The 55987-nt window shown below is 63.4% G+C and carries 53 protein-coding genes and 1 other RNA gene (2 of these 54 only partly in view); 29 read left to right on the forward strand and 25 right to left on the reverse strand.

All coding sequences use genetic code 11. The annotated features are described in order from the left end of the window. Positions 1-510: the 5' portion of a GNAT family N-acetyltransferase gene (locus F3H95_RS12890; RefSeq protein WP_149746299.1), read on the reverse strand. It extends 24 nt beyond the left edge of the window; the window shows 510 of its 534 coding nt (coding positions 1-510); its start codon is at positions 508-510; its stop codon lies beyond the left edge, outside the window. A 271-nt stretch (positions 511-781) separates the two neighbouring features. Between F3H95_RS12890 and F3H95_RS12895 the strand changes: the two genes are divergently transcribed. Continuing rightward, positions 782-1285, forward strand: coding sequence for a CreA family protein (locus F3H95_RS12895; protein ID WP_149746300.1), 504 nt, complete (start codon positions 782-784; stop codon positions 1283-1285). A gap of 119 nt (positions 1286-1404) precedes the next feature. Here F3H95_RS12895 and F3H95_RS12900 read toward each other — a convergent pair whose 3' ends face one another. Together F3H95_RS12900 and F3H95_RS12905 are read right to left on the reverse strand one after the other, a co-directional pair. Next, positions 1405-1869 carry a chemotaxis protein CheW gene (locus F3H95_RS12900; protein WP_062554154.1) on the reverse strand — a complete coding sequence of 155 codons (465 nt, stop codon included), beginning with the start codon at positions 1867-1869 and terminating at the stop codon, positions 1405-1407. A 2-nt stretch (positions 1870-1871) separates the two neighbouring features. Beyond that, complete coding sequence (locus tag F3H95_RS12905) at positions 1872-3836, reverse strand: methyl-accepting chemotaxis protein (RefSeq protein ID WP_149746301.1); 1965 nt, start codon at positions 3834-3836, stop codon at positions 1872-1874. 258 nt (positions 3837-4094) lie between these two features. Between F3H95_RS12905 and F3H95_RS27640 the strand changes: the two genes are divergently transcribed. The 4 genes from F3H95_RS27640 to F3H95_RS12920 all read left to right on the forward strand — a co-directional run bounded on the left by F3H95_RS27640 (position 4095) and on the right by F3H95_RS12920 (position 7856). Next, positions 4095-4217 carry a hypothetical protein gene (locus F3H95_RS27640; protein WP_280177840.1) on the forward strand — a complete coding sequence of 41 codons (123 nt, stop codon included), beginning with the start codon at positions 4095-4097 and terminating at the stop codon, positions 4215-4217. Between the two features lie 139 nt (positions 4218-4356). Further along, positions 4357-4956 carry an SCO family protein gene (locus F3H95_RS12910; protein WP_149746302.1) on the forward strand — a complete coding sequence of 200 codons (600 nt, stop codon included), beginning with the start codon at positions 4357-4359 and terminating at the stop codon, positions 4954-4956. A 111-nt stretch (positions 4957-5067) separates the two neighbouring features. Continuing rightward, positions 5068-5949 carry a 50S ribosomal protein L11 methyltransferase gene (locus tag F3H95_RS12915; RefSeq protein WP_149746303.1) on the forward strand — a complete coding sequence of 294 codons (882 nt, stop codon included), beginning with the start codon at positions 5068-5070 and terminating at the stop codon, positions 5947-5949. 77 nt (positions 5950-6026) lie between these two features. Continuing rightward, complete coding sequence (locus F3H95_RS12920) at positions 6027-7856, forward strand: aminopeptidase P family protein (RefSeq protein ID WP_149746304.1); 1830 nt, start codon at positions 6027-6029, stop codon at positions 7854-7856. A gap of 46 nt (positions 7857-7902) precedes the next feature. Here F3H95_RS12920 and F3H95_RS12925 read toward each other — a convergent pair whose 3' ends face one another. From F3H95_RS12925 to pncA, 3 genes are all read right to left on the reverse strand, one after another. Beyond that, positions 7903-8217, reverse strand: coding sequence for an AzlD family protein (locus F3H95_RS12925; RefSeq protein WP_149746305.1), 315 nt, complete (start codon positions 8215-8217; stop codon positions 7903-7905). Then, a complete protein-coding gene (locus F3H95_RS12930; protein WP_149746306.1) occupies positions 8217-8924 on the reverse strand; it encodes an AzlC family ABC transporter permease in 708 nt (235 codons plus the stop codon). The genes F3H95_RS12925 and F3H95_RS12930 overlap by 1 nt, the downstream gene beginning before the upstream one ends. Positions 8925-9119: 195 nt before the next feature. Further along, a complete protein-coding gene (gene pncA / locus F3H95_RS12935; protein ID WP_143126077.1) occupies positions 9120-9746 on the reverse strand; it encodes a bifunctional nicotinamidase/pyrazinamidase in 627 nt (208 codons plus the stop codon). A gap of 538 nt (positions 9747-10284) precedes the next feature. Here pncA and F3H95_RS12940 point away from each other — a divergent pair. Next, complete coding sequence (locus tag F3H95_RS12940; RefSeq protein WP_149746307.1) at positions 10285-11673, forward strand: DUF2778 domain-containing protein; 1389 nt, start codon at positions 10285-10287, stop codon at positions 11671-11673. Between the two features lie 9 nt (positions 11674-11682). Here F3H95_RS12940 and F3H95_RS12945 read toward each other — a convergent pair whose 3' ends face one another. Continuing rightward, a complete protein-coding gene (locus tag F3H95_RS12945; protein ID WP_149746308.1) occupies positions 11683-12828 on the reverse strand; it encodes an amidohydrolase in 1146 nt (381 codons plus the stop codon). 70 nt (positions 12829-12898) lie between these two features. Beyond that, the gene (locus F3H95_RS12950; RefSeq protein ID WP_149746309.1) at positions 12899-15412 is read right to left on the reverse strand and encodes a UvrD-helicase domain-containing protein; all 2514 of its coding nucleotides are present in this window, start codon (positions 15410-15412) and stop codon (positions 12899-12901) included. Positions 15413-15664: 252 nt separating this feature from the next. Here F3H95_RS12950 and F3H95_RS12955 point away from each other — a divergent pair, with 252 nt between their 5' ends. From F3H95_RS12955 to F3H95_RS12970, 4 genes are all read left to right on the forward strand, one after another. Then, positions 15665-16876 (forward strand): efflux RND transporter periplasmic adaptor subunit, encoded by a 1212-nt coding sequence (locus tag F3H95_RS12955; RefSeq protein ID WP_149746310.1) that lies wholly within the window; start codon positions 15665-15667, stop codon positions 16874-16876. Further along, a complete protein-coding gene (locus F3H95_RS12960; protein WP_149746311.1) occupies positions 16873-20040 on the forward strand; it encodes an efflux RND transporter permease subunit in 3168 nt (1055 codons plus the stop codon). The genes F3H95_RS12955 and F3H95_RS12960 overlap by 4 nt, the downstream gene beginning before the upstream one ends. Positions 20041-20173: 133 nt before the next feature. After that, positions 20174-21589 (forward strand): FAD-linked oxidase C-terminal domain-containing protein, encoded by a 1416-nt coding sequence (locus F3H95_RS12965; protein ID WP_149746312.1) that lies wholly within the window; start codon positions 20174-20176, stop codon positions 21587-21589. Positions 21590-21665: 76 nt separating this feature from the next. After that, complete coding sequence (locus F3H95_RS12970; RefSeq protein WP_149746313.1) at positions 21666-25328, forward strand: AsmA family protein; 3663 nt, start codon at positions 21666-21668, stop codon at positions 25326-25328. Between the two features lie 80 nt (positions 25329-25408). On the opposite strand, the gene F3H95_RS12975 is transcribed toward F3H95_RS12970, so the two are convergent. The 5 genes from F3H95_RS12975 to F3H95_RS12995 form a co-directional block, all read right to left on the reverse strand. Next, a complete protein-coding gene (locus tag F3H95_RS12975; RefSeq protein ID WP_143126069.1) occupies positions 25409-25651 on the reverse strand; it encodes a ribbon-helix-helix domain-containing protein in 243 nt (80 codons plus the stop codon). 96 nt (positions 25652-25747) lie between these two features. Then, positions 25748-25951: a DUF4169 family protein gene (locus F3H95_RS12980; protein WP_143126068.1), complete on the reverse strand. Its 204-nt coding sequence runs from the start codon at positions 25949-25951 to the stop codon at positions 25748-25750. 18 nt (positions 25952-25969) lie between these two features. After that, positions 25970-26476, reverse strand: coding sequence for an SspB family protein (locus F3H95_RS12985; RefSeq protein WP_143126067.1), 507 nt, complete (start codon positions 26474-26476; stop codon positions 25970-25972). A 132-nt stretch (positions 26477-26608) separates the two neighbouring features. Further along, positions 26609-26985, reverse strand: a transfer-messenger RNA (tmRNA) gene (gene ssrA / locus F3H95_RS12990). A 50-nt stretch (positions 26986-27035) separates the two neighbouring features. Further along, on the reverse strand, positions 27036-27872 hold the full coding sequence (locus F3H95_RS12995) for a PhzF family phenazine biosynthesis protein (protein WP_149746314.1): 837 nt from the start codon (positions 27870-27872) through the stop codon (positions 27036-27038). A 172-nt stretch (positions 27873-28044) separates the two neighbouring features. Here F3H95_RS12995 and F3H95_RS13000 point away from each other — a divergent pair, with 172 nt between their 5' ends. The 5 genes from F3H95_RS13000 (at position 28045) to F3H95_RS13020 (ending at position 33297) form a co-directional block, all read left to right on the forward strand. Then, positions 28045-28839: a thymidylate synthase gene (locus F3H95_RS13000; RefSeq protein ID WP_149746315.1), complete on the forward strand. Its 795-nt coding sequence runs from the start codon at positions 28045-28047 to the stop codon at positions 28837-28839. Beyond that, a complete protein-coding gene (locus F3H95_RS13005) occupies positions 28836-29372 on the forward strand; it encodes a dihydrofolate reductase (RefSeq protein WP_149746316.1) in 537 nt (178 codons plus the stop codon). Before F3H95_RS13000 ends, F3H95_RS13005 begins: the two co-directional genes overlap by 4 nt. Positions 29373-29517: 145 nt before the next feature. After that, the gene (hflK, locus tag F3H95_RS13010) at positions 29518-30636 is read left to right on the forward strand and encodes an FtsH protease activity modulator HflK (RefSeq protein ID WP_143126063.1); all 1119 of its coding nucleotides are present in this window, start codon (positions 29518-29520) and stop codon (positions 30634-30636) included. Then, entirely contained in the window at positions 30633-31559 is a 927-nt protein-coding gene (locus F3H95_RS13015) for a protease modulator HflC (RefSeq protein ID WP_149746317.1), read from the forward strand. The genes hflK and F3H95_RS13015 overlap by 4 nt, the downstream gene beginning before the upstream one ends. A 145-nt stretch (positions 31560-31704) precedes the next feature. Continuing rightward, positions 31705-33297: a Do family serine endopeptidase gene (locus F3H95_RS13020; RefSeq protein ID WP_149746318.1), complete on the forward strand. Its 1593-nt coding sequence runs from the start codon at positions 31705-31707 to the stop codon at positions 33295-33297. A 59-nt stretch (positions 33298-33356) separates the two neighbouring features. Here the strand turns inward: F3H95_RS13020 and F3H95_RS13025 are convergent, their stop codons facing one another. Further along, positions 33357-33941: a GNAT family N-acetyltransferase gene (locus F3H95_RS13025; RefSeq protein ID WP_149746319.1), complete on the reverse strand. Its 585-nt coding sequence runs from the start codon at positions 33939-33941 to the stop codon at positions 33357-33359. Further along, positions 33938-34828, reverse strand: coding sequence for a phosphoserine phosphatase SerB (serB, locus tag F3H95_RS13030; RefSeq protein WP_149746320.1), 891 nt, complete (start codon positions 34826-34828; stop codon positions 33938-33940). Before serB ends, F3H95_RS13025 begins: the two co-directional genes overlap by 4 nt. Between serB and miaA the strand changes: the two genes are divergently transcribed. Then, entirely contained in the window at positions 34827-35729 is a 903-nt protein-coding gene (gene miaA, locus F3H95_RS13035; protein ID WP_149746321.1) for a tRNA (adenosine(37)-N6)-dimethylallyltransferase MiaA, read from the forward strand. The two genes, serB and miaA, sit on opposite strands and share 2 nt — an antisense overlap. Positions 35730-35784: 55 nt before the next feature. Here the strand turns inward: miaA and F3H95_RS13040 are convergent, their stop codons facing one another. After that, positions 35785-37722, reverse strand: coding sequence for an ATP-binding protein (locus F3H95_RS13040; protein WP_149746322.1), 1938 nt, complete (start codon positions 37720-37722; stop codon positions 35785-35787). 373 nt (positions 37723-38095) lie between these two features. Between F3H95_RS13040 and F3H95_RS13045 the strand changes: the two genes are divergently transcribed. Together F3H95_RS13045 and ilvN are read left to right on the forward strand one after the other, a co-directional pair. Continuing rightward, the gene (locus tag F3H95_RS13045) at positions 38096-39874 is read left to right on the forward strand and encodes an acetolactate synthase 3 large subunit (protein ID WP_143126056.1); all 1779 of its coding nucleotides are present in this window, start codon (positions 38096-38098) and stop codon (positions 39872-39874) included. Between the two features lie 32 nt (positions 39875-39906). Then, positions 39907-40479, forward strand: coding sequence for an acetolactate synthase small subunit (gene ilvN, locus F3H95_RS13050; RefSeq protein ID WP_143126055.1), 573 nt, complete (start codon positions 39907-39909; stop codon positions 40477-40479). A 59-nt stretch (positions 40480-40538) separates the two neighbouring features. Here the strand turns inward: ilvN and F3H95_RS27370 are convergent, their stop codons facing one another. From F3H95_RS27370 to F3H95_RS13070, 4 genes are all read right to left on the reverse strand, one after another. Next, positions 40539-41096 (reverse strand): hypothetical protein, encoded by a 558-nt coding sequence (locus F3H95_RS27370; RefSeq protein ID WP_210248562.1) that lies wholly within the window; start codon positions 41094-41096, stop codon positions 40539-40541. A gap of 124 nt (positions 41097-41220) precedes the next feature. Beyond that, positions 41221-41838, reverse strand: a complete 618-nt coding sequence (locus F3H95_RS13060; RefSeq protein WP_149746323.1) for a hypothetical protein — start codon at positions 41836-41838, stop codon at positions 41221-41223. Positions 41839-41902: 64 nt separating this feature from the next. After that, a complete protein-coding gene (locus F3H95_RS13065; RefSeq protein WP_143126051.1) occupies positions 41903-42511 on the reverse strand; it encodes a hypothetical protein in 609 nt (202 codons plus the stop codon). 385 nt (positions 42512-42896) lie between these two features. Continuing rightward, entirely contained in the window at positions 42897-43949 is a 1053-nt protein-coding gene (locus F3H95_RS13070; RefSeq protein WP_188134381.1) for a helix-turn-helix domain-containing protein, read from the reverse strand. Between the two features lie 291 nt (positions 43950-44240). Between F3H95_RS13070 and nthA the strand changes: the two genes are divergently transcribed. Genes nthA through F3H95_RS13090 form a run of 4 tightly spaced genes read left to right on the forward strand, consistent with a single transcriptional unit; the run spans position 44241 to position 47090 of the window. Continuing rightward, positions 44241-44882, forward strand: a complete 642-nt coding sequence (gene nthA, locus F3H95_RS13075) for a nitrile hydratase subunit alpha (protein WP_149746325.1) — start codon at positions 44241-44243, stop codon at positions 44880-44882. Next, entirely contained in the window at positions 44879-45538 is a 660-nt protein-coding gene (gene nthB / locus F3H95_RS13080; protein WP_149746326.1) for a nitrile hydratase subunit beta, read from the forward strand. Before nthA ends, nthB begins: the two co-directional genes overlap by 4 nt. Next, entirely contained in the window at positions 45525-45917 is a 393-nt protein-coding gene (locus tag F3H95_RS13085; RefSeq protein WP_149746327.1) for a nitrile hydratase accessory protein, read from the forward strand. The genes nthB and F3H95_RS13085 overlap by 14 nt, the downstream gene beginning before the upstream one ends. Before the next feature lie 48 nt (positions 45918-45965). After that, positions 45966-47090, forward strand: a complete 1125-nt coding sequence (locus tag F3H95_RS13090; RefSeq protein ID WP_143126047.1) for an ATP-dependent RecD-like DNA helicase — start codon at positions 45966-45968, stop codon at positions 47088-47090. A gap of 18 nt (positions 47091-47108) precedes the next feature. On the opposite strand, the gene F3H95_RS13095 is transcribed toward F3H95_RS13090, so the two are convergent. Then, positions 47109-47639: a DUF4405 domain-containing protein gene (locus tag F3H95_RS13095; protein ID WP_244618004.1), complete on the reverse strand. Its 531-nt coding sequence runs from the start codon at positions 47637-47639 to the stop codon at positions 47109-47111. 226 nt (positions 47640-47865) lie between these two features. On the opposite strand from F3H95_RS13095, the gene F3H95_RS13100 reads away from it, so the two are divergent. After that, positions 47866-48618, forward strand: coding sequence for a pyridoxine 5'-phosphate synthase (locus F3H95_RS13100; protein WP_149746328.1), 753 nt, complete (start codon positions 47866-47868; stop codon positions 48616-48618). A gap of 25 nt (positions 48619-48643) precedes the next feature. On the opposite strand, the gene F3H95_RS13105 is transcribed toward F3H95_RS13100, so the two are convergent. Then, entirely contained in the window at positions 48644-49567 is a 924-nt protein-coding gene (locus F3H95_RS13105) for a helix-turn-helix domain-containing GNAT family N-acetyltransferase (RefSeq protein ID WP_149746329.1), read from the reverse strand. Positions 49568-49662: 95 nt separating this feature from the next. Next, positions 49663-50544, reverse strand: coding sequence for an SDR family oxidoreductase (locus F3H95_RS13110; RefSeq protein ID WP_149746330.1), 882 nt, complete (start codon positions 50542-50544; stop codon positions 49663-49665). A 183-nt stretch (positions 50545-50727) separates the two neighbouring features. Between F3H95_RS13110 and F3H95_RS13115 the strand changes: the two genes are divergently transcribed. Further along, positions 50728-51090, forward strand: coding sequence for a helix-turn-helix domain-containing protein (locus F3H95_RS13115; protein ID WP_244618015.1), 363 nt, complete (start codon positions 50728-50730; stop codon positions 51088-51090). 77 nt (positions 51091-51167) lie between these two features. Here F3H95_RS13115 and F3H95_RS13120 read toward each other — a convergent pair whose 3' ends face one another. Together F3H95_RS13120 and F3H95_RS13125 are read right to left on the reverse strand one after the other, a co-directional pair. Further along, the gene (locus F3H95_RS13120; protein WP_143126042.1) at positions 51168-51362 is read right to left on the reverse strand and encodes a hypothetical protein; all 195 of its coding nucleotides are present in this window, start codon (positions 51360-51362) and stop codon (positions 51168-51170) included. 265 nt (positions 51363-51627) lie between these two features. After that, positions 51628-52110: a DUF4087 domain-containing protein gene (locus tag F3H95_RS13125; RefSeq protein WP_348530057.1), complete on the reverse strand. Its 483-nt coding sequence runs from the start codon at positions 52108-52110 to the stop codon at positions 51628-51630. A 198-nt stretch (positions 52111-52308) separates the two neighbouring features. Here F3H95_RS13125 and F3H95_RS13130 point away from each other — a divergent pair, with 198 nt between their 5' ends. The 5 genes from F3H95_RS13130 to F3H95_RS13150 all read left to right on the forward strand — a co-directional run. Further along, positions 52309-52947 (forward strand): TetR/AcrR family transcriptional regulator C-terminal domain-containing protein, encoded by a 639-nt coding sequence (locus tag F3H95_RS13130; RefSeq protein ID WP_188134385.1) that lies wholly within the window; start codon positions 52309-52311, stop codon positions 52945-52947. A 40-nt stretch (positions 52948-52987) separates the two neighbouring features. Then, positions 52988-54007, forward strand: a complete 1020-nt coding sequence (gene ilvC / locus F3H95_RS13135; RefSeq protein WP_143126039.1) for a ketol-acid reductoisomerase — start codon at positions 52988-52990, stop codon at positions 54005-54007. Positions 54008-54530: 523 nt separating this feature from the next. Further along, a complete protein-coding gene (locus F3H95_RS13140) occupies positions 54531-55313 on the forward strand; it encodes a hypothetical protein (protein WP_149746332.1) in 783 nt (260 codons plus the stop codon). Then, positions 55216-55524 (forward strand): autotransporter domain-containing protein, encoded by a 309-nt coding sequence (locus F3H95_RS13145; RefSeq protein WP_149746333.1) that lies wholly within the window; start codon positions 55216-55218, stop codon positions 55522-55524. The genes F3H95_RS13140 and F3H95_RS13145 overlap by 98 nt, the downstream gene beginning before the upstream one ends. Before the next feature lie 453 nt (positions 55525-55977). Next, positions 55978-55987, forward strand: partial view of a GntR family transcriptional regulator gene (locus tag F3H95_RS13150; protein WP_149746334.1) — the 5' end (the start) only. 722 nt of this gene lie beyond the right edge of the window; only the first 10 of its 732 coding nucleotides appear in the window; the start codon lies at positions 55978-55980; the stop codon falls past the right edge of the window.

A 55987-nucleotide genomic window follows, 5' to 3' on the forward strand; every position in this document is an offset into this window, starting at 1 on the left:
GTGGGCATCGACGAAGGCGCCGTCGCGAAAGGCAAAATCCTGAAGCGTGCCTTCCACCGCAAATCCGAAGCGTCCGTAGAGCGCGACAGCCGGCGCGTTGTCGGTGTAGACGGTGAGTTCCAGCCGCCGGAGATTCAGCCAGTTGTCGGCGATGGAAACGATTTCGCCGAGCAGCGCGCGGCCGATGCCGCGCCCCGTAAAGCGATCATGCACCCCCATGCCAATGCTGCCGGCATGCGCGCGCCGGCTGGCAAAACGCGTCAGGCCGATATCGCCGACAATCTGCTCGCCAAGAACGGCCACCAGCGCCGTGACGGCGGCGTGCTGCCCTTCGATGCCTTTGCGGATGTCGTCGGCGCTGTGATAGGGCGTGCGCAGCGTACCGAAGCGGTATCCGGGAAGGTTGTGCAGCGCGGCAATGCCCTCCGCATCGACGGGCGTGCGGGCGCGGATGATCAGGCCCTCAGGCCATCGCGCATCGGAAGCGATCGGAAAACGGTCTTGCGTCATGTCATCTGTCCTTCGGAGAAGCCGAGGCAGAGAAGACTGTCGCCAACCCTGCCGTCCTGGCAGGGTTGCGGGGGAATGATCAGGCCATATGCCGACGGTCCACGCACCCTGCCGGGCGAAGGGTGTGGGTCATCACAAGCTGGGTGGCGCGATTGATCATGGAGGGGACACTGTCTTTTCTTTTGCAGCAGGTCAAGGTCTGCCCCGTGCAGCTTGCAATCATGCGGGGCGTGCCTATCTGCTGATCACGATTGCCCGACTGGAGCCCGCCATGCACCCGATTGCCCGCCTTGCAGCCATCCTTGCCGCATTTATTGCTTTATCTGGGTCTGGTCTCGTTTCTGCCCGCGCCGAAGTGGTCGGCAAGGTCGGCGTGGACTGGATGGGCAATGACATCATCATCGACGCACTGACCGATCCCAAGGTCAGCGGGGTGACCTGCCACGTGACCTATTTCGATCGCGGCATGCTGGACCGGTTGAAGAACGGCAACTGGTTCGAGGATCCCTCCAACAATTCCATCGCCTGCCGCCAGACGGGGCCGATCGAGATTGGCAATATCGATCTGTCGAAAGATGGCGAGGAAGTGTTCAAGCAGGGCATGTCGCTGATCTGGAAGAAGCTCGTGGTCAACCGGATCTATGACAAGGCCAACAACACCCTGATCTATCTCGTGCATTCGCGCCAGCTGACCGATGGTTCTGCCAAGATGGCGATCTCCACCGTGCCGCTGTTCAACCAGCCCGTGGTGTGGAAGGGCGGAGCGCCGAAGTAATCGCCACGGGGAGGTCTGGGAGGGCTTGGCGCCTGCAACGGCGAAAGCCCCGGCGGGAAACCGGGGCAGCGCCATCCAGCAATCAGCGCAATCACGTCGTCTCTGTCGGGTTACCCGGTTCAGGCAGCCTGTGCGAGTTCGTCCGCGATGACGGTATCGAGGTTCAGGAAGCAGACCATGGTCTTTTCGAGCGCCACGATGCCGCGGCAGAAGGCGCGCTGGGCTTCCGGAATGATTTCCGGTGCCGGCTGCAGGTCTTCCGACTTGATGGTCATCATGTCCGACACCTGTTCCACCAGGAGGCCGACCAGCTTGCCGGCGATGTCGGTGACGATAATGGCGGCACGTTCCGACGGCTCGGTCATCTTCATGCCGAGACGGCAGGCCATATCGATAACCGGGATCACCGCGCCGCGCAGGTTGATGAGGCCGAGCACGTAAGGCGGCGTATGCGGCATCGGCGTCACCGGAGCCCAGCCGCGGATTTCGCGAATGGCCATGATGTCGATGCAGAATTCCTGATCGCCGAGGTGGAAGGATACGATTTCGAGATAGGCGCCGGACTGTTTGATGGCATTGCTCATGGTCAAAACTCTTCCCATTTTTCTTTGGTGGCCGTCGCAAGCGACCTTGCGGCGGGGCTGCTGCTGGAGATGGCGCTCGCAACCTTGTTCATCAGGCTGCGGGCGGGAGAGGGGCGGGCCTGGGCCGGCGTGCTGGAGGCATCCACGGCGCGGGGCCGGGCGCTGGTATCCATGCTGAACTGGGCCATCAGGCGGGTCAGGGTATCGGCGTCGCTGGCAAGCGTATGGCTGGAGGCGTTGGTTTCCTCCACCATCGCCGCGTTCTGCTGCGTCGTCTGGTCCATCTGGCCGATGGCGGAATTGATTTCCGACAGGCCAATGAACTGTTCGCGCGCGGAGGTGACGATGGCGCCGACGTCATCATTGATCTTGAGCACGTCGTCGCCGATGCGGTGCAATGCATCACCGGTGGCCTTCACCAGTTCGACACCGGTCTGAACCTCGGCGCTGGAGCGGGTCACGAGCGACTTGATGTCCTTGGCAGCGCCGGCGGCGCGTCCTGCAAGTTCACGCACTTCCTGCGCCACGACGGCAAAACCCTTGCCGGCCTCGCCGGCGCGGGCAGCCTCGACACCTGCATTCAGCGCCAGCAGGTTCGTCTGGAAGGCGATTTCCTCGACCACGTTGATGATCTTGCCGATTTCGCCTGTTGCATCCTCGATGCGTTCCATGGCGGCCATGGCATCAGTCACCACATGAGAGGAGGATTCGGCGAAATCCTTCGCCTGACTGACGAGGTGGCTGGCGCCTTCCGCACGTTCTGTCGCGGTTCGCACCGTACGGGTGATCTGTTCGAGTGCTGCGGAGGTTTGCTCGAGCGATGCGGCCTGCTGTTCCGTGCGCTTGGCCAGATCGTCGGCGGCCGAGCGCATCTGCTGGGCGTTGGCCTGGATGGAGCTGGAGCTGCCGGCGATCTCCGCCATGATCAGGCGCAGCTTGGCGGTCAGCCTGTTGAAGTCTGCACGCACCGGTTCGAGATCCGCGCGGAACGGGCGCTCGATGGTGACGTTGAGGTCGCCCTCGGAGAGACGGGTCAACGCCGAGGCCAGTGCCTGGGTGGCGGTGCGGACGGCTTCCGTGTCGGCGCGCTCTTCCGCTTCGCGCACGGCGTTTTCGGCCGCAATGCGCTGACGCTCCTCGGCGGTCTGCTGCTCAAGCCGGATCTTTTCGAGCGCTGCCTGGCGGAATACTTCCGTTGCGCGGGCCATCTCGCCCAGTTCATCCATGCCATCGGTGCCCGGCACCGGCGTCTGGCAGTCGCCGGCGACGATGCGGGCCATGCTGTCCTTGACGTTGCGCACCCCGCGCTGGATGGCGCCGCCGTGGATGACCTGCAGCAGGCCTACGATCGCCATGGCGATTGCGCCACAGATCAGCTGGATCCACAGCGCCTGGCGCGACAGGGCCTGCATCTCGGCGATCTGCTGGTTGGCGAGATCCGTGCCAAAGGCAGAAAGCTGTTCCAGCACCTTGCCGATCGCATCGCCCGCACCGTCGATCGCATCGTCGATCGCATCAAATTCCTCGTCGGAGCCGCGCGTTTCCACCAGGCGCCGCAGATCGGTCTGGATGGCGCGTGATGCGGTCTCCACCTTTGCCTCGAAACCGGAGGCAAGTTCGGGATGAGCCACGATCTTTGCCAGACTGCTGACGGTCGCGGCACCGCTTTTGAGCTTCTGGCTCGTCTCGGCCATCAGCGCCAGGCGTTCTGGCGTGACCTTTCCGTCGTGGCGGTCAACGATGGTGTCCATTGCGGCCAGGATCATTTCCAGGCTCGCGGATTTCAGGTCGTTGAGCTCGTTGCTCTGTTTCCAGATTGCGGCTGCGTCCTGCAGGCCGTCCTCGACCTGCTGCTGCTGATACCAGCCGACGCCGAGAATCGTGCCCATGCCGACAAACGCCGTGATGCCAAGCGTCATGAGCCGGTGGCTCACGGATAGAGTTTTCTTGCCGGCTATGGTGGTCATGTGGCTCTCGGGATCCCTATTGAGAACGTGCTACCGATGTCGTGAATGTGTTGTGGCAGGTCGTGGCCGCTTCCCTGGATGGTTCTTGGGAATGGCGCGTTCATGCGCCGGCAGCTCTCTGCGACTCTCCCGCAAACTGTCTCAGACAGGTGTTGAACATTCGTTAATCCTGATATGCCGCCAATTCGGCTGGGCAGGCTTCCAGTCTTGAACTATAAGGTTGCCATGAGGTTACCCCAGACCCCCGCAAACTTGCCCTTGGCTTTGGCGATCAGCCTCGCGCTGCTGCTGGCGACGGGCTTTGCCGCCTATGGCTGGTTGCGGCATGGTCTGTCGATCTTTCTCGCCATGTCCGACAGCCTTGCCGCCTGGTGCATGTAACCCTCCGGGCCATGCCGGGCGCCGTGTCGTACCGGGACAAAACACCGCGCCCCTTTGCCTCCCACACATTCTTGTCTTGCCGCATCTGTGATGCGAGCCTACGGAAAGGGGCAAGTTCTGAAGCCGGGAGTCGTGTCGCATGAAGACGATCAGAATCGTGCTGTGGATCGCCGTTGCCCTGATGGCCGGCGTGCTGGGCTGGCTGACGCTGGAAATGACGCGTTCCACCAAGGAGATCGCCGAGGGGCCTTTCGGGGTACCCTTCCAACTGGTGTCGCAGACTGGCGCGCCGATTACCGAAAAGGCCTTCCAGGAGCGTCCGACGGCGTTGTTCTTCGGTTTTACCCATTGCCCGGAAGTCTGCCCCACCACGCTCTTTGAAATGAACGGCTGGCTGCATCAGGTGGACCCTGACGGCACCAAGCTCAATGCCTATTTCGTCACCGTCGATCCGGAAAGGGACGCGCCGGATACACTGAAGCAGTACATCACCAATGTGACGGATCGCGTCGTCGGCATTTCCGGCCCGGTCGACAAGGTGGGCGAGATGGTGAAGGGCTTTCGCGTCTATGCCCGCAAGGTGCCCGTCGATGAGAAGGATCCCAATGGCGACTACACCATGGATCACACAGCCTCCGTCTTCCTGCTGAACCATGGCGGCCGATTTGCCGGTACCATCGCCTATGGCGAGAATCCGGAAACGGCGGTGAAGAAGCTGGAAAACCTGCTGAAGGGCTGACAAGCCTTTGCGGGTCCTGCGCTGCTTCTTGAAGCGGGCTGCGGTTTTGTGGCATTGCTGCCCCTCATTTCGACATGCCGCACGCCATGAAGCCGTAGAAAGAGCCAGACCGTGAGTGAAATCCGCCTCTTCGTCACCGTTACCGAACGGGAATCGGAAGATATTCTCGAGCTGCTCTCCGTGTGTTTCGGCGAGGAGGATTTTGCCATCGGCACCACCGAAGTGGACGAGAAGGCCGATCGCTGGGAGGCCTCCGTCTACATGATGCGTGAGGATGAAGACGCCGTCCGGGCGCGCTTTGAGGAGACGATTGCCGAAGCCTATCCGGGACTTGTGATCGAGCGCGAGGACCTGCCCGAGATCGACTGGATCGCCAAGTCGCTGGAAGGGCTGAAGCCGGTGCGCGCCGGTCGTTTCCTGGTGCATGGTTCGCATGACCGCGACAAGGTGCGCACCGGCGATGTCGCGATCGAGATCGATGCCGGCCAGGCTTTCGGCACCGGCCATCACGGCACGACGGCAGGTTGCCTGGAAATGATCGAGCAGGTGATGCGCGCCCATCCGCCGAAGAATGCGCTCGACCTCGGGACCGGCAGCGGCGTTCTGGCGATAGCCGTGCGCAAGCTGCGCCGCATTCCGGTTCTGGCGACCGATATCGATCCGGTCGCGGTGCGGGTGGCGAAGGACAATGTGCGCCTGAACGGCATTGTCGAGGGGCTTTCGCTGGAAACGGCGCCGGGCTTCCATTCTTCCGCCTTCGACCGGCACGGTCCCTTCGATCTGATCATTGCCAACATTCTGGCGCGTCCGCTGATCCGCATGGCGCCGCAGCTTGTGACCCATCTGTCGCCCGGCGGCGACGTCATCCTGTCGGGCATTCTGGCCGCGCAGCGCTGGAAGGTGATTGCCGCCTATTCGGGCGCGGGCCTTGCCCATGTCCGTACCCTCTGGCGCAATGGCTGGGTGACGATCCACCTGAGACACGACCGGTGAAGGCGTCGCCTTCGGCGCACAGGCAAACGGGGCGTCCTGCGGCGCCCGGCGGCAACATCCGGAGCGAAAGTAGATCCATGTTCCAGTCCTTTGAAACCACCTCGTCCCCCGCGCTCGGCCCGGCCCGCGTCGAGGCACTGCGCGCAAGGTTCGACGCCCTCGGGATCGATGGCTTTCTCGTGCCGCGCGCCGACGAGTTTCAGGGTGAGTATGTGCCGGCTTCGGCCGAGCGGCTGGCCTGGCTGACCGGCTTCACAGGTTCTGCCGGGATCGCCCTGATCCTGCGTCAGCAGGCGATCGTCTTCGTGGACGGCCGCTACACCACGCAGCTCGTGCAGCAGGTGGATCAGGCAACCTTCACGGCCGGCGACCTGGTGGGCGAACCGCCGCACAAATGGATCGCGGCCCATGGATCGCGCGGGCTGCGCCTCGGTATCGATCCCTGGCTGCACAGCGGGCAGGACGTGGCGCGCCTCGAAGCCGCGCTATCGGCCTGTGGCGGTAGCCTCGTCATCCTCGACGGCAATCCGGTTGATGCGCTGTGGCAGGATCGTCCGGCCGCGCCGATGGGTGTCGTCAGCGTGCAGCAGGAGCAGCATGCGGGCCGGCCGGCGGCTGAAAAGATCGCCGCCATGGCCGCTGCCGTCGCGGACAAGGCCGCAAATGCGCTGCTGGTTGCCGATCCCTCGTCGATTGCTTGGATCTTCAACATTCGCGGTGCCGACGTGCCCCACACGCCGCATCCGCTCGCCCGTGCGATCATCACAGCGGAAGGTGCAGCCGAGCTGTTCATCGAGCCCGCCAAGGTTTTGGGCGAGGCTGCCTCGCATCTCGATGCGCTTGCAACGCGCCATGAACCCGCCGCCCTTCTCGATCGGCTGGCAGTCCATGCCGCAGGCGGCCGCAAAATCCTCGTCGATGGCGATATCGCCTCGATCGCGCTGACGCGGGCGATCGCGGCGGCCGGCGGCATCGTGGTCGAGGCCGCCGATCCGGCCCGCCTGCCGCGTGCGATCAAGAATGCCGTCGAGCTCCGGGGCTCGGCGGAGGCGCATGTGCAGGACGGAGCGGCCATGGTGCGCTTTCTGTACTGGCTGGACAGCCAGGTGCCGGAGAGCGTCACCGAGATTTCCGCCGTCACCGCGCTGGAAGGGTTTCGCGCCCGGGTCGGCGAAAGCCTGCAGAATCCGCTGAAGGATATTTCCTTCGACACGATTTCCGGGGCAGGGGAGCATGGCGCGGTCATCCACTACCGGGTGACGACCGAAACGGATCGGCGCCTGCAGGCGGGCGAGCTGTTCCTGATCGATTCCGGCGCGCAATATGTGAACGGCACCACCGATATTACCCGCACGGTGGCCCTCGGGGCGGTGCCCGAAGAGCAGAAAAAGTTCTTCACGCTGGTGCTGAAGGGCATGATCGCCATTTCCGCGGCGCGTTTCCCGAAGGGCACGCGCGGCTGCGATCTCGATCCCCTGGCGCGCATTGCGCTGTGGAAGGCCGGCGCCGAATACGCGCATGGCACCGGCCATGGCGTCGGCTCCTATCTCTCGGTGCATGAGGGGCCGCAGCGCATTTCGCGCGTGTCCACGCAGGAACTGCTGCCGGGCATGATTCTCTCCAACGAGCCCGGCTATTATCGCCCCGGCGCGTTTGGCATCCGCATCGAGAACCTGATCTATGTACGGGAACTCGAGCCGATCGAGGGTGGCGACCTGCCGATGATGGGCTTTGAGACGCTGACCTGGTGCCCGATCGACCGACGGCTGATCCTGACCGCGCTGCTGACCGCGGAAGAGCGGGCATGGATCGACAGCTACCACGCCACCGTGCGCGAAAAGCTGGCGCCGCTGATTGCCGAGCCGGATGTGCGCGACTGGCTGGAACGGGCGACCGCGCCGCTGTGAACGGAATGTGGCCCCGCATGCGGATGCGCTGCGGGGCAATGGGTCATCAGGCCAGGACGAGGTGGCGCAGAACCATGGCTGTGCCCCATCCGGCCGCGATCAGGGCAAAGCCCTGCCACCGGAGCCCGACCAGAACCGCAACCGCCATGGCAATCTTCACATCGAGGCCACCATCGTAGAAGGCGGGGGCGACCAGCGTGGTCAGCACGGCGGCCGGAACGGCATTCAGCGCTGTTTCCATGCGCGGCGGAATGCGGGCCATGCGGCTCACCAGCAGATAGCCGCCGATGCGGGTGAGGTAGGTTGCAAGACCGGCGGCGAGGATGACGAGCGCGGTGTGGAGATCGGTGAGCCTGTCCATCAGCGTGCCTCCCGTTCGGCCGCAGCCGGCGGCGGACGATGGGCGATCAGCGCGGTGACGATCCCCGCCAGCGCGCCGAGGCTGACATGCCAGGGCGATCCCACCACATGCATGGCGATGATGGAGGCGGCCGCACTGACCGGAACCACGAGCCCGAACAGCGGGCGCCTGCGAAAACCCAGCACGAGACCGAGGAAATAGACCGGCAGCAGCACGTCGACGCCAAGTTCGACCGGATCGCCGATCAGGCTGCCGAACACGGCGCCGAGCGCGGAACTCAGGACCCAGAGCAGGTAGATGATGGCGGCGACACCGAGATACCAGCCGGTCTCCAGCCGCCCGGTGCGGTCCACCTGCTTCATCGCCTCGGCAAATTGCGGATCGGTGAGGAAGAAGAAGATGCCGGCCTTGGACGCCAGGTTCTTGCCGTCGAGATGCGGGGTCAGGGCCGCCGAATAGAGGATATGGCGGAAGTTGACGGCAAACACCGACAGCACGACCAGCCAGGCCGGCACATCGGTGCCGAACAGTTTGACGCCGACCAGCTGGCTGGCGCCGGCAAAGATGATGCCGCTCATCATCGTGGCTTCCAGCGGCGAGACGCCGCCATCGACGGCCACGGCGCCGAACAGCAGGCCGAAAGGGGCGGTCGACAGGCCTACCACGAGCCCGGTTCGGGCACCCTGCCAGAAATGCGTCTTATGCATGCGTGTTTCCTTGTGCATCGCGGGCTCGTAAGCAAACGCGAGGCGAAGCACAAGCCAACAGAATTGACGCTGCCATGCAGGATTCTGATGGTCGTGCGGCACTTCAACACACAGCCGGCCGGTCGGGTTGCTGCCGTGCGGGAGTTTTCTCGACGGGCGGAGATGGCGGGGCGGTGACGGAGGGAGCGGCGATCCTCAGTCCGACAACACGTCGCGGCTGGTGATGATGGCGACACCCTTTTCGCGCATCTCGGCGATGGCGGCCTTGACCCCTTCCGGGTCGATGCCGCGGCTGGCATCCTCGATGAAGCACACCTTGGCGTCGGGCAGCATGTCGCGGGCATCGAGGGCGGAAAATTTCACGCAGTAATCGGTGGCCAGCCCGCAGATGTCGAGTTCCTTGACCTGCTGTGCCTTCAGGTAGCCGGCAAGGCCCGTCACGGCGGCCTGATCGTTGTCGCGGAAGGCCGAGTAGCTGTCGACGGCAGGATTTTCACCCTTCTGCTGGATGTAGTCGATGGCATCCGTGTTGAGATCCGGATGGAAATCGGCGTCGGGCGTCGTCTGCACGCAATGGTCCGGCCACAGCACCTGCGGCTTTCCGGACAGGGTTCCCATGTCGAAAGGCTTTGCGCCCGGATGCTGCGAGGCGAAGCTGCCATGATCGGCGGGGTGCCAATCCTGCGAGGCCACCACGAGATCGTAGGAGCCGTCCTCGATCAGCCGGTTGATGACCGGCACCACCTTGTCACCCTCCGGAACCGGCAGGTTGCCGCCCGGGCAGAACCCGTTCTGCACGTCGATGATCAAAAGGGCCTTCATGGTCCGTTCTCCCCGGTCTTTTTGCCGGCAAAGGATGCCAAGCCCGCCTGCGGCAATCAAGCTGCAATACGATCCGACCGGTGCCTTTCACTGCCAATGGCAGCCGATGCGTGCCGGATGATTCGCGCGGCACCGCGTCCGGCCCCATGTGCCGTCGTTCGAAACACCCTCATCCTCCCGAAAACGTGATCTTAAGCGGGGCTGCTGAGAAAATTTTTACCATGTCGGCAAAGCCGCCCTTGCTGCCGCTCAAACAGGCGCCGGAAGCCCGTGCAGGCCTGCGGATCCGGGCCTTGCTGCGGCATTGCCGCGCGATCTTCGCATTTTCGCTAAACTTCTGTCAGCATCCGGCTATAATGGGCATGACGCTCAAGAGGGGCCACGTAAAGAAATTGGTTACCATAATTCGTCATCCTGATCGCACTTCGTGGAAGTGTGCGGGCGTGGGCTTAGGCCGTGTGCCCTGTCTGGGCTTCCCGTCCGTGTACGGCGCTTCAGCGCCGCGTATCCGAGTTGCGAGTAAAGGGTGACGCGTATCATGGCACTGGCTTTTGCGACGGAGCGATCCGTCTCCCGATCTTCCAGGCTCAATGCCAGCGATGCGGTCTCGGGTGGTTTCGTCAAATATGCGATGCTGGTGGGTACGACACTGGCTGCGGGTGCCTGGATGATCGGCGCGCTGGCAACGGTGCACAGCGTGGCGAGCATCAAGCCCACCGATTTTTCCTATGATATGCGTGCATCGCTCGATCTGAAGCCGTTGTCGCAGCAGATTTCGGCCGATCGCGTGATCCGCGTTTCCAAATTTTCCCGCCTGGCCGGAGGGGCGGCTGAAAAGGCCGGCCGTCTGGAAGGTGCGCATATGGCGCAGTTGCAGGCGCTGCGTCCGGCCGACCCGAGCGTGAAGCAGGGGCTTGCCGCGGCCATCGCCCGGGAAGAGACGGAAAAGCAGTTTGCCGCACTGACGAACAAGCGCCCCTCCACCTCTGACGTGAAGAGTGCGCTCGTTTCTGCATTGCAGGACAGTGTTCTGGTGGCACCGCCGACCGAGACGGCCTGGGATGCGCAGCCTGTGGGCAATGCCGAAGACGGGCAGGTGGAAGTGGCGGATCTGCAGAGTTCTGCGGAACTGGCGGTGGCCGAAGCCGTGGGACCGAGCGCAGATACCGGTCTTCCGATGGAGGGGCCGCTGCCGATCCGCCGCCCGGCGGCCAATGCGCTTGCCATGGCCATCGCCCCTTCCGCAGAGACGAAGCCGGTTGACAGCAAGCCCGCCTCGCGCATCAAGCCGCAGCCGGTGGTGGCCGAGGCGGATGATGACGAGGAGGAGGATGCTCCGAAGGCGCTGGCCTTCGCCCGCCCGGACAATCCGACCAAGAACATCAGCCGCGCCGTGCCGTGGCCGGACCAGAATGTGAAGATCGCCGTCTACGACATCACGGCCGCCAAGGTCTACATGCCGAACGGCACGGTCATGGAAGCGCATTCGGGCATCGGCGAGATGCGCGACAATCCGAAGTTCACCCATGTGAAGATGCGCGGCCCGACGCCGCCCGGCACATACAAGCTGTCGATGCGTGAAACACCCTTCCATGGCGTGGCAGCCATCCGCCTGACGCCGACCGACGGCGTGGCGCCGCTTGGCCGGACCGGTCTGCTGGCCCATACCTATCTCCTGCGCAGCGCGCCGGGCGATTCCCACGGCTGCGTGGCCTTTGCCGATTACAACAAGTTCCTCAATGCCTACAGGCGCGGGGAGGTGACGCACATGATCATCGTCAACCGCCACGACGGCACCATCCCGATGGCGGCCCTGCGCAAGATCAACCCGCGCGGCGGCAGCGGCTCGGGCGTGGCGGCCACCCCGGTTGCCGATGAGGGCGGCAATCGCCGCACGCTGATGGACTACCTGAAGCGCGACGGCTGAGGCCAGGCCTCAGCCAAGCAGGTCCCGAGCGATGGCGAGAAAGATATGCGCGCCAGTCGGGATCAGCTGATCGGGAAAATCGTAATCCGGATTGTGCAGGGCTGGATGCGTCTCTCCGGCCCCCAGAAACAACATCGCCGATTTCGCGATCGCGCCAAAGCGCCCGAAGTCTTCCGAGGCGCGAAAGGCCTCGCCCTTGCCATGCGGCAGTCCTTCCGCTTCCAGCGCGCGGCGAATGATGGCCGCGGCCTCGGGGTGGTTGACGCAGTGGCCGAATTCGTCGTGATCGCTGAAGCTCACCTGAAGCCCGTGTTCGGCGGCCATTGCCCGCGCCATGTCTTCCGTCAGCGCCCGCAGATCCGCCATGTCGGCATCCCAGACGGTGCGCAGCGTCACCCACAACTCACCATGGCCGGGGGCGATCCCGAAGGCCGGCTCGCCGATCGTGACATGGGTCACGGTTGCCAGCACCAGATCGCCGCCAGCGAGCGTGCCGGTCCGCAGGGCGGACAAGGCAGGGATGAGGGCCGCAATGGCCGGCGCCGGCGACATGCCGGTTTCCGGCATCGAGGCATGCGCCGTCTTGCCGGAAAAGGTGATCTTCAGGCCGCAGGAGGCGCAATTGGCCGGCCCCTCCTTGATCCAGCTGACACCCAGCGGAATGCCCGGCATGTTGTGCAGGGCAAAGGCGTAATCCGGCGTCAGCGGCCGGAACTCTGGGTCGGCCAGCACGGCTGCGGCACCGGCACCGTTTTCCTCGGCGGGCTGGAACAGCAGAACCACGCGGCCTTTCGCCGGCCGCGCGCGGCCGAAGACGAGGGCCAGGCCGGCAAGGATCGCCATGTGCCCGTCATGGCCGCACATATGCCCCTTGCCGGCGATCCGCGAGCGATGCGCAATCTCCGATATTTCTGCAATCGGCAGCGCATCCAGCTCGGCGCGGAACATGACCGTCGGTCCCGGCGCGGCACCGTTGAACACAGCCGCGACGCCGGTGCCGCCAAGCCCGGTGACGATCGCATCCGGCGCAGCGCCGTCCAGAAACCGTACCACCGCCGCCGCCGTCTGATGCTCGTCACCGGAGATCTCCGGCATGGTATGCAGGTGTTTGCGCCAGCGGACGAGATCGACAAGATCGGTGTCGGACAGGGGCATGCGGGTCTCCTTCTGCAGAGCAAGGAGAGGTAGCGCCTCGTCTCTTTGCCGGCAAGGCTGGACGCGGGGGTTAGCCCACCCGCTCCACAAACCCGTCCAGCACGCGCTTTTCGCCGGCGCGGTCGAAGTTGATCGTCAGCTTGTTGCCTTCGACGGAAACGACATTGCCGTTGCCGAACTTGATGTGGAAGACGCGGTCGCCGACCGCGAATCTGGACGGCGTGTCGGCCACGGATTTGGCGATCAGTTCGCCGTCGATCGTCTTCGCGCGCGGGCCGCTTTCGCCATAGCCGATGCGTTCCACCGCATGGCCGGAGCGGCTGCCCCAGTTGTCGCGGGTGGCATCGGTCTTGTTGGCCTGGGCGCGCTTCCAGCCGGGCGTCGAATAGGAATTGGCGAAGGGATCGGCCTTGTCGAAGCGTGACTGGCCGTAGCCGCCGCGTCCGTACCCGCCATAGCTGCTCTCGGATTCGGCGACATCCACATGTGCCGGCGGCAGCTCGTCCAGAAAGCGCGAGGGCATGGTGGATTGCCAGAGCCCGTGGATGCGCCGGTTGGAGACGAACCAGATGTGGCAGCGGCGTTTTGCGCGCGTCAGGCCGACATAGGCGAGGCGGCGCTCTTCCTCCAGACCGGAGCGGCCGCCTTCATCAAGCGCCCGCTGGTGCGGAAACAGGCCTTCCTCCCAGCCGGGCAGGAAGACGGTCTCGAATTCCAGACCCTTGGCCGAATGCAGCGTCATGATCGACACCGCATCCATGTCCTCGTTCTGCTCGGCATCCATCACCAGCGAGACATGTTCGAGAAAGCCGCGCAGGCTCTCGAAGGCTTCCATCGAGCGGATGAGTTCCTTCAGGTTCTCCAGCCGGCCCGGGCCTTCCGCCGACTTGTCGTTCTTCCACATGTCGGTATAGCCGGATTCATCGAGAATCTGTTCGGCCAGTTCCGTGTGCGGCGTGTTTTCCAGAAGCTCGGACCAGCGCTTGAAGCTCTGGATCACGTCGAACAGCGCCTTGCGCGCCTTTGGCTTCAGCTCGTCCGTCTCGATGATGTCGGCGGCTGCGGCCAGCATCGGGATGTCGCGGGCGCGGGCGTAATCGTGCAGCGCGCGCACCGTGGTGTCGCCGAGGCCGCGCTTCGGCGTGTTGACGATGCGCTCGAAGGCGAGATCGTCGGCCGGCTGGCAGACGAGGCGGAAATAGGCCATCGCATCGCGGATTTCGAGCCGCTCATAGAAACGCGGGCCGCCGATGACACGATAGTTCAGGCCAAGCGTGACGAACCGGTCTTCGAATTCGCGCATCTGGAACGAAGCGCGCACCAGGATCGCCATGTCGTTCAGATTGTGTTTCTTGCCGGTTGAATCGCCGCGCTGCAGCTGCTCGATGGTTTCGCCGACGGCGCGCGCCTCTTCCTCGGAATCCCAGGCGGCGTGCACCACCACCTTCTCGTCGTCAGGTTCGCGGCGTTCGGTGAACAGCGTCTTGCCGAGGCGGCCCTCGTTATGGGCGATCAGGTGGCCGGCCGCGCCGAGGATATGTTCGGTGGAGCGGTAGTTCCGCTCCAGCCGGATGACCTTGGCGCCTGGAAAATCCTTCTCGAAGCGCAGGATATTGTCCACCTCCGCGCCGCGCCAGCCATAGATCGACTGGTCGTCGTCGCCGACGCAGCAGACATTTTGCGGCACGTCCTTAGGGCGCTGGGCCAGCAGCCGCAGCCACATGTACTGCGCGGTATTGGTGTCCTGATACTCGTCCACCAGGATATAGCGGAACTTCTGGTGATAGTCCCTCAGCACATCCGGGTTGCGGCGGAAGAGATCGATGGGGTGCAGCAGCAGATCGCCGAAATCGCAGGCGTTCAGCGTCTTCAACCGCGCCTGATAGGCGGCATAAAGCTCGCGGCCCTTGCCGTTCGCAAAGGCGCGCGCATCGCCCTCCGGAATATCCTTGGGCGTCAGCCCCTTGTTCTTCCAGCCATCGATCATGCCGGCGAACTGGCGGGCCGGCCATCGCTTGTCATCGAGGCCCTCCGCCTGGATCAGCTGCTTGATCAGCCGGATCACGTCGTCCGTATCGAGAATGGTGAAATCGGAGCGCAGGCCGACCAGTTCGGCATGACGGCGCAGAAGCTTCACGCCGATGGAGTGGAAGGTGCCGAGCCAGGGCATGCCCTCGACTGCGCCGCCGACCAGAACGCCGATGCGCTCCTTCATTTCGCGCGCCGCCTTGTTGGTGAAGGTGACGGCGAGAATCTGGCTCGGAAAGGCGCGGCCGGTCGCCAGAATATGGGCGATGCGCGTGGTCAGCACGCGCGTTTTGCCGGTGCCGGCGCCGGCCAGCACGAGGACAGGACCGTCCACCGTTTCCACTGCCTCGCGCTGTTCCGGATTGAGGCCGGAGAGATAATCAGGCGTCCGGTGCTGGTCGCGGGCCGCCATGGCGCGCGCGGCAATGCCGAGGCCGCCGGTGGCAGGCTGGCTCTGCTGCGAAGCAGGCGGCACGGGCGGCGTGGTCGGTGTGCGGCGCGGGGCGTGATCCGGTTCCTCGTCGAAGAACGGAATGTCATCGAAACTGTTCGTCATCAGGCCAATCTAATGATTCCGGGGCGACAAGGCCATAGAGCATGTTCTGGTTTTATTCCAGAGCGACCGGCATTTGCAGACAAATGCGGCAGAACCGGTCGGTGCTGCGGCAAATTTGCGGCGGCCTGTGTCATGCTCACGTCAGAGTGATCGCGCAAACGTTACATTTCGGCAAGGTTGGACACGTTGGCATTGCCGTCGTTTTCACAAAACATGATACTTCGCGCATAAGTCGTCAGTTCGGGAGTTGTGATGCGGATCTGGAAGCAAGTCACCCTCAGTCTTGCCGTTCTTTCGGGCGGCCTCTGTCTCTGGCTTTTTGTTCGTCCGGATGCTGCATCGACACTGGTGAACCTCGGAGTGCCTCGTCCGCTGGTGTCCTTCCTCGCGCCTGCCGGACAAGGCACTGGCGCCCAAGGCACTGGCAAGCCATCTCTTCCGTCTGGGGCCCAGCAGGTTGCGCAGGGCGCAGGCCAGGCGGGGCAGGGCAGTGGCGCGGCGCGCGGTGTGCTGGTTGTCACCCGGCAGGTCGAGACCGGTACGGTCAACGATCACCTCAATGCCATTGGTGACGGACAGGCCATCCAGTCGGTGGTGGTGATGCCGCAGGCCAGCGGGACCGTGACGGAAATCCGTGTCGCTTCGGGCCAGAAGGTGCGCAAGGGCGATATCTTGGCGCGCCTCGATGACGACGAGCAGCGCATCGAACGCGACAAGGCGCAGGTGGCGCTGCGCAGCGCGGTCGAGAAGTCGCAATCCTACAGGAATCTGCAGTCGGTCGCGCGGCTCGATGTGCTGGATGCCCAGATTGCCGAGGAATCGGCGCGGCTTGCGCTAAGCACTGCCGAACTCAACCTTCGCCGTCGCGACATCGTGGCGCCCATCGATGGCGTGGCCGGCATCGTCGCGGTCAATATCGGCGACAACGTTACCCCGCAGACCAGCATCGTGATGCTGGACGACAGGTCGCAAATCCTCGTCGATTTCTGGGCGCCGGAACGCTTCGTCACGCAGTTGAAGCCCGGCCTTGCCGTGGAGGCAAACGCCGTCAGCCGTCCCGGCCAGACCTTCCGCGGCGAGGTGCAGTCGATCGACAACCGCGTCGATTCCGCCAGCCGCACCATCCGCGTGCGCGCCCGCATCGACAATGCAAGCGACCTCTTGCGCGCCGGCATGTCCTTCAGTGTGGCCATGCGCTTTCCGGGCGATTCCTATCCGGCCGTCGATCCGCTCTCGGTCCAGTGGGATGCGGAGGGTGCCTATGTCTGGGCGGTGGAAGAGGCAAAGGCCCGCAAGGTGCGGGTGAAGATCATCCAGCGCAATCCCGACCGCGTGCTGGTGGAAGCGGCGCTGGAGGGTGACGATCATGTGGTGACCGAAGGGCTGCAGCGGGTGCGCGAGGGCCAGCCGTTGCGGGTGCAGGGGGCGTCCCCGCAGAAGGTGGCGGAGGCGCAGCGCACATGAGCGAGAACACCCCGCGCGATCACAACAGGCTTTCGACGGACAACGGAAAGTCCACCTTCACGGCGCTGTTCGTCCGCCGCCCGATCCTCGCGGCCGTCCTCAATACCCTGCTGGTTGTTGCGGGGCTTGCGGCGCTGGTGGGGGTGGAGGTGCGCGAACTGCCGGACGTGGACCAGCCGGTCATCACGGTGCGAACCACCTATGACGGGGCCTCGCCGCAGACGGTCGATCAGGAACTGACCCAGGTGATCGAGGGGGCCGTGGCGCGCGTCAGCGGGCTGAAGGCGCTCTCTTCCTCCTCGCAGTTCGGTTCGAGCCGCGTAACGATGGAATTTTCCGACTCGGTCAATCTGGCCGAGGCCGCCAATGACGTGCGTGATGCCATTGGCCGCGTCACCTTCCAGCTGCCCGAAGATGCCGACGAGCCCCGTATCGTGAAGGCGGATTCCGATTCGCAGCCGATCATGCGTCTTGCCGTCACTTCCTCGACGCTCTCGATGGAAGACCTGACGCAGATGGTCGACAAGGTGATCACCGACCGTCTGGCGGCCGTCGATGGCGTTGCCGACGTGGAACTCTACGGTGACCAGGAGAAGATTTTTCGCGTCGACATCAATCAGGCGGCGCTCGCCAGTCGCGGTCTGACGGTGGCCGATGTGGCGACTGCGCTTGCCAGCGCGGCCCTCGACGTGCCGGCGGGGTCGCTCACCAGCCGCACGCAGGATATCGTGGTGCGCGCCACCGCAAACCTCGCGACGCCGGAGGATTTCGGCAATGTGCTGATCAAGGACAGGATCCGGCTGCGCGACGTCGCCAATGTGATGCTGGGGCCGGACGACCGGTCCACCACGCTGCGCTCCAACAGCGTGCAGGGCATTGGTCTTGGCGTGATCCGACAGGCACAGTCCAACACGCTGAATATTTCGACCGGCATCAAGGCGGTGGTTGACGAGTTGCAGAAGGCAATGCCCGTGGGCACGCGCATCTTCATCACCAGCGATGATGCTGTCTTCATTCGCGGCGCCCTGCACGAGGTGGAGCTGGCGCTCGGCCTGTCCGCGCTGATCGTCGTCGTCGTGCTCTATCTGTTCCTGCGCGACTGGCGGGCAACGCTGATCCCGGCGCTGACCATGCCGGTGGCGCTGATCGGCACGCTGACGGCGATCTATCTGGTCGGCTTCTCGATCAACATCCTGACCCTGCTTGCCATCGTGCTGGCAACAGGCCTTGTCGTGGACGATGCGATCGTGGTGCTGGAAAATATCGTGCGCCGGCGCAGCGAAGGCATGGGGCCGCGGGCCGCCGCCGTCATCGGCACGCAGCAGGTGTTCTTCGCCGTGCTCGCCACCACGGCGACGCTGGCGGCCGTGTTCATTCCGCTCTCCTTCCTGCCAGGCCAGATCGGCGGCCTGTTCCGTGAATTCGGTTTCGTGCTGGCGTTCGCGGTCGGGCTTTCCTCGATCACGGCACTCACGCTTTGCCCCATGCTGGCCTCGCGCATGCTGACGCGGCCGATGCAGGAGCCGAAGGGGCTGCTCTCCGCCTTCGGCGATCTCTTTGCGCGCACCTATGCCGTAAGCCTGCGCTTCTGTCTCAATGCGCCGCTGGTGGTAATCGCCGGCTCGCTGCTGTTCGGCTTTGCCGCCTTCGTCACGTTCGGAACCGTCAAGAACGAACTGACGCCGCGTGAGGACCGGGCGGCGATCCAGCTCAGGTTGACGGCGCCGGAGGGCGTCAGCCTCGAATACACGCAGGACCAGCTGAAACGGGTGGAGGAAAACCTGCAGCCGCTGCTCGATTCCGGAGAAATCCAGAACATTTTCTCTATTTCCGGCATGGGCAATTCCACCAATAGCGGCTTCATGGTGCTGACGCTGGCACCGTGGGACGAACGCAGCCGCAGCCAGAACGAGATCGCCAATGACGTGAACGCAGCCGCCGCAAGAGTTCCGGCGCTACGCGGCTTTGCACTGCAGAGCAACAGCCTGCGCATCCGCGGCGCCGGCAACGGGCTGCAGGTCGCGCTCGTCGGTGCCGATCATGCGCGGTTGACCCAGGCGGCGATCAAGCTTGTTCAAGCCATGGAGCAGAGCCCCGCGTTCGAGACGCCGCGGCTCGACAAGGAGCCGACGCAGGCGCAGCTCTCCGTCTCCATCGATCGTGAGCGTGCCTCCGATCTCGGTATCGATATTTCCGGTCTCTCCGCCGCCATGCAGGCGCTGCTGGACGGCCGTTCGGTGGTTGACGTCTTCGTTCAGGGCGAGGCGATCCCGGTCAAGCTCACCTCCAGCCTGCAGCCGATCAACGATCCGACCGATCTCGAAAACATCTTCCTGCGCACCGGCGATGGCAAGGTGGTGCCGATATCGACGATCGCGACGTTGCGGGAAGGGGCTGTGGCGCCGGAGCTGAACCGCGAGCAGCAGCTTGCTTCCGTCTCGCTGTCGTCGGGCCTCAAGAGCGGCGTATCGCTCGGCGATGCCCTGAGCGAGGTGCAGCGCCTGGCAGCACCCCTCCTGCCGGACGGCGCCCGCCTGATGCCGCTTGCCGAAGCCAAGACGCTTGGCGAGAATTCGAGTGGCATGGCGATCACCTTCGGCTTTGCCATTGCCATCATCTTTCTGGTGCTGGCAGCGCAGTTCGAGAGTGTCTTGTCCTCGGTCATCATCATGACGACGGTGCCGCTCGGTCTGGCCTGCGCCGTCTTCGCGCTTGTGCTGACGGGATCGAGCCTCAATGTCTACAGCCAGATCGGTCTCGTGCTTCTCGTCGGTGTCATGGCGAAGAACGGCATCCTGATCGTGGAGTTCGCCAATCAGCTGCGGGACCACGGCGAGGGTGTTCGCCAGTCGATCGAACGGGCCTGCAGCCTGCGCCTGCGGCCGGTGATGATGACGATGATCGCCACCATTCTCGGCGGTGTGCCGCTGGTGCTGGCGCAAGGAGCCGGTGCCGAAGCGCGCATCGCGCTCGGCTGGGTCATTGTCGGCGGACTGGGGATGGCGACGCTGGTGACGCTCTATATCACGCCTGTCGCCTATCTTCTGCTTGCCCGCTTCGCCAAGCCGCATGCCCATGAGGAGCAGCGGCTGCAGGACGAACTGGAGCGGGCGGGGCATCGCGCTGCCAATGCCGAGGACAAGCCGCTGCTGGCGGCGGAATAGGTATGTCGCTGGACGAAGCAGGGGCGGGCGAAGACGGCCGCACCTGTTTCGCATATGGACAACCCCGGATGTCTCCCTTACCAAGCGGGGAAGAGACTGACGGCCATGACCGGCCGGATCTGGAGGCATGACCATGGTAATGAGAGACGTGCAGACCGGGCAGCGCAACGAGGGGGGCATCGCCTCTGTGCTCGGTATCCTGAAGCAGCAGCTTGGCGAAAAACTCCAGACCGGTCAGGCCTTTCGCGAACAGCATGCCCACACCACCACCTATCTGCCGCGGCAGATCCCGGATGGCGTGGTCTTCGCCGAAAGCGTCGAGGATGTGAAGGCTGTGGTAAAGGCCTGCGCCACGCATCGGGTGCCGGTCATTCCCTTCGGTACCGGCTCGTCGCTGGAAGGGCAGGTGAATGCCCCGAGCGGCGGCATCTCGCTCGATTTTTCCCGCATGGACAAGGTGCTACGCGTCTCGCCCGAGGATCTCGACGTGACGGTGCAGCCGGGCGTCACCCGCGAGGCGCTGAACACCTATCTGCGCGATACCGGGCTGTTTTTCCCGATCGATCCCGGTGCCAATGCCTCGATCGGCGGCATGACGGCAACGCGCGCCTCCGGCACCAATGCCGTGCGCTACGGCACGATGAAGGACAATGTCCTCTCGCTGACCGTGGTGACGGCCGACGGCGAGGAGATCGTCACCGGCACGCGCGCCAAGAAGTCGTCGGCCGGCTATGACCTGACGCGCCTCTTCGTCGGATCCGAAGGCACGCTGGGCGTCATTACCTCCATCACCCTGAAGTTGCAGGGCATTCCGGAAAAGATCGGCGGCGGGGTCTGCTCCTTTCCCACGGTCAAGGCTGCCTGCGATGCGGTGATCATGACCATCCAGATGGGTATCCCCGTCGCGCGCATCGAGCTTCTCGATGAAATGCAGATGCGTGCCTGCAATGCCTATTCCGGCCTGAGCTATGACGAGAAGCCGACGCTGTTCGTGGAATTCCACGGCACCGAGGACACGGTGCCGATGCAGTCGGAGCAGTTTTCCATGATTGCCGCCGAATGCGGCGGCGAGGATTTCCAGTTCACCGGCGACGCGCAGCAGCGCGCCAAGCTGTGGAAGGCGCGTCACGATGCCTATTGGGCGGCGCGGGCACTGGCGCCGCATCTCGGCGCCTTGTCCACCGACGTCTGCGTGCCGATTTCGAGGCTTGCCGATTGCGTGGCCGAGACCCATGCGGATATCCGCGACAGCGGGTTCCTGGGGCCGATCGTCGGCCATGCCGGCGATGGCAACTTCCACATCCTGCTGCTGTTCGATGAAAAGGATCCGGCCGATATTGCCCGGGCCGAAGCCTTTGTGGAGCGGCTGAACCGCCGGGCGCTGTCGATGGACGGCACCTGCACCGGCGAGCATGGCATCGGCCAGGGCAAGATGAGCTTTCTGGAGCAGGAGGCGAGTTCGTCGCTGCCCCTGATGCGGGCCATCAAGAAAACGCTCGATCCGCAGGATATCTTCAATCCCGGCAAGATCTTGCGTCCGGGCGCGTGAACATTCACCGGCCTGTGGCTTGAAGCATGTACTGGCGGACCTAAACTCGAAAACGCCAGACAAGGAGAATGACTAGGTGCTTGGACGGATCATGCTCTTGATCGGCGGCCTCGTGGTTGTCGCCCTGTTCACGGCCTTGCTGGCGCCGTTCTTCGTGGACTGGTCCAATTTCCGGCGTGACTTCGAGGACCAGGCCAGCCGTATACTGGGCAAGAAGGTCACGGTGCATGGTGCCGTCGATGCGCGCATCCTGCCCTTTCCCTCCGTCACGCTGCATGATGTGCGCGTCGGGCAGGACGTGGACGGCACGCCGCTGGTGCAGGTGGCGCAGTTTTCCATGGATATGGAACTTGCTCCCTTCCTCTCCGGCGAGGCGCGTATCTTCGACATGCGCATTGATCGGCCAAAGGCGCGCATTCGCCTGTTGAAGGACGGTCGCCTGGACTGGATGCGCGGCAGCCGCGCCGAAATCCCTGCCCGCAACGTGGTGCTGGAGGATGTCCATGTCATCGGTGGCGAGGTGGAGTTCATCGATGAGGCCAGCGGTCGCACGCGCCGGCTGACCGGTTTGACCGCGGAAATGTCGGCGCATTCGCTGGCGGGCCCCTGGCGGGCCGAAGGCAATGCCACCCTCGATGGCTACGAGGCGAAGTTTTCGCTTTCCAGCGCCGAGGCGGACACGAATGCGCATGTCGTGCCGCTGCGGCTGAAGCTCTGGCCGGATGTGCAGCCGGTCGAGGTGCAGATGGACGGCGCCTTATCTGTTGCGGATGACCGTCCGGCCTACAAGGGTGACTTCAATCTCGCCTTCGTCGAGCAGCCTGTAAGCCCGGTCGTTGCCCCGGGCGTCAAGCCGCCACCGCCGCCGCGCACCAAGGGCAAGTTCGAACTGACCAACGACCGTATCCGCATTCCCCAATACCGGCTGGAGGCGGGCGCGCTCGATAATCCCTATGTTGTCACCGGTGAGGCAACCCTCGATACCGGCGACAAGCCGGAATTTCTGCTGACGGCCGAAGGACAGCAGGTGGATGTGAACCGTCTCACCAGCGACGCCGTCAAGGGCAAGACGGCGCGCGATCCGCATGCTTCGGCGCAGCGCCGGCTGAATGCGCTGGTGGAGATGGCGGCGCGCATTCCTGTGCCGCCGGTGCCGGGACGCGCCACGATCCGCCTTCCGGCGATTGTGGCCGGCGGCACGACGATCCGTGAGGTCGAACTGAACCTGCGCCCGGCCGGCAATGGCTGGAATGTGGACAATGCGGTCGCCGTTCTGCCGGGCCGCACCCAGGTGGAGGCCCAGGGGCTGCTGAAGCTGCAGGATGGTCCCTCCTTCGTCGGCACCATGCTGCTCGCCTCGACCCAGCCCTCGGGGCTTGCCGACTGGCTGAAGGGACAGGTCGATCCCGCCATACGCCAGCTGAAGAGCGCCGGCTTTTCGGCGCGCGTCAATCTCACGCCGGAACTGCAGCGCTTTGAATCGCTGGAACTGGCTGTCGGGCCGGCCCTGCTGAAGGGCCGCGTCGAGCGCCAGTCGCATGCCGACCGCATGCCCGATTTCAGCATGGATCTGTCCGGTAACGAGATTGACCTCGATGCGCTGCGCGCGCTGGGTTCGCTCCTGACCGACGAGGATGCCGGTCAGATGGTCCTCGATCACCGGTTGGCCGCGCATCTGAAGGCGGATCGGCTGACGATGCTCGGCATCGCCGCCAACAAGGTGGAAACCACCTTCGCGCTCGGGGCCGGTTCGGTTTCGCTGGAACGGCTGACGATCGGTGATCTGGCCGGGGCGAGGATCTCGGCGCGCGGCAAGGCAGAGGGCTCCTTCCTCGCCTATTCCGGCAGCGGGTCACTGAGTTTCAACGCGGCAGACCCGCAAGCCTTCATCGCCATGCTGCGTCAGCAATTGCCGCGTCATCCGCTGCTCGACCGGCTGGCCGCGAATGCCGGCTTCTATGCCGATACCAGCCTTCAGGCGAGCGTCACCCTCGGCAATGGTCTTGCAGCGCGGGTAACGGGCACTTCCAATGGCAGCAAGGTGGATGGGGATGTGGCGCTGCCGAATCTGTTCGATCTGACGGCGCCGACGGAACTGCGCGTGGCGGTCACGGCCAGCAATCCTGAGGCGTCCACGCTGCTCGGGCAGGCGGGCCTCGACATCCTGCCTTTCGACGGCGATTCCGGAGCCACGCTGTCGCTCGATCTTTCCAGCGTCGATGGTGCACCGGCCACGACGAAGCTTTCCTACCAGACCGACCGCACCCGCTTTACGGCCGCAGGGACGCTGGCGCTATCCCCGCAGACATTCGGCGAGGGCACGCTTGTCCTCGGCCTGCAGAGCAGCGACATCGAGCCGACGCTGATGACGACAGGGCTCGGCCTGCCGCAGTTCGGAGTCGGGTTGCCGCTCGATCTGAACGGCAGCATGACGGTGGCCGCGAAGACGATCGGTATCTCCGGCCTCACCGGCACGATTGCCGGCAATGCCGTTTCGGGTGAGGTCTTGATGGATCGCGCCGCTCTGGTGCCGACCGTCTCCGCCAGGCTGTCGCTTGGCACGCTCGACCTGTCCTGGCTTGCGGAGGCCGTCTACGGGCCCTTGAACGATGCCGGCACGGGGGCGGTCTCGGCCAAACCTTTCGCGGCGCCGCTGTTTGCCGGCTGGGATGTGACGGCGGATGTGACGGCGGCAGCGCTGACGACGCCAGGTTTCGGCACGGTGGAGAAAATGTCCGGCCGGCTTGCCGCCAAGTCCGGCGGCATTGCCATCGACAATCTGGCCGGGACCTGGATGAATGGACGGGTGGCCGGCCGGCTCTCGCTGTCGAACAGCGGCGGCGTTGGCCTGTTCCAGACGCGCCTCTCCGTCGACGGTGCCGATCTCGCGGCCCTTGCCTGGCGGCAGGGCGACACACCGGTCCTTCGCGGTCGCCTCGGCGGCGAGCTTGCGGCGGAGGCTACAGCCAGGAGCCCGCGCGATCTCTTGTCCGCCGTTAGCGGTTCCGGGGCGATCCGTCTGAGTGACGTGTCCCTGCCGATGATCAATGGCAATCTTCTCCCGGCACTGTTGCCCAAGGCGGATGCGATCGAGGGCGAGGTGACCGCCGCAAAGGTGCTGCCGTTCGTCCGCGACCTCGTGCATGCCGGTAGCGTTCAGATCGGGACCGTCTCCGTGCCCTTCACCATCAATGGCGGTCTTGTGCGGGCGCAGAATCTGATGGCGCGGGCGGGTGATCTCTCGCTGGGCGGCGAGCTGCGTGTCAACATTCCCCGGCATCTGCTCGGTGCCGAACTGCAACTCGCCTACGACGCAGGCGAGAACGCCATCGAGGGCGGGCAGCCGTCAATCCGGCTGTCCTATTCCGGCGATCTGGCCGATCCGGAGGAAAGCCTCGATGTCGAGGCCATGACCAATTTCCTGTCGCTAAGAGCCTTCGAGCGGGAACGGCGACGCGTTGAAACCCTGCAGGCCAGCGTGCTCGAAAAGCAGCGCCTGCGCCGCGAGGTGATGCTCTATGCCGCGCGCGAGAACGAGCGTCGCGTGGCCCGTGAAAAGGCACAGCAGGAAGAGCAGGCCCGCCGCGAGGACGAGCAGCGGCGCCAGGCGGAGGCCGAGCGGCAGCGTCAGGAGATCGAGCGTCTCCAGCGCGAACAGGCGCCCGTGCTGCAGGTGCCGCCATTGGGTGAACTGATGCGGCCGGGAACAGCCATGCCAAACGCGCCGGCCGGCAACTGATCAGGACGTCTCGCGCGCGACGGTGTGGTCGAGACGCTTGCCGCCGCGTTGGCCTTTAACCCGTCCAAGGCGGAGGAAGGCTATTCGCCCGTCAACCCGTCGGCTTTCGGCGCCCCATGCTGCTTGATCCAGGAGAGCACATGGAGACGCAGCGCCGAGGAGAGATTGCTGTCTGGTTCGCGGGCATCGTCGATTTCGGCAATCAGGCCGGCTAGGCTCATGCGGCGCGTGGCCGCGATGGCCTTGAGATCCGCCCAGAAGGCGTCTTCCAGCGAAAAGCTGGTGCGGTGGCCGTGCAGCGTGGCTGAATGCTTGCGGATCACGACCACCTCACATCCTGATTCAAGAGGTTTTCGAACTGATTCCGGTAATGGATGCAAGTGTCTGGAAACAAAGCGGTTTGATCATGTGAGGGCAGGTCACTCAGCCTTGTCGTCGTCGCCCCTGGGCTCCAGGCGTCCCTGGTCGAGGCGACGCGCGGCCTGGTCGTTCAGCGCCCGGGTGAGCTTCTTTTCGTCCTTCGTGCGACCGAAGGTCAGGCGGTTCTGGTCCGCCTGCCTGTCCTTTTCGCTGCGCGCCTTGGCCTTGCGGAACTGGCGAAGATTGACGACATCCCCACTCATCGGCGCACCTCCCGGGGCTTACTGCTTCTTGCGGAAGGCATCGAGGGAAACGACGGAAGCAGGCTTCTTCTCCTCGCCGGCACCCTGTTCTTCCGCGGCCTGCGGCTTGGCCGCAGTCTCCACGGGATAGGCGGTGATTTCCGCAGAGCTTTCGTCTTCCTCGGCCAGCGGAACCTCGAATTCCAGCTCGAAATTCACGGAAGGATCATAGAAGCCGCGAATGGCGTTGAAGGGGATGACCAGCTTCTCCGGCGTGTCTGAGAAGGACAGGCCCACTTCAAAATGGGTGTCGGTCACCTTCAGGTCCCAGAACTGGTGCTGCAGGACGATGGTCATCTGCTCGACATACTTTGTCTTGAGGTGCTGCGAGATGCGAACACCCGGCGCGCCGGTCAGGAACGTGATGAAGAAATGATGATCACCCGGCAGCCGGCCGGTGGCGGCCACTTCGGTCAAAACCTTGCGGATGACGCCGCGCAGGGCGTCCTGTGCCAGAATGTCGTAACGGATGTGATCCTGCCCCATCGGTGCCTTCTTCCAATCAATTTCGTCTTGTTCCGGCGATTTGCCATTGCCTGTTATAAGGCACCTCCGCCGCTCGCGGAAGTCCCGCACGTGCCTGTGGCATGGTCTTGGCGAAAAACAGGGAAAAGGGAAGGTGAAGGCTTCTGTTGCCAGGTGCCTTCGGACCCCGCCTCAAGGGGCTAACCTAGAGGACTTGGAGCGGAATTCCCGCACCGCCATTAGGCAGCGAGAGCGTATTCCTTAGCGTTGTTGTCGTTTGCAACTACACTTGTGACCCGATAACGGCGGTATCATGCCGAGCAAAAGTTCGATCTTTACGCCCTTGTCGATCCTATTTCGCCCCCATCAGAAGCCGGTCTTTCACACGGAAAAGACCGACCGGTTTCTGGTGGAGGCGCCGGGTACCGCCCCCGGGTCCAATAGGTTTATTACACCGACCGTTTATTGCCATAGCCGGAGCAAGCCCCGGCACTCCCCATATAGGAGTTTCCGGGGAGGATGAAAAGGCCTCTGTCGTGCAAACGTCATCGGCGCGCCTTTCTGCGGGGTGAGGCCGGGTTCACAGCGTCATCGTGCCGGTGATCACCGTTGCCACTGAGCCGCCGATCCACAGGCCATTGCCGTCCTGTTCGACCGCAACGCGGCCGGCCCGGCCGATCGCGGTGCCCTGGGCTGCGACATAGCGTGCCGGCGCAAGGCCTGCGCTCGTCAGCCAGCAGGCAAGGCCGGCGTTCAGGCTGCCGGTCACCGGATCCTCGAAGCCTGCGGCGGTAAAGCCGCGCACCTCGATATCGGCATCGGTGGCGTCATCGGCCGTGCAGCGGGCGAAGATGCCGACGCGCATGCCCCTGAGACGCTGGAAATCCGGCGTGACCGAGAGAACCGTCTGACGCGAGGCGAGCAGCACCGCCAGCCAGCCCGGCCCGTTGTCCACCCATTCCGCCGCCAGCGCTGCCTCCCGCGGCAGGCCGAGACCCTCCATGATGCGGACGAGGATTGCCTCCTCCACGGCGCCGGTGCGCAGCATGGGCGGCGCCTGGAAGGCAAGCGTCTCGCCGCTTTGCCGCACAGGGATGAGGCCCGCGCCGCATTCCTGTATCACATGATCGCCGGCGGGCCTGCCGCCGGCCTCCAGCCAGGAATGGCAGGAGCCGAGCGTCGGATGGCCGGCAAAGGGCAGTTCCTCGCGCGGCGTGAAGATGCGCACCCGGTAATCCGCGCCTGCCCTTGTCGGTTTCAGCAGGAAGGTGGTCTCGCTGAGATTGGTCCAGCGGGCGAAGGCGGCCATGTCGGCATCCGAGAGGCCGTCTGCGTCATGGACAACGGCCAGCGCATTGCCGCGCAGCCGCTCGCCGCTGAACACGTCGACCTGGCGGAAGGAAAGGGGAGTGGTCATGGATCGTCTCTCCGGCCTTGCGATTCGGGATGCCTCTGGCGGCCTCATCCCATTCGCGGCAAAGCGGGCGGGGCGGCAAGCCCGAAAGGCGGGGATTGGTTCGCCCGGCCCTGTATCTTGGCGGTCCGCCCGCCTATGATGCGCGCGACGAATCTGGACGGCAGGACAGGGCATGAAACAGTATCACGATCTTCTTCGCCACGTGATGGAGAACGGCACCGATCGCGGCGACCGCACCGGCACCGGCACGCGCTCCGTCTTCGGTTACCAGATGCGCTTCGATCTGTCGGAGGGCTTTCCGGTGCTCACGACGAAGAAGCTACACCTGCGCTCCATCATTCACGAGCTTCTGTGGTTCCTGAAGGGCGATACCAACATTGCCTATCTCAAGGAAAACGGCGTTTCCATCTGGGATGAGTGGGCAGACGACAAGGGCGAACTGGGACCCGTCTATGGCTACCAGTGGCGTTCCTGGCCGCGGCCAGAAGGCGGCAGCGTCGACCAGATCCAAAACCTTGTCGAAGGCATCCAAAAAAACCCCAATTCACGCCGCCACATTGTCTCTGCCTGGAACCCGGCGCAGGTGGACGAGATGGCGCTGCCGCCCTGCCACTGCCTCTTCCAGTTCTACGTGGCGGACGGGAAACTGTCCTGCCAGCTCTACCAGCGCTCCGCCGATATCTTCCTCGGCGTGCCCTTCAATATCGCCTCCTATGCGCTGCTGACCATGATGGTGGCGCAGGTAACGGGGCTGAAGTCCGGCGACTTCATCCATACGCTGGGTGACGCGCATCTTTATGCCAACCATTTCGAGCAGGCGAAAACCCTTCTGCAGCGCGTGCCGAAGGCGTTGCCGGTCATGAGGATCAATCCCGACGTGACCGACATCTTCGGTTTCCGCTTCGAGGATTTCGAACTGGTCGGCTACGAAGCGGATCCCAACATCAAGGCACCGGTGGCGGTATGAACGACGCGCCTGTTCCCGTTGTCCTGATTTCCGCGGTGTCGGAAAACAACGTCATCGGTCGCGATGGCGACATGCCGTGGAAGCTGTCGACGGATCTGAAGCGGTTCAAGGCGATGACGCTCGGCAAACCGGTGATCCTCGGGCGAAAGACGCTCGAGAGTTTTGGCGGCAGACCGCTGCCGGGGCGCCCGCATGTGGTGATTACCCGCAATCCCGCGTTGCAGGTGGAGGGGTGCCGCATGGTCGCGTCGCTGCCGGAGGCTCTGGTGCTGGCCCGGCAGATTGCCGTCGAAACCGGTGCCGCGGAAATCTGCGTGATCGGTGGCGGCGAGATCTATGCCCAGGCGATAGACGATGCCGACCGGCTCTACATCACCCATGTGGAAACACAGATTCCCGATGGCGATACCTTCTTTCCGGCCATCGATCCTGCCCTCTTCGAGAAGGTCGAGGAGATCGCGGTGCCGGCCGGTGAGAAGGACAGCTTTCCTACCCTTTTCACAACTTATCGTCGCCGGCCTGCGGCAAACTGAAACATTTCGTTACCTTACACCGGGAAGTGAGACTGCCCTGCGTTGAAAGCAGCCCTTCGCATACCTATAACGGGGCATGACCCGATTGCTGCGTGTTCCATGCGGCGGCTGGCGGGGTGGGAGTGACACGAACAAAGAGGTTTTGATGCCCTGGAGCAATCAGAATGGCGGCGGCCCCTGGGGGGGCGGCGGCGGCAACAATCAGGGGCCATGGGGTCAAGGCCCCAATCGTCCGCGTGGCGGGGGCGGCGGTGGCAACAATGGTGGTCCGCCGGATCTGGAGGATATCATCCGCCGCAGCCAGGACAGGCTCCGCAACATTGTTCCCGGCGGCTTCAACGGCGGTGCCTTCCTCATCGTTCTGCTGATCGTGCTTGCCTTCGTCGGCATCCAGTCCGTCTACACCGTGCAGCCGGATGAGCGTGGCGTCGAGCTGCGCTTCGGCAAGCCGAAGGACGAAATCTCCGGTCCGGGCCTGCATTTCCACTTCTGGCCGATCGAGACCGTCGAGATCGTCAAGGTGACAGAGCAGCAGTTGAACATTGGCGGGCGTGGCAATGCCAGCTCTTCCGAAGGTCTGATGCTGTCCGGCGACCAGAATATCGTCAACGTGCAGTTCTCGGTCCTGTTCACCGTCACCGATCCGCGCACCTATCTCTTCAATCTGGAGGCGCCGACCGCGACCCTCCAGCAGGTCGCCGAAAGCGCCATGCGCGAGGTCGTCGGTCGTCGTCCGGCGCAGGATGTCTTCCGCGACAACCGTGAGCAGATCTCCACGGAAGTGCGCGACATCATCCAGGGTACGATGGATACCTACGGCTCCGGTATTGCGATCAATGCGGTGCCGATCGAGGATGCCGCGCCGCCGCGCGAAGTGGCCGATGCCTTCGAAGAAGTCCAGCGCGCCGAGCAGGACGAGGATCGCTTCGTCGAGGAAGCCAACCAGTATGCCAACCAGCAGCTCGGTCAGGCCCGAGGTCAGGCAGCCCAGGTTCGCGAAGAAGCCTCCGCCTACAAGGATCGCGTCGTCAACGAGGCGACCGGTGAAGCGCAGCGCTTCGTTTCGATCTACAACGAGTATCGCAATGCTCCGGACGTGACGCGTGACCGCATCTATCTGGAAACCATGGAGAATGTGCTGAAGAATTCCAACAAGGTCATCCTGGACGAAAAGCAGGGTGCCGTGCCCTACCTGCCGCTGAACGAGATGATGCGTCAGAACAGCCAGGCAGCCGGCGCCGCGAACCGGGGAGGCAACCCATGACTTCGAACCGTCTCCCGGCCACCATCATCGGTGTGGCGATCCTGTTGTTCCTCGCCTACTCCTCCATCTTCGTGGTGAGTGCGCGCCAGCAGGCCATCGTGCTGCGCTTCGGTAATATCCAGGACGTGAAGACCGAGCCGGGCATCTACTTCAAGCTGCCCTTCGCCTTCATGGATGCCGACCGTGTACAGTACATCGAAGATCGCGCGCTTCGCTTCGATCTCGACAATATCCGCGTGCAGGTGCGCGGCGGTGCCTTCTATGAAGTGGATGCCTTCGTGGTCTACCAGATCACCGATGCCCGCCGCTTCCGCCAGACCGTTTCCGGCGATCGCGATTCGGCGGAAGCGCGCCTGCGCACCCGTCTCGATGCAGCGCTTCGCCGCGTCTACGGTCTGCGCAACTTCTCGGCAGCGCTCTCCGACGAACGCTCCTCGATGATGCAGGAAGTGCGTGCCGACCTGCAGAACGCCGCCGAATCGCTCGGTCTCGTGGTCCGCGATGTCCGCATCCGCCGCACGGATCTGACCCGCGAAGTCTCGCAGCAGACCTATCAGCGCATGCGGGCGGAACGTCTGGCCGAGGCCGAGCTGATTCGCGCCCGCGGTAACGAAGCCGGTCAGCGTCGCCGCGCCATCGCCGACCGTCAGGTCGTCGAGATCGTGTCCGAAGCGCAGCGGGATTCGGAAATCATGCGCGGTGAGGGCGATGCCGAGCGCAACCGCATCTTCGCCGAAGCCTTCACGCGTGATCCTGCCTTCTTCGAGTTCTACCGCTCGATGCGTGCTTATGTCGGCGCGCTTTCGGACAAGAACACGACCATGGTTCTGTCGCCCGACAGCCAGTTCTTCCGCTACTTCAAGCAGAGCGGCGATCCGGCACAGGCGGCTCCGACGGCACCGGCTGCGGCTCCGTCCAACTGATCCCGGCAAGGGGCGGCTTCAAGCCGCCCCTTCTCGATTCAAAGGGGGTGTTCATCTTCTGGGGACTCACGAAAAGGTAATTTCCTCCGCCCTCTTTCCGCCTTATGCTTTGTGACACATGGCGATTTGCAACCGAGGATGCCTGATGGTGAACCCCCTTCGATTGTCCCTGCGACATTCCCTGGCGACCGTGATGGCGTTGACGCTGTCGGCCACGTCGTTTGCGGGGCCGGTGCGTGCCCAGACAACCGTGCAGGCGGCGCCGTCCGCGCGTGTGCCGGGCGGGCCGGCCTCCGTTGCAGATCTCGCCGAAGGCCTTCTGGATGCCGTGGTGAACATCTCCACCTCGCAGAGCGTGAAAGGCCAGGGCAGCGGGCCGCAGAAACCTGTCGTGCCCGAGGGCTCTCCCTTCCAGGACCTGTTCGATGACTTCTTCGATGGCCAGGGCAAGCCGCAGGACAACCGCAAGGTTAGTTCACTCGGGTCCGGCTTCGTCATCGATCCCTCCGGTTATGTGGTCACCAACAACCATGTGATCGAGGGCGCCGATGATATCGAGGTGATCTTCCCGAACGGCAACAAGCTGAAAGCCAAGCTGGTCGGCACGGATACCAAGACCGATCTTTCCGTGCTGAAGGTGGAATCGAAGACGCCGCTGAAATCCGTGCGCTTCGGCGATTCCAAGAAGATGCGCATCGGTGACTGGGTGATGGCCATCGGCAACCCGTTCGGGCTTGGTGGTTCCGTCACCATCGGCATCGTCTCGGCGCGCGGCCGCAACATCAATGCCGGCCCCTACGACAATTTCATCCAGACGGATGCGGCCATCAACAAGGGCAATTCCGGCGGTCCGTTGTTCAACATGAACGGCGAGGTGATCGGCATCAACACCGCGATCATTTCCCCGAGCGGCGGCTCGATCGGCATCGGTTTTGCGGTTCCGACGGAACTCGCCCAGAATATCGTGCAGCAACTGATCGAATTCGGCGAAACGCGGCGCGGCTGGCTCGGCGTGCGCATCCAGCCGGTCACGGATGATGTTGCGGAAAGCCTTGGCTTGAGTGGTGCACGCGGCGCCCTCGTTTCCGGCGTCATCAAGGGTGGTCCTGTGGACGACGGCACGATCAAGGCCGGCGACGTTGTTCTCTCCTTCGACGGCAAGCCGGTCAAGGAAATGCGGGATCTTCCGCTCGCGGTCGCCGAGAGCCCTGTCGGCAAGCAGGTCGATGTGGTGGTCCTGCGCGACGGCAAGGAGCAGACGGTCAAGGTGACGCTCGGCCGCCTGGAAGACAGTGCTGCGGCGGAAGATGCCGGCCAGGATCCGGCTGCCGGCGAGGACAAGGGCAGTGCCGACAAGGGAAGCCCGAACCAGGGAGCCCAGGGCAAGGGATCCCAGGGCAAGGGAAGCGACAGCCAGGATGACGTAAAACCGGAAGATCCGGTCGAGCTTCTCGGCATGACGCTGACCATTCTGGACGATGCGCGCCACAAGACGTTCGGCATTGCCGAGAGCGTGGAAGGCGTGGTCATCACCTCCGTGGAGCCCGGTTCGGTGGCTGCCGACAAGGGCCTGAAGGCGGGCGAGGTGATTGTCGAAGTGGCGCAGGACTTCGTCTCGACTCCCGGCGATGTCAGCGATCGCATCGATGAACTGAAGGGCGAGGGGCGCCGCAATGCACACATGATGATTGCTGGCGCGAGCGGCCAGTTGCGGTTCGTGGCGCTGCCGCTGGAGTAGGATTGGTCCGAAAGCCGGCAGTTCTGGAGAGCGGCGCATTGTGCCCCGCTCTCGGCGCTTTACCCCATATCGCCTGCCGCTGCTGCCGGGCACAGGCGCTGATAGGTCACATGCCGCTTGAGATGCAGATGTGTGTCGGGCACCCGGGGACTGTCGAAATCGAGATCCGGGCGGTGCTGCATGCCGAGCCTGCGCATGACGGCGATGGAGCGGGCGTTGCCGGCCACCGCAAAGGAGATGATGTGCGGCAGGCCGTGCTGGTCGAAGCCATGCGTCAGCGTTGCTTCGGCCGCCTCCGTCACGTAGCCATTGCCCCAGAACCGGGTTGCCAGACGCCAGCCGATCTCGATCGTTCCGATGGGAAAGATTTCGGGCATGTTGGCCGGCGCCAGCCCGCAGAAGCCCATGGCCTCGCCGGTCTCCTTCAGTTCCAGCGCGTAGAAGCCCAACCCGTCGTCGCGGATCATGCCGTTGACGCGGTCCATCAGCTGGTCCGCTTCGGCATGGCTGCGGCGAAACGGAAAGAACTCCATCACCTTCGGATCGGCATTGATTTCGCGGAACAGATCGCGGTCGCGCTCCAGCCAGCTGCGCAGGAGAAGCCGCGGCGTTTCGGCAATGACGACCGGATCGCGCTCGCTCATGGCGTTGCGAAGTCGCTTCTGCGGTAGCCCTGGATATAGAGAAGCGCCGTCAGGTCGCCATGGTCGATGCGCATGCCCGCCTCGGCGGCCACCGTCGGCTTGGCATGCAGGGCGACACCCGCACCGGCAAGCTTGATCATGCCGAGATCGTTGGCACCATCGCCGACCGCCATGGCTTCTGTCGGGGAGATGCCGAGGGTCGCTGCAATCTCTTCCAGCGCGTCCACCTTGGCCTGCTTGCCGAGAATGGGCTCCGCCACCTCGCCGGTCAGCACGCCATCCTGTTCCAGGAGAATGTTGGCGCGGTTTTCGTGGAAGCCGAGCATGGCGGCGATCCGGCTGGTGAACACCGTGAAGCCGCCGGAGACGAGCGCGGTGTGAAATCCTTTGGCGCGCATGGTGGCAATCAGTTGCGGCCCGCCAGACGTCAGCGTGATGCGCTTGGCGATCACCTCGTCCACCACGCCGATCGGCAGGCCCTTCAGCAGGGCGACGCGTTCGCGCAGTGCAGGTTCGAAGGCGATCTCGCCATTCATGGCGCGGGCGGTGATCGTCGCCACCTTGTCTTTCAGGCCTACCACATCGGCGAGTTCGTCAATGCATTCCTGGCCGATCATGGTCGAATCCATGTCGGCGATCAGAAGCTTCTTGCGGCGCGTTTCTGCCGGTTGCACCACCACATCCACCGGCTGGCCGGCGAGAAAGGCGCGAAGCGATGCCTCCGCTGCCTTCGGATCGGTCTCGTCGCGCAACGCAAGATCGCAGGCAACGCCGTCCGCCAGCCAGTAAAGGCCTGCGGCTTTGACCGCTTCGGCGGCCTGTTCTCCCAGTTTTCCTGTGAGAACGGGATTTGACGGATGGGCAATGAGCGTGGCAACGAAAGCCATGATGAAAAACCTTCGGGACAATTGCGAGGCCATCCTGATAACCGGGCCGACGGCCAGCGGCAAGTCGGCGCTTGCGCTGCAACTGGCGGCGAGGCATGGCGGCGTTGTGATCAATGCCGACAGCATGCAGGTCTACGACACGCTGAGGGTGCTGACCGCGCGCCCTGCCGAAGAGGAGATGCAGGGCATTGCCCATCACCTCTATGGCCATGTGCCGGCGACCACCGCCTATTCCACCGGCGAATGGCTGCGTGACGTGGAGGTCCTTTTGCCGGTTCTGCGCCGCGAAGGCCGCCTGCCGGTGTTTGTCGGCGGCACGGGGCTTTATTTCAAGGCGCTCACCGGTGGCCTCTCCGAAATGCCGGCCATTCCGGCGGATATCCGCGACACTCTTCGCGCCCGGCTGCTGGGCGAAGGGGCGTCGGTGCTGCATGGAGAACTTGCCGCCTGCGATCCGGCCATGGCCGCACGTCTGATGCCCGGCGACGGCCAGCGGATCGTCCGGGCGCTGGAGGTTTTTGCGGCGACCGGTCGTTCGATTGCCGATTTCCAGGCCGCGCGCGGACCGATGCTGGTCGATCCGGACAAGGCGGAGAAGATTGTCGTGCTGCCGGATCGCAAGGCGCTGCATGCGCGCATCGACCGTCGCTTCGAGAGCATGCTGGAGACCGGCGCCATCGGCGAGGTGCAATCGCTTCTGGCGCTTGAACCGGCGCCGGATGCGCCGGTCATGCGGGCAATCGGTGTTTCGGAAATTGCCGCCCTGCTGGCTGGCACCATGAGCCGCGCCGAGGTGATCGAGCGGGGCTCGGCTTTGACCCGACAATATGCCAAGCGGCAGATGACCTGGTTCCGCAACCAGATGGACGAGAGCTGGATGCGCTTCGACCCGCTGGCCTGACGGAGGTTCAGCGCCGGGCTTGCGGATGGGAACCCCGGTCCTCAGCCCAGAGTGCTCACTCCTCGCGCCAGCCCTCTCGCGGCGGGCGGAACGGATCGCGCGGGGAGCGTTCATTGCTGCCGGAGCCGGACGTGATGGACGAGCCGCTGGCTGGTGACCATTCGCGCCGGATCAGCCGCGTCTCTGGCGGATGGGCCGATAGCCGGGTGCCGGGCAGCATGTCCGGGCGATAGGGTTCGAGTGCGGCATCCATCGGCGAGGACGGCGCAGGGGTTGCAAACAGATCCGGCTCCTCGTCCGGCAGGCTTCCCAGCACGCTTTTCTGGAAATCGGAAATATCCAGTTCCGCAATGGACCGCATGCGGGAGACGATCCGGCGCAGATCCACCGTTTCGGGCGTGGTCTCTGCTGTGCGTGCGGCAAGGCCGTGGGCTGTCGGAAGCCGGTGGGGTTCGATCTGCTCGAATGTCAAGCGCATCGGCACGCTGATCGCCTCGCCGAAGGCAATCGCCTCGCCATTGCCGATTGCCGACAGGAAGCTGACGGTCGAGGCGCCGGAATTCGGCAATGCCGAGCGGATGATCTCCTGGTCGCGCTCATTGGCAAGGCGCATTGCGAAGACGGTGGAACATTGCGACAGGATCGTCTGGTCGAGTTCGCCGGGGCGCTGGGTGATGATGCCGAGCGAGACGCCGTATTTGCGGCCCTCCTTGGCAATGCGGGCAATGGCCTGGCGCGTCGGCAGGAAGCCGAGCGTGGCATCGGCCGGTACATAGCGATGCGCTTCCTCGCAGACCACCAGCATGTGCACCGCGCCTTCGCTCCACAGGCCAATCTCGAAAGCCATCCGGCAAAGCACGGAGGCGACGGAATTCACCACTTCTGAGGGGATACCCGCCAGCTGGAAGGTGCAGATCGGCCGGTCACCGCCCGGAATCCGGAAGATGCGGGTGATCGTCTCCAGGATCGTGTCATGGATCGTATTGCTGGAGAACATGAACTGGTAGCGCGGATCATTGACGACCGACATCAGCCGCACCTTCAACGCCCGCAGCGCCGGCTTCTCGTCACGTCCGTCGAGCCTTCCCATCCGCTCGTCGATCAGCGCGATCAGGTCCGACATCCGGTAGGGCACGGGCGTGTCAGCGGTGATCGTGCCGCGATCTGCGGGGCGTCGGCCCGGATCGCCGCCGCGAAAGGCGCGTTTTGCCTCCGGTATCAGGTCGCGCAGCACATCCAGTTCCTCGGCCACTGGCGGACGGCCGCGAAACACCGCTTCGGAAAACTCCTCGAGCCGCATCAGCCAGAAGGGCAGGTCCAGCGTGTCGGTGTCGATCACCACGGCAAGATCCGGAAACGCGGCGGCAAATTCATTGTGCGGATCGAGGATCAGCACGCGCAGCTTCGGATCGGCCTCGATCGCCTTGCGGAGCAGCAGCGTCGCCGCCGTCGATTTGCCGACGCCGGTGGAGCCGACGATGGCGAAATGCTTGGCGAGCATCGAGGGAATGTGGATCGTCGCATCGATTGCCGCATCCTGCGTCAGCCGGCCTATGCTGCAGCTGTCCGGCGTGCCGGGATCATATATGCGCTGCAGGTCGCCGGCGCGGATGCGGTGCACGGCCGCGCCGAGATGCGGATAGCGCGAAATGCCGGTCGAAAACAGGTCGCTGCCATCGGCGCCCACCCGCACTTCGCCGAGCAGTTCCACCTCCACCCGGAAGGCGTTGGCATCCGTGGCCGACCATTCTTGCGTGGCCGCCTGCATGGCATAGGCGAGCGCGACCACGCGGTTGCGGCCGACATCGATGGAGACCAGCCGCCCGACGGCCCAGAGTTCGGCATGGGTGGTCGAGCCGGCCTCCGAGCTTGCTGCAATCGTGGCGCGGGCACCTGTGCAGGCCACCACGCGCCCGAGCAGACGGTTGCCGGCCGCCTCGGCATCGCGCCGGTCCGGCAGGCGGGCGGAGAGGGCAGGGTTTTGATCGTGCAAGGGGAAACCCTTCGGTCCGGGTGGGAGCAGCGGCGCATTCCGGCCAGTGCCGGTGATGCGGCCAGACTAGAGCCACCGGGCTTAACAGGCCCTTGCGGGAGGATTGCGGAAACTGCCGGTTTTGCGGGCGAATTACGACAAGGCCTGATGTTTTGTTGCGCATTTGCGTTGACGAGCCGCAATTTTCTGGCTAACGGTTCTTCCCATGATCGTATCGAACGCACTTATCGTGGTGGGAAGGCGCATGGGCAGGACGGTGTAACCGTCCGGCGATAGCCACCCATGCGCTACCAAAGGCTCCTCAAGGGGCCTTTTTTTATGCCTTCAATCTGGCTTCGGCCTCGTGACAATCAAAGCAGACGGACTTTTTGACATGACGGACACAGACAATCGGATGACAGGGGCGGAAATCGTTCTGAGAGCCCTGAAGGACAACGGGGTCGAGCATGTTTTCGGCTATCCGGGCGGCGCCGTGCTGCCGATCTATGACGAGATCTTCCAGCAGGACGACATCCAGCACATTCTTGTCCGTCACGAGCAGGGCGCCGGCCATGCGGCGGAAGGCTATGCGCGCTCCACCGGCAAGGTCGGCGTGATGCTGGTCACCTCCGGTCCGGGTGCCACCAATGCAGTGACGCCGCTGCAGGACGCGCTGATGGATTCGATCCCGCTCGTCTGCCTCACCGGCCAGGTGCCCACCACGCTGATCGGTTCCGACGCCTTCCAGGAATGCGATACCGTCGGCATCACGCGCCCCTGCACCAAGCACAACTGGCTGGTGAAGGACGTCAACGAACTGGCGGCCACCATTCACGAAGCCTTCCGCATCGCCCAGACCGGCCGTCCGGGCCCAGTCGTCGTCGATATTCCGAAGGACATCCAGTTTGCCACCGGCACCTACACGCCGAAGGCCGATCATGTCGTCCAGAAGAGCTACAAGCCGAAGGTCGAGGGTGACCTGAACGCGGTGCGCGCCGCCGTCGAACTGATGGCGTCTGCCCGTCGCCCGATCCTCTATACCGGTGGCGGGGTCATCAATTCCGGTCCGGAAGCGACCAAGCTCTTGCGCGAACTGGTGGAGCTGACGGATTTCCCGATCACCTCGACGCTGATGGGCCTGGGCGCCTATCCGGCCTCCGGCAAGAACTGGCTCGGCATGCTTGGCATGCACGGTTCCTACGAGGCGAACATGGCGATGCATGATTGCGACGTCATGGTCTGCATCGGCGCACGCTTCGACGACCGCATCACCGGCCGCCTGAATGCGTTTTCGCCGAACTCGCGCAAGATCCACATCGACATCGACCCGTCCTCGATCAACAAGAATGTCCGCGTCGACATTCCGATCGTCGGCGATGTCGGTCGCGTTCTGGAAGACATGGTTCGCCTGTGGCGCGCCTTGCCGAAGAAGCCCGAAAAGGCACAGACGGAGGAATGGCAGCAGCAGATCAGCCGCTGGCGCGCCCGCAATTCCTTCGCCTACAAGAATTCCAACGATGTCATCATGCCGCAATATGCGATCCAACGGCTCTATGAGGCGTCGAAGGGGCGTGAGACCTATGTCACGACGGAAGTCGGCCAGCACCAGATGTGGGCGGCGCAGTTCTTCGGCTTCGAGGCGCCGAACCGCTGGCTGACCTCTGGCGGCCTCGGCACGATGGGCTATGGCCTGCCGGCGGCGATCGGCGTGCAGGTGGCACATCCGGAAGCGCTCGTCATCGACATTGCCGGTGACGCCTCGATCCAGATGTGCATCCAGGAAATGTCCTGCGCCATCCAGTACGGCTTGCCGGTGAAGATCTTCATCCTCAACAACCAGTATATGGGCATGGTGCGCCAGTGGCAGCAGCTGCTGCATGGCAACCGTCTGTCGAACTCCTATACGGAAGCCATGCCGGACTTCGTCAAGCTGGCGGAGGCTTATGGTGCAGTCGGCATGTATTGCGACAAGCCCGCGGAACTGGACGACAAGATCGCCGAGATGATTGCCGTCAACCGTCCGGTGATCTTCGATTGCCGGGTCGCCAATCTCGCCAACTGCTTCCCGATGATCCCTTCGGGCAAGGCGCATAACGAGATGCTGCTGCCGGACGAGGCGACCGACGAAGCCGTTGCCAATGCCATCGACGCGAAGGGCCGGCAGCTCGTCTGAGCCGCCACCGGACATTTGAGAGGAACGCATCCATGAACGCACACCTTCAACCCACCGGCTCGGCCTACTTCATCCAGCAGGAAAGTGCCCGCCAGGAACGCCATACGCTCTCGGTTCTCGTCAGCAACGAACCGGGCGTGCTGGCCCGCGTCATCGGCCTGTTTTCCGGCCGCGGCTACAACATCGAAAGCCTGACGGTCTCCGAAACGGAGCATGAGGCACACCTGTCGCGCATCACCATCGTCACGACAGGTACGCCGAGCGTGCTGGAGCAGATCAAGGCGCAGCTCGACCGCATCGTGCCGGTTCACCGTGTGGTGGACCTGACGGTGCGCGCCAGCCAGCTTGGCCAGGAGCGCCCGATCGAACGCGAGGTCGCCCTCGTCAAGGTGGCCGGCACCGGCGAAGGCCGCGCCGAAACGCTCCGCCTTGCGGATGCCTTCCACGCCAAGGTGGTGGATGCGACGGTTTCCCATTTCATCTTCGAGATCACCGGAAAATCCTCGAAGATCGACCAGTTCGTGGCGGTGATGAAGCCGCTCGGCCTGATCGAGGTCTGCCGCACCGGCATTGCCGCGATGAACCGCGGCCCGCAGGGGATGTGAAGACGGCCCGTTGCGTTGCGGCGCACTGATTGTGACGTGCGCCGCAGTCTGATGTGTTATCAATTGAACGACTTCGGACGATCTTGGCAGTCGTCAGTGGATTCGCGGCCGGGCACTCCGACGATATGCAGATCGTTGAAAGCCTGCGGGTTTTGCAGGGCGTCAGCGCGAAGGCCGTTGGCGAACTCGGCCGACGGATCCTGCATGACAATGTTGGGAGCAGGCGTCACGCTGACATGTCCAACGGGCACTGCAGGCGGATTTTCATCGAAGGTAGCCTGAAACACGGCAAACCCACGCAACAAAGAACTGTTCCCGACATTGGGGATCGGCTGCGCGGTTTCCATTCGCAGGGCGCAGCGGAAATTGGAGGGCGCGTTGAAAATCTGCTGCAGGTCCTTGTTGAAGGAGAGCGTCGGATTGAACGGGAAGCGCTGTGCACGAAGATCGAGCGCGCCCTGATTATCGATCAGCAGTCCGCGGTATATCGTATCCGCCGCTGCGATCTGCGGCGACAGGAGGGCGGTCACAGACAGGATGAATGCCGCCGTGGCGAAGCTATGGTTGATCATCTTGCACAAGATGAGTGAAGCCATGGTTTTTGCTCTGATGTTCATCGCTTTTTCCTTTGATGTTTTGTGTCGTCTCAAGGTGAAGGGTAAGGTGTCTGTGTGTTCGATCTGTCGTTGATTCCCTCCTTCATTCAGTTGATTGGTCGGGAGCTGTGATGCGGCGTCCGTGTTAGGGTCCGGTCTGCCGCAGGATGTTGTCCGGCCCCATGACCACGCTCAGCGTCGGGTTGATCGGGCTGAAGTCCAGCACGACGCCATTCGTCACGCTTGTGGCATCGATGGCCTCGCCGGGGCTGTAGCCGCCGAACGTCACCCAGTAGCGGTCGCGGTGGGCGATGAAGCTGGTCGAGATGTTGGCCTGGAATTCGACGGTGTAGACGGCGGACCCGCCGATCGCGATTCCCACATGGACGGGATAGTTGAAGATGGCGTTGCGCTGCCGCACGGTCAGCGCGCCGGAGGGGCCGCCGCCGCGCAGGTTTGCAAAAAACGGCGAGCCCAACTCCTCAGAGGTCAGATCGATCAGGTTCTCCCGCTCCGGATGGGCCGGAACCTGCTGGCAGGCGGCGAAATAGGATCGCCCGCGGAACCTTCCGCGTTCCCCCCAGACGAAGGACATCGCCGTGGACCATGTGAACGTAACCGAACTCGAGGGAGGAGCGGGGCGCGACAGCCAGGCGAGGCTGACAACCTGCTGGATGCTCTCCGTCTGAGGCGGCATCTGATAGATCGAGAAATTCCCGTGCATGCGGGAGGTGTTGGCGCAGATCAGTCGATAATCGGGCATGGCGGCTCTCCTCTCGAACCGGAAAGGTTGTGGTGGCCGCACATCGTGCGGCCACCGTCTGGCATCAGGAGACCGTGATCATGTTGTCGAGGCCGAGCACTGCCGTGCGCGAGGTCAGCGCGCCGCCATAGGTCACCTCGACGGCGCCCGTGACATCCTCGATGTCGATGACGTCACCGGTCTCGAAATTGCCGAAGATCACCCAGTAGTTCGGGTGGGGCGTGAAGACGGCGGTCATGTTCGGCTGTGCCTGCACGGCAAAGGTGCCGGAGCCGGCCATGCCGATGCCGACCGAGGTACGGTTCGGGGCCACGTTCGACAGCTGCTCGATGGTGAGCGAACCGATGGCGCCGCTGGCGCTCTGGTTGGCGAAGGTCGTCGCGCCATAATTGTCGAGCTTCAGCTGGATCAGGTTCTGGCCGTTCGGATTGGCCGGCACCACCTGCGAGGCGTTGAAGTTGATGCCGGGCTGCAGGATGCCGGTTTCGGACCAGACGAAGCTGTAGTCGAGGTTCCAGGTGAAGGTTACCTTGGTGTTCGGTGCCGTCGGCCGGGTGAACCAGGCGAGCGAGAAGATGTTGCCCGGGACCGTGGTCGGCGGCGCCTTCTGGAAGACGGCGAAGCTGCCGGAGAGCGTCGAATTGTTGAGGCAGGTCAGGGAATAGGACGTCATGGAGATATGCCTTTCTGTTGGACGTTTTCGTTGGGGTGAGGGGGAGCCGGTGCCGGGGTGTGGGGTGCGGCAGGCACCGGCTCCATCCCGTCCGTCGCCTGGGCGGAGGAAATCGACGGAGGGATCGGTGGGCCGGCCTGTCAGGGCCGGGAAAGGGACAATCTGACCGGAGAGGGGGCTGCAGCCCGTATCGTGCGCACGGCTACCCCGGGGTCGTCGACGCGGCTTTGGTCTTGCGTCATGGGTTTCCTCTCCGTATTCTTTTCGGTGTGGGCGGAGACTGGTTTCGTCTCTCGGTTGTTTTTGAACTTATACACAACCTCACATTCTGTCTTGGCCTCCCGTTCCAAAAACTTGCACCAGCGTCTCCGGTCGCGATCGATGCTCACAGCTGTCGAAGCCATCTGGCAAAGGTGGCACTGGCGTCCTGGCTATTGCCCGACCCGATCGGTAAAGCGGGCGCGACGCTGCCGGATTTGCGAAAGGCGCGCGGGGAAAGCCCGTAATGCTGGCGAAACAGCCGGCTGAAATGCGCCTCGTCGGCAAAGCCCGCCTCGTAGGCGATCTCGCCGATGCGGCGCTCGGCGCATGCGGGGTCGCTCAGCATCTGAAGGCTGCGGGCAAGCCGCCGGCGACGGATATAGGTTTCCACTCCGCCCTCGCCCTCGAACTGGCGATAGAGCTGGCTGCGCGACAGTCTGAGGTCGGCACAAATGCTGTCCGCAGTCATGCCGTCGGAGGCGAGATTGTCCTGGATGTGCCGTCGCAGACGCCGACGCAGGTCCGCATGCGCGGCGGTGCCCGCGTCTTTCCCGGCAGGACCGAGAATCAGCGCCATCAGGTCCATCAACGGGCGTGAGAAGGCGGATAGCTCCATCGGGGCCGGCGCGGCCAAGGCGCGCAGCAGCGTGGCGGCAAGTCCCTGCAACAGAAGGGCCGAACTGCTGCCGGCGGCAAAGCGGCGTTCCCGTATCGGCACAAGGGGTGCCACGCTGGCTGGCAGTGCCAGTCTGGGGATGATGAAATGCAGTGCTTGGGTGCCGCCGGTGGTGCGCAGCGCAAGCGGGCTTGCCAGATCACAGAAGCCACAATCACCGGGTTCGAGCCGCGCCAATCGGTCACTGCGCCAGCGGGCGCGCCCGCTCAGCAGGCAGGTGATCACCAGATGGTCCAGCCCGTCTTCCGTGCATCGCAGGCGCGAGCGCTGCAGGGCCAGTGCCGGCAGATGGCTGTGCAGAAGCAGGAACAGGCCGGCATGATGGGCCGTAAGGAATGCGGTATCTGTCCCGTCGGGGGACGGGCGCAACGCTGCCACGGCCAGTGGCGCCAATGCATGCGCCCAGAAGGCCCGCGGATCGTCCTCCGATGCGGGCTGGATGTGAAGGCGGCTGGACGGGAAGGGAGAGGATGCTGCGTTAGAAGTGCGGGAATGTTTCATTTTCATCTCCAGGTTGTCTTGGAGATGGCTCGCTGAGTGAGACTCAGCTTTCAATGCAAAACTTAAGAATAAATTCCTTTTAGATTTTATCCGGATTTTTCCGTTATTTATTCATGATTTGTTCCGTTCATTGGATGGAGTTTATGGAAAATAATCCTTTTCAGAAAATATTCCTTTTCTGGTTAAAGCAATCGATCTCTATCTTGGGTTGTTCCTTTGGTTGTAATGCGTTGCCGAATCACATCTTCTTGCGATGGCGCGTGCTTTCCCGCATGGTGAGGGTCGGTGCCGATGGAAGGAGAACTGTCCGTGAGCGGCGAGCATCACGATCATGATCACGACAACCATTATTCGGACATGCAGGCGCGTGTGCGGGCGCTGGAAACAGTCCTGGCGGAGAAGGGTCTGATTGATCCGGCTGCGCTCGACGTCATCGTCGAGACCTATGAGACGAAGGTCGGGCCGCGAAATGGAGCGCATGTCGTTGCCCGGGCCTGGAGCGATCCGGTTTTCGCCGACTGGCTTTTGCGCGATGCGACCGCTGCCATTGCCAGCCTCGGCTATACCGGTCGGCAGGGAGAACATATGCGGGCGGTCTTCAACACCAAAGACACGCATAACCTCGTCGTCTGCACGCTCTGCTCCTGCTATCCCTGGTCCGTGCTTGGCCTGCCGCCAGTCTGGTACAAGGCGCCAGCCTACCGTTCGCGCGCGGTGATCGATCCGCGGGGCGTGCTTGCCGAATTCGGCGTGATGCTGCCGGAAGGGGTAAACATCCGCGTATGGGACTCCACGGCGGAATTGCGTTATCTCGTCGTGCCGCAGCGACCGGCGGGCACCGAGGGCTGGAGCGAGACAGATCTCGCGAGCCTTGTCACGCGCGACAGCATGATCGGTACCGGTCTTCTCCACCGCCCGGAGGTGTCCACATGAACGGGCCGCATGATCTGGGTGGGCAGATGGGCTTCGGGCCTGTCGCGCCTGAGGTGGACGAGCCCTGGTTTCATGCGGACTGGGAGCGACGTGCGCTTGGAATCACGCTGGCCTGCGGCGCCTTTGGCGCCTGGACGATCGATGAAAGCCGGCACGCTCGGGAAAATATTCCGCCCGCCGTCTATCTCTCCGCCAGCTATTACGAGATCTGGATCCGTGCTCTGGAGGTTCTGCTGCAGCGGCATGGTTTTGTGGCGGCGGACGAAATCGCTCTCGGGCAAAGCCGTGCTGCTGGTGCTGCGCCGAAGCGTGTGCTGACGGCGGAAATGGTGCCGGCCGTTCTGGCGCGTGGCGGGCCCTGCGACCGGCCCGTCGCGGAAGCGCCGCGCTTTGCTGCCGGTGCCCGCGTGCGGACCCGCAATTTTCATCCGACCACCCATACGCGCCTGCCACGCTATGCCCGCGGCAAGACGGGTCTTGTCGAGTCGGTACAGGGCTCCTTCGTCTTTCCCGATGATAATGCCCATGGTCAGGGTGAAAACCCCCAATGGGTCTATACGGTGGTGTTCGATGGCCCGGAAATCTGGGGCGAGGGAAGCGATCCGACGCTCACGGTCTCGATCGATGCCTGGGAGAGCTATCTTGAGCCGGTGTGATGTGGCTTCGGCCCTTGTTTCCTCCCCCGGCCTGCCACGCAGCCGGGAGGGAGATCCGGTGTTTGCAGAACCCTGGCAGGCGCAGGCCTTCGCCTTGACCGTGCATCTGCATGAGCGCGGACTGTTTACCTGGACGGAATGGGCGCAGCATCTCGCGCATGAGGTTCATCGCGACGGCCGGGCGGCGGATGCTTCTGATTATTTCGACGCCTGGGTGGCCGCGCTGACGCATCTTCTCAGAGACAAGGGCGTGGCTGATGAGGGGATGGTGCTGGCCCTGCAGCAAAGCTGGCAGCGCGCGGCCGAGGCAACACCCCATGGCGAGCCAATCGTGCTGGAGAATGATCCGCTGCGATGCTCGACCCACCAAGGGGTCTGATCCTTCTTTCAGGTTGCTATTCTGTTCCGAATCCGTGAAGGAAGAGGAATGCAGTTCGCACCGCAACAGGACGAGGCCCTGAAGGCCGTTTCGACATGGCTCAAAGAAGGCCGCAGCCAGGTCTTTCGCCTGTTCGGCTATGCCGGCACGGGCAAAACGACGCTTGCCCGGCATTTCGCCGAGAATGTCGATGGCGACGTGCTGTTTGCGGCCTTTACCGGCAAGGCGGCGCAGGTGCTGCGCTCGCGCGGCGCCTCCAATGCGAAGACGATCCACTCGCTGATCTACCGCCCGCGCGGCGAAGAGGCGGTGGAGGACGAGGAAACCGGCAAGACCTCGATTGCGCCGATGTTTTCCATCAACCGGCAGAGCCCCGTCGCCAAGGCGGCGCTGATCATTATCGACGAGTGCTCGATGGTGGACGAGCAGCTCGGCAAGGACCTGATGAGCTTCGGCACGCCGATCCTGGTGCTCGGCGATCCCGGCCAGCTGCCGCCGGTCTCGGGCGGCGGATACTTCACCGATCAGGAGCCGGATTATCTCCTGACCGAGATCCATCGCCAGGCGCGCGACAATCCGATCATCCAGCTTGCCATGCATGTGCGCGAGGGCAAGGAGATCATGTATGGCGATTACGGCACCGCCCAGGTGATTTCCCGCAACGAGGTCACCCAGCCGCTGGTGCTGGAGGCCGATCAGGTGCTGGTCGGCACCAACAAGACGCGGCGCCGCTACAACCAGCGTCTGCGCGAACTCAAGGGCTTTTCCCAGGCCTATCCGCAGTCGGGCGACAAGCTGGTCTGCCTGCGCAACGATCCGGCCAAGGGCCTGCTGAACGGTTCGCTCTGGCAGGTGATGAGCTCCTCGCGCGAAACGGTGAAGCCCGGCATCAACCTGATGATCCGCCCCGAGGACGACGACATGGATCGGGGTGCGGCGAAGATCAAGCTGTTGAAGCAGGCCTTCGAGGAGGAAGGAGAAATCCCCTGGTCCACCCGCAAGCGCTATGACGAGTTCGATTTCGGCTATGCGCTGACGGTGCACAAGGCGCAGGGCTCGCAGTGGAACAATGTCGTGCTGTTCGATGAAAGCTGGGCGTTTCGCGATACCCGCGAGCGCTGGCTCTACACCGCGATCACCCGCGCCGCCGAGACGATCACCATCGTCCGGTGATCGCGCAAACCCTTGCCGTCAGCGGCCGAGCGCCGTGACCTGACCCAGCAGTTCCCGGTCGCTCTTGCCCGAGGATCTGGCGATCTCGGCGAGCGACAGATCGGACGCCGCCGCGGCAAAGCCGGCGGCCTTCAACGTGGAAATGATGTCCTCCTCGCTTTTTCCGACGAGAGCGGCGACCTGTGCGGGCTTTGCCTTCGTCACCATCTGGATCAGCGCCACCTGCGGCGGTGCACCCCGTTCGCCACCGGAGGTGCCGAGCGGAATGAAGAAGGCCAGCGATGCGGCAAGCGACACGACCAGCGCAACCGCCATCGGCACCCGCTTGAAATAAAGCACCATCGGCCGCCAGTTCTTCCAAAGATGCAGCAGGAAGGGCAGGATCAGCACCATGCTCAGCCATTCGTGGATGCCGTGGAACTGGCCGGGACCCCAGTGGAAGAAAAGCGCGATCCCCGAGATCAGCGAAACGAGGAAGAGGCCGGTGATGAAGGGCGTGGCGTAACGCATCAGGATGGAGGGCATGTCGGTCTTTCCGAAGGTAAGCATGGTCCGATGTATCCCTAGCTAGCCGTGGATGTCGCTGCGGTCACGTTACAAGTTGGCAATCATGGTTTTGCCATAATTCAAGTCCGCCAGCGGCCGTGCGCCCGAGGCACCACGGAAATTGATAGATGCTTCAGCAATTTGCTTGCATTGCCGCCGACAAATCCGTTGCCGAGCAAACGGGCTTTGCTTTAGACATTCGGCCACTCCCAGCCGAGGATCTTCTGCCATGCCCGCCAAGCTGTCCGTCAATCTGAATGCCGTCGCCATGCTGCGCAATCGTCGCGATTTGCCCTGGCCGGATGTCCGGCATCTGGGGCGCGTGGCGCTTAAGGCGGGCGCCTATGGGCTTACGGTGCATCCGCGCCCGGACCAGCGGCATATCCGCTTTTCCGATCTGCCGGTGCTGCGGGCCCTGATCGATGACGAGTTTCCGGCCGCCGAATTCAACATCGAAGGCTATCCGAGTGAGGATTTCCTGCGCTTGTGCGAGGAGACCCAGCCGGAGCAGGTGACCCTGGTTCCGGACGATCCGGCCCAGGCCACCTCCGACCATGGTTTCGATTTCCGCACCCAGGGCGAGATGCTGAAGCCCATCGTCGCGCGCCTGAAAGAGAAGGGCATGCGCGTTTCGCTGTTTGCCGATGGCGATGGCGATGAGGCGGCGGTGCGGCTTGCCAAGGCCACCGGCGCCGATCGCATCGAGCTTTACACCGGCCCCTATGGCGGCTGTTTTGACAGGCCGGAAGAGGCCAGTGTGTTTCTTGACCTGCTCGGACGGACCGCCGATGCGGCAAAGGTCGAGGGCCTCGGCGTCAATGCCGGTCATGACCTGACGGTGGCGAATCTGCCTGCGCTCGCAGCCCGCATTCCGCATCTGGCGGAAGTTTCCATCGGCCATGGGCTGACGGCCGATGCGCTGGAATACGGCATGGCCGAAACCGTTCGTCGCTTCCGCCGCGCCTGCGGCGAAAAGATCTGAGGAGCGTCCGAAGCGGCGCAGAGCGTCAGTCCGTCTTCAGATCCAGCACCCAGGTCTGGCCTGTCAGTTCCGGCCCGAACAGGCTGTGACGCTCTTCGGACACCAGGCGAAAGCCCGTCTTCAGATAGAGCGCACGGGCGGCTGCCAGATTGTCGTTGGTCCACAGCTTGATCTGGTGATAGCCGCAGCGGCGGGCGAACTGCAGGGCCTCGTCGACCAATAGCTTGCCAAGACCCATGCCCCGCGCTGCCTGATCGACATAGAGCAACCGCAACTTTGCGATCCCATCGCCGCCATTGGCGATGAAGATGGAGCCGAGCCTCTCTCCCGCGCGCTCTGCAATCCATCCCCGCTCCAGTGCGGGATCGAAGGTCTTCAGGAATTGTCCCGCCACCTCTGCGGCCAGCGCCTCGAACTGGTCGTTCCAGCCGAAGGTTTCGGTGTAGAAGCGGGTCTGTGCCTCGATCACCCAGCCCATGTCGCCTGGGCGGTGCGAGCGCAGCACGATTGGGCCTGCTTTGACCGACTTACCCTCCAGCAGCGACTGTATGCTTCGCATGGCTTTCACCAGCGCGACCTGCCTTGCCGCATCCAGAGCGGCGAGGGACTTGTCAATCTGCTGGCGTGACTGTTCACCAAGCTCTCGCCACCTTGCCAGGCCGGTTTCCGTCAGAAACAGGTTCTGGCTGCGCCGGTCATGCGCGTCCGGTTCTGTGTGAACCAGATCCTCGCTGCGCAAGCGCCGCAGGATGCGGCTGAGATAGGCTGCGTCGAGATGAAGGTCGCGCGTCAGTTCCGCGGCGGTGACACCCGGTCTGGCGCCGATCTCATAGATCACCCGGGCTTCGGTCAGCGAATAGGGGGATTGGAGATAGACCTGCGACAACAGGCCGAGATGATCGGTGTAGAAGCGGTTGAAGCTTCTTATGCTATCGAGAATGTCGGACATGCGGCGCCTCCTATCAAAGACTTTGTCCGACATTTATTTGACTGAGTCAATCATTCGCCGACGGCATCAATCTGCCGTCGGCGAGCGGACCGTTTTCAGCCCAGTGCTGCCTTGTGTGCGGCGAAGAAGGCTGCAAGCGCCTGCGGCTTGCGGCCGGTCAGCGCTTCGAAATCAGCGGTGACGAGATCGAAGTTGCCGGCGCGGATATTGGCATCCGTCGAGACGAGCATGTTCACCACAAAATCCGGCAGTCCGGCACCGCGCATGCCGCCGGCCAGTTGTTCATCGGAAATCTGGACCACGGTCAGCGACTTGCCGGCTATTTCGGAAATCGCAGCTGCGATCTGTTCTGCCGTCAGCGCCTCTGCTCCCGTCAACGTCAGCGTCGTGCTGCCTGCCGGCGGGTTTGCCAGAGCGGCGGCTGCAGCGGCCGCGCAGTCGTCACGCGAGATGTTGGCGACCTTGCCGCCCGCCTGCGAGGTATACCATGTGCCCGCCTGCAGATTGTGCGGCATGCTCATGAAGTAGTTGTCGAGGTACCAGGAATTGCGAATGATCGTGTGGCGTATGCCGGTCGCCTTGATCGCCTCTTCGGTGCCGAGGTGATCCGGCGCAAAGCTGACAAGCGATTGGTCCGGGTTCGGCATCGAGGTGTAGAAGATGTGTTTCACGCCGGCGGCTGCGGCTGCCGCAACGGCTGCCTTGTGCTGCTGAAGGCGCTTGCCCGGATTGGCAAGGTCGTTGCCGGAAATGATGAGCAGGCGGTCAATGCCCGTAAAGGCTGCTTCCAGACCGGCGGGATCATCAAAATCCGCGGCGCGGGTTTCGACCCCCTGGGCTGCGACGTCCGAAAGCGCGTCCGGATTGCGGCTGGCGGCCACGATGTCGGCAGCGGCAATCTTGCCGTCCTTGAGAAGATGCGCGATCACGCCGCGGCCAAGCTGACCCGAGGCGCCTGTCACGAGAACTTTGGTCATCTGTTGTTCCTTCTGTCGCGGCCGGTCGCCGCGGTAAAGCTTGCTCTCTTTTTGAGAGTAGCGCTAGAATAGGAATTGACCGCATGCTGTAAAGAAGGCAGTTTCGCGGGAGATCGTTACCTGAAGGGAACCATCATGGACCAGCGGACGCCTGCCGATCTTTTGCCCGCCACGACCGAGTGCATGTCCGAGTGGAATGCGGACAACTGCCCGGTGCGGGATGTGATGAGCCATATTGCGGGCAAGTGGTCGACGCTCATTCTGCTGGCGCTTTCGGAGAGGCCCTATCGCTTTGGCGAATTGCGTCGCCTTGTTCCCGATATTTCACAGCGCATGCTCACCCAGACGCTGCGCGATCTGCAGCGGGATGGCTATGTGGCGCGCGTGGTGTTTCCGACCAAGCCGCCGAGCGTGGAATACAGCATGACGCCGCTTGGACGCTCGCTGTTTGCGCCTTTGTCCAGGGTCATGCGCTGGGCGACCGAAAATCATGAGGCTGTGCGGGCAGCGAGACTTGCCTTCGACCAGACCGAACTGGCCGGCTGATCCCCAGCCGGTTGAGAGAACAGGACGCGGGGAAGGGCATGACGGTGCCCGCCCCCGCATCTCCGTGACGTGAGAGTTCAGCCGGTGAACTTGTTGCGGTGATGCCACTTGAACGGTGCGGGAGCCGGGGCCTGCTTGGTCGCTTGCGGCTGGGTGGAGGTCTGCGTTGTCTGCGGATGGCTGTTGGCCGGTGCCTTCTTGGGAGCGGCGGCTTCAGCCAGTGTTGCGCCGGCCAGCATGGCGATCATCGAGGCGGCAATCAGGGTGCGCATGGGGTGTTTCCTCAGTTTCTGTGTTCTCGCGGAAGGCGATCTTCCTGCCCGGGAGACTTAGTCATGCGCATGTTGCATCGCAATCGGTATGAGTTGTCGTGTTTTTGCATTGCAGCAATGTGCTGGCCGCGTGCGTCTGTTTGTGACAATCGAAGTCGAAGCGTTTCAGGCGCTTGCGTTTTCCGTGTGTCAGGTCTGCGGGCGCGTTGACACGAATTGGCGCGTCTTCACACCTCGGTGATGCCGGATTGACTGGACAGATCCATCAAATGAAAGGGTGCAGGCTTGTCGTGGCGGTTTGGCGCGACGTGGCTGTAGGCTGATGGCCGTACGGATCGGTGATGGTGGAGTGGCTCACCATTGCCTCGGTGATGCGGCGCGATGCCGGTGCTTCAGTCGCCGGCGCGTGGAAGCGTCCGGTCATTGCGGCATTTCGCGATGGGCAGTTGCTGCACGCTGTTGATGCGGGTGATTCGCATCTCGGTCCGGTTCGTTTCAACATGCAGGCGCAGGCATAACCGTAATGGCCGTTGGTCTCGACGAACTCGCCGGCGGAGAGATCCGGCAGAGCGTCGATCCCCTCGGGCTCGGCGCGGTCGCCCTGCGTCAGGATGGTCCAGGAACCCTCCCGGTCGTCCAGCCAGAAATTGCCGGGTGTGGGATTCTGCACCCAGCCGCACCGCTTTTCCGCTGCGTCTGCCGGACCAGCAAGCAGCGTCGCCAGGACGAGACCCGCGGCGGCGGTCATGGTTGCCGATCTGCTGCGCATGGCGGTGTTCTGCCTCCCGGTGTGCTCACGGTTCTCTGCTTAGCGCCAATAGTGAAATCTTTCCAGATCCGTGGCAAAGCCCCTTGACGTTGTGACCCCGTCCTTTTAAACGAAAGGAACCGTACGGTACGGTACGCAACAGGGGAGGTTTTCGAGGTGTCCGCCGAGCTGTCAGAAATGCCGGAGTTTTCGCCGCGCCAGAACGCCGTTCTGGAACAGGCGCTCAAGCTTCTGGTGGATGGTGGTGAGAAGGCGCTGACGACCTCCGGTCTGGCCCGCGCGGCCAACTGCTCCAAGGAAAGTCTTTACAAGTGGTTCGGTGATCGCGACGGCCTGCTGGCGGCGATGATCGCCCATCAGGCGAGCAAGGTGCGCACCTTCGAGCGCAGTGCCGGGCGCCTGACTGCCGAGCTGCTGCGCGAGCATCTGGAAACCTTTGGCCGCGATCTGCTGGAAGTTCTTTCCGGCGAGGTGTCGCTGGCTCTCAACCGTCTGGCGATCGGCCAGGCGAGCCGCGAGGGCTCCAAGCTCGGTCGCCTGCTCATCGAGCATGGCCGTCGCCAGATCGATCGGCGTGCCATCGGCCTGATGGAGGCGGGGCGCCGCGCCGGCCTTTTGCGCTTCACCGATGCTGACAGCGCCTATCACACGCTTTACGGCCTCATTGTCTCCGATCTGCATGTGCGCATGCTGCTCGGCGAGCCGGGGCTGAAGGACAATCAACGCCAGGCGGCGAGGGCGGTCGACGCCTTCCTGCATCTGCACGGCGTTTCCCAGGATACCGGGGGCGCCCAGCGGGCGTCCGCGGGCAGGTAACTCAACCCTTATAACAACGCATAGGGAAGGACGAAGTCACATGCGCGTCTATTACGATCAGGATGCCGATCTCAACCTCATCAAGTCGAAGAACGTGGTCATCGTCGGCTACGGCTCCCAGGGCCGCGCGCATGCGCTGAACCTCAAGGATTCCGGCGCAGGCAACGTCGTCATCGCGCTGAAGGCCGGCTCGCCGACCATCAAGAAGGCCGAGGCCGATGGCTTCAAGGTCATGACCGTTGCCGAAGCTGCCGCCTGGGCCGACCTCCTGATGATGGCGACCCCGGACGAGCTGCAGGCCGACATCTACAAGGCCGACATCGCCCCGAACATCCGTGATGGCGCCGCGATTGCGTTTGCCCACGGCCTCAACGTTCACTTCGGCCTGATCGAGCCGAAGTCGACCGTCGACGTCGTCATGATCGCGCCGAAGGGTCCGGGCCATACGGTGCGCGGCGAATACCAGAAGGGCGGCGGCGTTCCGTGCCTCGTTGCCGTTCATCACAACGCGTCCGGCAACGCGCTTGAACTCGCGCTTTCCTACGCCTGCGGCGTCGGCGGCGGCCGTTCGGGCATCATCGAGACCAACTTCAAGGAAGAGTGCGAAACCGATCTCTTCGGCGAGCAGGTCGTTCTCTGCGGCGGTCTGGTCGAACTGATCCGCGCCGGTTTCGAAACGCTGGTCGAAGCCGGCTACGCGCCGGAAATGGCCTATTTCGAGTGCCTGCACGAAGTGAAGCTGATCGTGGACCTGATCTACGAAGGCGGCATCGCCAACATGAACTACTCGATCTCCAACACTGCCGAGTGGGGCGAATACGTCACCGGTCCGCGCATCATCACGGCTGAAACCAAGGCTGAGATGAAGCGCGTTCTGCACGACATCCAGACCGGCAAGTTCACCTCGGACTGGATGCAGGAATACCGTTCGGGTGCTGCCCGCTTCAAGGGCATCCGCCGCCTCAACGACAGCCACCAGATCGAGGAAGTCGGCACCAAGCTGCGCGCCATGATGCCCTGGATCGGCAAGAACAAGCTGGTCGACAAGGCCCGCAACTGATTGCTGTCATTGCGCCACCTCCATGCCTATCGGCATGAGGGGCGCAGCCTCTGCCACCTCTGGGCCGGATGCGAAAGCGTCCGGCCTTTGCGTTTCTGCATTGCCAGCTGCTTGGGCCGCGCTGTGTTGCGATGGGGCTTTCCGATATCCACTGCCCGTCCTCTGCAGTTTTTATTGCAATGCAATAGTCTCATCGCCACTAGCGTACTTTCTTCGATGATCGGTGTTGATCGGAAGTTTTGTTCGTGCCTCCCGGCCTGGTTTTGGGAGCGGGATGTTCAGGTCTGTCCTGTAAATGGGATTGATCGTGCAATTTGAGTTGCTGAAAAGTAACGCTGCCCGGAATTTCAGATTTGTGTCGGCGTTCGACTGCAATTCCCGCAAAGCGGTTGATCCGCCTTATAGGTGAGGTCACCCTTAATCATGATAAAGATTCGGGGTGGAAGCATGAGGGGGGATGTCAGGTTGCGGTGCCGAAGGACGTGGTTGCTTGGCCATACGGCCTTTGGCGGAATTGTCGGGGGTGACGGCTGTTCTGGGTTCGATGGTTGGCGCTGCGGATCCGGCCTTTGCCGGCTGTGCGGTGACGGGGGACGTCATCACCATCAAGTGCGGCAATGACGGTGTCTATGTTCAACCACAGCAGGGAGATGCGTTGCTCCGTGTCGACGGGCTGACGATTTCGGGCAGCGACAACAAGATCGATTTCTTCCCGTCCGATACCGATCCGGATGTCTTTGGCGCACTGACGCTCTCCGTCAGCAATACTACCATCAACACGCCGGACTATGGCGGCATCAACGTTGCGCCGAAGGTGCGGGTGGACAGCATCGACATTAGGCTGGATCCGACCGTGACCATCGTCAACAACGGCGGCTTCGGTGGATTGTGGGTGCGGGTCGAGCTGGGCGGCGACATTACCATCAACAGCGGGGCGGGCATCACCAGCACAGGCGGCAGCCCGGCGCTGACAGCCACAACGAATGACGGCAGCGTCTCCATCGTCAACACCGGCAACCTGTCCTCGGACAGCGATCGCGGCATCTATGCCGATGGCGGCCACGATTCCACGGGCGGCGAGTTGGTTTCCGTCACCAACAGCGGTGATGTAACGGCCTATGCGGAAGCGATCCGCATGATCCAGTATCACGGCGATATCCGCGCCGAGAATGCCGGGGACGTGACGTCGCAGACCCAATCGGCGATCTATGCCGCTTGGCCTGCGCCTTGCGTGGGATGTGCCGGTCTCAGGCCTGGAGAATGCCGCCGTGACGGCGCATGCGGGCTGGCGTCATGCCTTCGGTGATGACGCCACCGATCGCCGGATGGCCTTCCTCTCCGGTGGCGACGGTTTCACCGTTGCCGGCGTCAAGGCGGCGAAGGACGCCGTCGTGCTGGGGCTCGGCGTCTCGATGGCGCCAACGCAAAACAGCAGCCTGTCGATCGGTTATGATGGCCAATTCGGCGATGGCACGGCTGCCCATGGCATCAAGGCGGACTGGAAGCTGCGGTTCTAGGCACGTCCGGGCCAAAAGTGTGTCAGCGGTTTTGCGTCCGGACTGCGTGAAAACAAAGAGATCGAGCATTGCGGGTGATCCGGTTTTCACCGGACACTCTGGGGCATTTCCAGCGAATGTGAGACCGCGGTTTCGCGGCAATAGCATGCGCGCGGCCTTGTCGAGGTTGAGCCTGTATCCCGTTATCCGGGATTGGTGCCGCCGGATCCGGTCGGCTCCGGGGAGGCGGCGGGTCTTCTGGGCCACCTCGGCGATTGTCGATCGCACCAGACGCTTTTCAGGAGCGGATCGATGGCCGGGCGGTCTTCCTCCCGGCCTTTTTCGTCAGCGCCCTGCCTGATTTTTCGCAGCCTGTCGCCTGCTTGATCGGCATATGCGGCATTCCGCAATCATCAGACGGCCAGAGCCTTTGCCGTTTTCAGCTTTGGCATGCGGGTTGCTTTCCAGTCTTGTATGCAAGATT

It is taken from the genome of Rhizobium sp. RU35A (assembly GCF_900156005.1).
In the GTDB taxonomy this organism is placed as follows: Bacteria; Pseudomonadota; Alphaproteobacteria; order Rhizobiales; family Rhizobiaceae; genus Neorhizobium; species Neorhizobium straminoryzae.

Bases quoted from the DNA above. Each gene is read 5' to 3' on its own strand.
- F3H95_RS12895 (WP_149746300.1), top strand. From the start codon at position 782: ATGCACCCGATTGCCCGCCTTGCAGCCATCCTTGCCGCATTTATTGCT.
- F3H95_RS12900 (WP_062554154.1), bottom strand. From the start codon at position 1,869: ATGAGCAATGCCATCAAACAGTCCGGCGCCTATCTCGAAATCGTATCC.
- F3H95_RS12905 (WP_149746301.1), bottom strand. From the start codon at position 3,836: ATGACCACCATAGCCGGCAAGAAAACTCTATCCGTGAGCCACCGGCTC.
- F3H95_RS12910 (WP_149746302.1), top strand. From the start codon at position 4,357: ATGAAGACGATCAGAATCGTGCTGTGGATCGCCGTTGCCCTGATGGCC.
- F3H95_RS12920 (WP_149746304.1), top strand. From the start codon at position 6,027: ATGTTCCAGTCCTTTGAAACCACCTCGTCCCCCGCGCTCGGCCCGGCC.
- F3H95_RS12925 (WP_149746305.1), bottom strand. From the start codon at position 8,217: ATGGACAGGCTCACCGATCTCCACACCGCGCTCGTCATCCTCGCCGCC.
- F3H95_RS12930 (WP_149746306.1), bottom strand. From the start codon at position 8,924: ATGCATAAGACGCATTTCTGGCAGGGTGCCCGAACCGGGCTCGTGGTA.
- pncA (WP_143126077.1), bottom strand. From the start codon at position 9,746: ATGAAGGCCCTTTTGATCATCGACGTGCAGAACGGGTTCTGCCCGGGC.
- F3H95_RS12940 (WP_149746307.1), top strand. From the start codon at position 10,285: ATGGCACTGGCTTTTGCGACGGAGCGATCCGTCTCCCGATCTTCCAGG.
- F3H95_RS12945 (WP_149746308.1), bottom strand. From the start codon at position 12,828: ATGCCCCTGTCCGACACCGATCTTGTCGATCTCGTCCGCTGGCGCAAA.
- F3H95_RS12950 (WP_149746309.1), bottom strand. From the start codon at position 15,412: ATGACGAACAGTTTCGATGACATTCCGTTCTTCGACGAGGAACCGGAT.
- F3H95_RS12955 (WP_149746310.1), top strand. From the start codon at position 15,665: ATGCGGATCTGGAAGCAAGTCACCCTCAGTCTTGCCGTTCTTTCGGGC.
- F3H95_RS12960 (WP_149746311.1), top strand. From the start codon at position 16,873: ATGAGCGAGAACACCCCGCGCGATCACAACAGGCTTTCGACGGACAAC.
- F3H95_RS12965 (WP_149746312.1), top strand. From the start codon at position 20,174: ATGGTAATGAGAGACGTGCAGACCGGGCAGCGCAACGAGGGGGGCATC.
- F3H95_RS12980 (WP_143126068.1), bottom strand. From the start codon at position 25,951: ATGAGTGGGGATGTCGTCAATCTTCGCCAGTTCCGCAAGGCCAAGGCG.
- F3H95_RS12985 (WP_143126067.1), bottom strand. From the start codon at position 26,476: ATGGGGCAGGATCACATCCGTTACGACATTCTGGCACAGGACGCCCTG.
- F3H95_RS12995 (WP_149746314.1), bottom strand. From the start codon at position 27,872: ATGACCACTCCCCTTTCCTTCCGCCAGGTCGACGTGTTCAGCGGCGAG.
- F3H95_RS13000 (WP_149746315.1), top strand. From the start codon at position 28,045: ATGAAACAGTATCACGATCTTCTTCGCCACGTGATGGAGAACGGCACC.
- F3H95_RS13005 (WP_149746316.1), top strand. From the start codon at position 28,836: ATGAACGACGCGCCTGTTCCCGTTGTCCTGATTTCCGCGGTGTCGGAA.
- hflK (WP_143126063.1), top strand. From the start codon at position 29,518: ATGCCCTGGAGCAATCAGAATGGCGGCGGCCCCTGGGGGGGCGGCGGC.
- F3H95_RS13015 (WP_149746317.1), top strand. From the start codon at position 30,633: ATGACTTCGAACCGTCTCCCGGCCACCATCATCGGTGTGGCGATCCTG.
- F3H95_RS13020 (WP_149746318.1), top strand. From the start codon at position 31,705: ATGGTGAACCCCCTTCGATTGTCCCTGCGACATTCCCTGGCGACCGTG.
- F3H95_RS13025 (WP_149746319.1), bottom strand. From the start codon at position 33,941: ATGAGCGAGCGCGATCCGGTCGTCATTGCCGAAACGCCGCGGCTTCTC.
- miaA (WP_149746321.1), top strand. From the start codon at position 34,827: ATGATGAAAAACCTTCGGGACAATTGCGAGGCCATCCTGATAACCGGG.
- serB (WP_149746320.1), bottom strand. From the start codon at position 34,828: ATGGCTTTCGTTGCCACGCTCATTGCCCATCCGTCAAATCCCGTTCTC.
- F3H95_RS13045 (WP_143126056.1), top strand. From the start codon at position 38,096: ATGACGGACACAGACAATCGGATGACAGGGGCGGAAATCGTTCTGAGA.
- ilvN (WP_143126055.1), top strand. From the start codon at position 39,907: ATGAACGCACACCTTCAACCCACCGGCTCGGCCTACTTCATCCAGCAG.
- F3H95_RS27370 (WP_210248562.1), bottom strand. From the start codon at position 41,096: ATGAACATCAGAGCAAAAACCATGGCTTCACTCATCTTGTGCAAGATG.
- F3H95_RS13060 (WP_149746323.1), bottom strand. From the start codon at position 41,838: ATGCCCGATTATCGACTGATCTGCGCCAACACCTCCCGCATGCACGGG.
- F3H95_RS13065 (WP_143126051.1), bottom strand. From the start codon at position 42,511: ATGACGTCCTATTCCCTGACCTGCCTCAACAATTCGACGCTCTCCGGC.
- F3H95_RS13070 (WP_188134381.1), bottom strand. From the start codon at position 43,949: ATGAAACATTCCCGCACTTCTAACGCAGCATCCTCTCCCTTCCCGTCC.
- nthA (WP_149746325.1), top strand. From the start codon at position 44,241: ATGGAAGGAGAACTGTCCGTGAGCGGCGAGCATCACGATCATGATCAC.
- nthB (WP_149746326.1), top strand. From the start codon at position 44,879: ATGAACGGGCCGCATGATCTGGGTGGGCAGATGGGCTTCGGGCCTGTC.
- F3H95_RS13090 (WP_143126047.1), top strand. From the start codon at position 45,966: ATGCAGTTCGCACCGCAACAGGACGAGGCCCTGAAGGCCGTTTCGACA.
- F3H95_RS13095 (WP_244618004.1), bottom strand. From the start codon at position 47,639: ATGCTTACCTTCGGAAAGACCGACATGCCCTCCATCCTGATGCGTTAC.
- F3H95_RS13100 (WP_149746328.1), top strand. From the start codon at position 47,866: ATGCCCGCCAAGCTGTCCGTCAATCTGAATGCCGTCGCCATGCTGCGC.
- F3H95_RS13105 (WP_149746329.1), bottom strand. From the start codon at position 49,567: ATGTCCGACATTCTCGATAGCATAAGAAGCTTCAACCGCTTCTACACC.
- F3H95_RS13110 (WP_149746330.1), bottom strand. From the start codon at position 50,544: ATGACCAAAGTTCTCGTGACAGGCGCCTCGGGTCAGCTTGGCCGCGGC.
- F3H95_RS13115 (WP_244618015.1), top strand. From the start codon at position 50,728: ATGTCCGAGTGGAATGCGGACAACTGCCCGGTGCGGGATGTGATGAGC.
- F3H95_RS13120 (WP_143126042.1), bottom strand. From the start codon at position 51,362: ATGCGCACCCTGATTGCCGCCTCGATGATCGCCATGCTGGCCGGCGCA.
- F3H95_RS13125 (WP_348530057.1), bottom strand. From the start codon at position 52,110: ATGACCGCCGCCGCGGGTCTCGTCCTGGCGACGCTGCTTGCTGGTCCG.
- F3H95_RS13130 (WP_188134385.1), top strand. From the start codon at position 52,309: ATGCCGGAGTTTTCGCCGCGCCAGAACGCCGTTCTGGAACAGGCGCTC.
- ilvC (WP_143126039.1), top strand. From the start codon at position 52,988: ATGCGCGTCTATTACGATCAGGATGCCGATCTCAACCTCATCAAGTCG.
- F3H95_RS13145 (WP_149746333.1), top strand. From the start codon at position 55,216: ATGCCGCTTGGCCTGCGCCTTGCGTGGGATGTGCCGGTCTCAGGCCTG.